Source organism: Nocardia grenadensis (assembly GCF_050942415.1).
Classification (GTDB): Bacteria; Actinomycetota; Actinomycetes; order Mycobacteriales; family Mycobacteriaceae; genus Nocardia; species Nocardia grenadensis.
Map to the genome: position 1 here is coordinate 3150480 of NZ_CP192054.1, position 55397 is coordinate 3205876.

Consider the following 55397-nt stretch of genomic DNA (forward strand, 5'->3'; position numbering starts at 1 on the left):
AGCTGTTGCTGTGGGCGAGGTCGGGTACCAGGCCGCCGGCATCGATCGCCACCCCGCGGGCGATGCGGTCAGGGGTGGCCGACCCCGCCACCAGCGCGAGTTCGGCCACATCGGCGCCGGACAGGGTGGGAACCAGCGAGGCGGTCAGCGCGGTCGGATGGGCGCGGGTGGTCTGTCCGAAGGTCACCTTCTCGGGCAAACGGCCGGCGGGCAGCGGCCCGTCTTCGGCGGCGGCCAGGGCACTGTAGGCACCGGGGGAGCGGCGTACGGTCTGCGCGGCATTGTTGATCAGGACATCGAGCGGTCCCTGAGCCGCGACATCGTCGGCGAGGGCCACCACCTGGGCGGGATCCCGCAGGTCGATACCGACGATGCGCAGCCGGTGCAGCCAGTCGGCGCTGTCGGCCTGGGCGGCGAAGCGGCGGATCGCGTCGTTGGGAAAGCGGGTGGTGATGGTCGTGTGCGCGCCGTCGCGCAGCAGCCGCAGCGCGATGTACATGCCGATCTTGGCGCGTCCGCCGGTGAGTAGCGCGCGACGGCCGGTCAGATCGGTGCGGGCCTCGCGGCGGTCGTGGCTCATGGCCGCGCAGTCCGGGCACAGCTGGTGGTAGAACGCGTCGACGCGGGTGTACTTCTCCTTGCAGATGTAGCAGCCGCGGGGGCGCAGGAGGGTGCCGGCCGACGCACCGGTGGTACTGGAGCTGATCGGGATACCGGCGGTCTCGTCATCGATGCGGTTCGGTGAACCGGTGGCGGTGGCGGCGACCACCGCGCGGTCCGCCGCGAGTTTCGCCTGCCGGGCGGCGAGGCGGCGCTGTCGTTTGAGCTCCTTGAACATCCGGCCGACCGCGCGCTGCACGGTGGCCGAATCCGGATGGCCGGGATCCAGCTGTCCTGCCTGGTCGAGAACGCGCAAACAGGTGGCGAGGTCTTTCGGGTCGATACTGGGCGCGGCCATCGGTGCGGAAGAAGTCCTTCGTGAGCTGGGAAAGCGTGCGCACCATTGTGGCAAAACGGTCGTGGTGCGACCGGAGCCGGGCCGCCGCGACCGTCCGGGCACCTGCTCCGGAGGCGTCGTCAGCCATGGGAACGCGCCTCGTTGACATCGCGCCAATAGTGCGGAAAAGTCGTTGACGATCCGGTGCGTCGGCGCCGGGCCGGTTGATCACGAACAGAGGACGCGGATATGGCACGCCCCGCATGGAGCGACGACGAGGTCGAGGCGGTACGGGAACTCGCGCGTAACTACTTCGAGAAGGAAGTGGTCCCGCACGAGGAGAAGTTCATCGAGCAGGGCCATCCGGACAAGGCGCTCTACCGGCGCGCCGGGGAACTCGGCCTGCTGTGCCCGGCGGTCCCGGAGGAGTTCGGCGGTGGGGGCGGCAGCTTCGCCCACGAGGCCGCGATCATCGAGGAACAGGTGCGCGCCGGTGACGGAGCCCTCGGTATCCCGGTGCACAGCTCGATCATCGCGCCCTATCTGGCCGAATTCGGTTCCGAGGAGTTGAAGAAGCGGATACTGCCCAAGGCGAGCAGTGGCGAGATGGTGCTGTCGATCGGGATGACCGAGCCGGGCACCGGATCGGACCTGCAAGCGATCAAGACCCGGGCCGTCCGCGAAGGCGACGAGTACGTGATCACCGGGTCGAAAATCTTCATCTCCAACGGCTGGCTCTGCGACGGCATCATCATCGCCGCGAAAACCGATCCGGAGAAGGGCGCCGCCGGAGTCTCGCTGCTCTTCGCCGAGGTCGGCGACGACACCCCCGGCTTCACCCGCGGTCGCATCCTGTCCAAGATCGGTGGCAAGGGCCAGGACACCGCCGAGCTCTTCTTCGACGGACTGCGGGTGCCCGCAGTGAACCTGCTCGGCGGCGCCGAGGGGCAGGGTTTCTACCAGATGATGCAGCTGCTGGCCCAGGAACGGCTGGTCACCGCCATCATGGCGGTGACGATGATGGAACGCGCCGTCGAACTGACCGTCGAATACACCAAGGGCCGCGAGGCCTTCGGCAAACCGCTGTTCGCCATGCAGAACACCAAGTTCGAACTGGCCGAATGCGCGACCATCGCCCGGACCAACCGGGTCTTCCTCGATGACTGCATCACCCGGCACCTGCGCGGGGAACTCGATATCCAGTCGGCCGCCATGTCGAAGTACTGGTCCACCGATCAGCTCGGTGTCGTCGTGGACCGTTGCCTGCAACTCTTCGGCGGCTACGGCTATATGACCGAATACCCGATCTCCCAGCTGTACACGGGCGCCCGGGTGCTGCGAATCCTCGCCGGCAGCAACGAAGTGATGAAGGATCTCATCGCGCGTGGGCTCTGACCTCGAACCTCCATTCGCCCCCGTCGCCGACCTGCCCGCCGGCCCCGGCTCGTCCGCGGCCGGCGGGCACGGCACCGACGACCAGCCGCGGCGCCGCCGGCTCGAACCGGATGAACGCCGCGCCCAGATCCTCGCCCAAGCCATCGAGATGTTCGGCGAACGTCCGTACGCGGCGGTGTCCACGGCCGAACTGGCGCAGCGTGCCGGGGTGGCCCGCGGCCTGATCAACCACTACTTCGGCAACAAACGTGACCTCTACCTCGCGGTGGTCCGCCGGATGGTGACCTTGCCCCGCGCCGACGAGTTGGCCGTACCCACGGGCACCACCCGGGAACGGGTCGAGGCCAGCGTGCACTGGTTGCTCGACACGATCTCCGAGCACGGCAGCACCTGGGTCAAGGTGACCAGCCACGAGGGGGTCGGCGACGACCCGGAGGTACAGCAGATTCTCGACGCGGCCGACGACGCGGCCGCACAGCGGCTGCTGGCGATGATCGGTCTCGCCGACGGTGCGGGTTCGGCGGAGCCGCGACGCGCGATGGTCCGCGCCTACGGTGGCCTGGTCAAGGTGGCCGGCCGGGAGTGGCTGACCCGAGGGACCATGACCCGCGACCAGGTCCACGCGCTGCTGGTCGACATGCTGAGCACTTTGGTCACCGAATCGCTGCCGCGGGTGCGCCGCGGGCACTGAGTCACTATGGCCCGGCGCAGCGGACCGGCCGGGTGTTTCGGGGTGGTGGCCGGCCCTGCTTCGGCCAGGGGGATTTACCGGAACAGCGGCCGGTCGCGGCTTATCCTTTCCGATACCGGGCGCGGTCCACTGCTCCAGGATTGTGCCTACGGCGGCTCGAAGGGATCGGTCATGGCATATACACAGCGCTGGGCGGGTGAGCGCTGGCCGGAAGTTCCGCCGGACCGGGACGAGGAACCACCGCGCACCGGCCGGCGGCGCGACGACGACTGGTCCGAAGAGCCGCCCCAACCCGGCGAACGCCCGATCGTCAATCCTTACGCGATCGTCGCGCTGGTGGCCGCGCTCATTCTGGTCTTCCCGGTGGCGATCGTTTTCGGGCTGATCGCGTTCGGGCATCCCCGCGGCCGTTTCATGGCCTGTACCGCGCTACTGCTCGGTATCGGCGAGGTGGCGCTGCTGGCGGCGTTGGTCCTCGCACCGGGAGATACGCCCGGTGGTGTGTTCTCTCGGGTAGGCGACGCGGTGGGGGAGGTCACCGGCGGACAGCGGTCGGCCGAGTCCCCGGCCGCGGCCGCCTCCGGTACCTCCGAGAGCACCCGGACCTCGTCTCCCGGCCGCAGCGCCACGCCCGAACCCTCGACGCCGGCGAGCGGGGTCGCCTCGGCCCCGCCGGCCGCCGAGGCCGGTACCGCCTGCCCCGAACCGGCCCTGCTCGGTGTCGCCGCCGACGGCGGCACCCTGCTGTGCCTCACCGATCCGGCGTCGGTCACCGGCTATCAGTGGTCGGGCCCCTACCGGGTGGCCGAGACCGTCCGTGCCGAAGACGCGAGCTGTCCGGGCACCGCCACCGCACGTACCGCCGCGGGATACGCCCTGGTGTGTGAGAACGGGATCTGGACCCGCTGGAGCTCCTGACCCGCCGCCGGCCGGTCCGCTCAGCTCTCGGTCGCCGGCTTGCGGGCCCGGCTGGGCTGCACCCGCGGCGGTTCGTTCGGCATCTTCGGGTACTGCGGCGGCCACGGCGCGTCCATGAGACCGGAGGCGAGATCGCGTTCGGACATCCGCAGCAGCGGCTCGATACTCTGCGGTGCGCGGTACTCCCAGGGATCGCCGTGCTCGTCGAGACGCGCCGGTACCGTCGCGATGGTCAGATCCTCGGGGACCACGGTATCGAGTTCATCCCAGGCCAGCGGGGTGGATACCTGCGCGCCGACCTTGGGCCGTACGCACCAGGCACCGAACACGGTCTTGTGCGGAGCGTTCTGGTTGTAGTCGACGAAAACTCGCCGGCCGCGTTCCTCTTTCCACCAGTGCGCGGTGATGTCGTCGGGGTGGCGGCGTTCCAGCTCCCGCGCGAGGGCCACGGCCGCGGCGCGAACCTCGTACCCGTCCCAGTGCGGTTCGAGCGCGATATAGAGATGCAGGCCGCGCGATCCGGAGGTTTTCACCCATGTCTCGATACCGAGCTCGTCACACAGTTCCCGGGTCCGCAGGGCCGCGGTCCGTAGTTCGCCGAAACCGATACCGGGGGAGGGATCGAGATCGATGCGGAGCTGATCGGCGATCCGCAGATCCGGCACGGTATTGGGCCAGACGTGGAAGCCGAGACAGCCCTGGTTCACCGCCCACAGCACATGCGCCAGATCGTGCGCCACCAGCGCGTCGCTGGTGGTCCCGTTCGGGGTGGCGACCTCCACGGTGTGCAACCAGTCGGGGGCGGACTTCGGCACCCGCTTCTGGAACCAGGACTTACCGGACGCGCCGTCCGGGTAGCGTTCCAGCAGCAGCGGCCGCCCACCGTTGACCCGCAAGAACGGTTCGGCGACGCTCTCGTAGTAGCGCACCAGATCCAATTTGGTTTCGCCGCGGCGGGAGAAATACACCTTGCCGGGGTTGGTGATGGTGAGTATCCGGCCGGCGGCCTCGATCTCCACCGATTCGCTCATTTCGCCACCGCCGTTCCGAAGATCTCGCGCAACTCCGCCGGTGCGGCCTCTTCGAGCTGGGCGTAGGTGCACGACTCGGGGGTGCGGTCGGCGCGGAACCGGACCAGCCGCCCACCGTGCCGGAACCGGCCGGACTGGAGATGCTCGTACCTGACCTCGGCCACCAGTTCGGCGCGCAGCGCCTCCCACGACAGGTCCTTGCCGCCGCTCCAGCGACTCACCCCGCCGGGCATGGAGCCGCCGGACCCGGCCTGGGCCACCACATCGGCCCATTCCCGCCACGGATGGTCGACCAGGGCGTTCTCCCGGTACGGGGCGAGTTCACCGATCAACTCGGTGCGCCGCGCGGCGGTGAAACTGCTCGCCACTCCCACATGGTGCAGCCGGCCCTCGTCGTCGTACAGGCCGAGTAGCAGCGAACCCACCCCCTGACCGTCCTTGTGCCAGCGGAAACCCGCCACCACACAGTCGGCGGTGCGCTCGTGCTTGACCTTGAGCATCACCCGCTTGTTCTGCTGATACGGCTGATCATCGGCTTTGACCATCACTCCGTCGAAGCCCGCGCCCTCGAATCGGGTGAACCAGTCGCGGGCCACGGCCGGGTCCCCGGTGAGCGGGGTCAACTGCACCCGGCCGGGCTCGGTTCGCAGGATGGTTTCGAGCAGGCGGCGGCGTTCGGCGAACGGCGCCTCGGTCAGATCGCGGTCGCCGAGAGCGAGGAGATCGAAGGCCACGAAACTCGCCGGCGTCTCCACGGACAGTTTGGCCACTCGCGACGCCGCCGGATGCAGCCGCTGCTGCAGGACATCGAAATCGAGACCGTCATCGGTGACCACGACGATCTCCCCGTCCACGACGCACCGATCCGGGAGCGCGGCGCGCAGCAGTTCGGCAACTTCGGGAAAGTACCTGGTGAGAGGTCGATCGTTACGGGACCCCAGCTCCACCTCCGCACCGTCGCGGAACACCACGCAGCGGAACCCGTCCCATTTGGGTTCATAGCTCAGCCCCGGCCCCGGTGGTATGTCGGGGGCGGTTTTGGCCAGCATGGGCCGGATGGGTGGCATCACCGGTAGATCCACACGATCCTCCTCGGGTCGATCCTCACCCGTATCGACGCCGCGGCCGACGCCGAATCATCGCCCCCGATGATAGGAGTTCGAACCGACAGATCGCCGGATCCGGCCGTCAGCCGTCGATCCAGCCCTGGTCGACCGCGAAATCGGTGAGCCGCTCCCGGATGGCGACGATCTCCCCGGCGGTCAGCGCCGGGGAGGCGTCCAGGAGAAGTTCGGTGACCAGCCGGGTGTGTTCCTCGGCGGTCAACCGGGCACCGTCGCCGACCGGTTTGGGCCGTATGTGCTGTCCGCGCGGGGACCGGAGATTGATCGCCTTGGGGCCTCGATCGCCCTCGGTGACGTCGAATTCGAACACCCGGCCCTGCCGGAGTTCGTCCTCGTCCAAGCCGATATCGTTGACATGGACGAACACGTCGGGTCCACCGTCCTCGGGCCGGATGAAACCGAAACCCCGCGATCCGTCGAACGACACCAATTTCCCGCTGGCCACCACACCGCTCCTCGCCGCAGTTCTGCCGGTTACTCTATATCCGGTTTTTCCTCATCGGTGGTCGAAAGCGCCTTTTGTAGCGAGTTGAACACGGTGAGACCCTGCCCGACCATGCCGTTGAGCAGTTCGCCCACCCCGTCGGGCCCGTTCAGAACGGTCAGGTTCGCGTTGGACAGCCCGTGCGCCGCCTGCTCCACGATGAGGGGCAACTGTTCGATGAGCATCTGGTCGAGCGCGATGCGATTGTTGGAGGCCGCCGCCTCGGCCTGGATCCGGGTGCGGTCGGCCTCGGCCTCGGCGAGGATCCGCACCCGCTCGGCCTCGGCCTGCGCCGGTTTCACCACCTCGGCCTGCAACTGCTGTTCCCGCAGTTCGGCTTCCTTACGGGCCTGGGCGGCCTGGGCGCCGAGTACTTCCTGCTGGGCGAGCGCGGCGGCGAGTGGTCCGGCCGCAGCGGCCTCGGCCTCGGCCTTGTCGATATCGCGTTGGTAACCGGCCTTGAGGATCGCCGTCTCCCGCGCGTATTCGGCCTGTTTGCGAAGGGATTCCTGTTCGGCCTCGGCGGAGCGCTGCGCGGCCTGCGATTCGGCGATCTGGGCGTCCCGGTGGACAGCGGCATTGTGCGGAGCGGCGAGGGCGGAGATATAGCCGAGGTTGCCGTCGTCGATGGACTGGATCTGGAACGAGTCGACCCACAGGCCGATATTGCTCATCTCCACCTTCGACGCGACGAGGACCTCGTCGGCCAGCCGCTGGCGCTCCCGGATGATCTCCTCCACCGTCATGGAGCCGACGATGGACCGCAGATGACCGGAGAAGATCCGGCCGGTCAGCACCGACATCTCCTGCTCCTGTTCGGAGAGGAAACGCTGGGCCGCGTTCACGATCGAGGCGGTGTCGTTGGCGACCTTGAAGGCGATGACCGCTCGTACCTGCAGCACGATGGCCTGTTTGGTGACACAGCGTTCGCTGATCTCGGCCTCGAACATCGCCAGCGAGAGATAACGCACCTTCCGGAAGAACGGCATCACCCACGTACCGCGTCCGATGATCACCCGGAAGGGGGTGGCATCGCGGCTCTTGGCGCCGCTGACCAGCATCGCCTCGTCGGGATCGGGTACATGATAACCCAGCACGTCTGACTCCTCGCGTCGTGTTGCTACGGCGCCGGGTCCGGTATGAGAGGTATCCAGGGCACCACGTCGGCGATTCGACCGGAATCGACAGCGACGACCAGCACGGTGCTTCCGGCCGGGATCGCCTCGGCGGCACGCGCGATATACCCTTCGGTCCCCCCACGTACGGCCACCAGGACCTCACCCAGCGTCCCGGGGCCTCGGATCGGCGAAATCAGCTTACCGGTCGACCCGACGACTTCATCGTGCATTTCTCGCGTACCTCCTTGCCCGGCGGTGATTTTCCGAGATCGTTCCCCCGCCGCGTCCCGGTCTACCGATAGAGCCGGCGGTAGGCGCTCAGCATGGCGACGAGGTGCTCGACGATTTCCGCGCGGGTGGCACGCAACGACCCGTTGAGCCAGGCGGAGAACATTCCCGCGTTCCCGCTGGCCATGGTGACGGCCGCGAGGCGGCGGCGGACCGGATCGTCGATCCGGTGGAAGAGGTGGTCCTGGATGAGCCGGGTGAAGGCGGGCATGACGGCGATGGTGGTCTGGCCGAGGCCGGTGCTGGAGTACGGCTCCACCAGGAACAGACGTGATTTACGGGGGTCCTCGAGCACTTTGTCCACCAGCGCTTCGGACAGGGCCCGGTCCCGCGAGGCGTCGTCGGCGACCGCGAAGGCGGTCATCGGTTCGAGGAAGTCGTCGGCGATCTGCCGGTACAGGACATCGAGCAGTTCATCCCGGCCGGCGAAACTCTCGTAGAAATACCGATCGGTGAGATTGGCTCGGCGGCACACCGCTCGCATGGTGACACCGGCGGCGCCGGATTCACCGATCAGATCCAGTGCGGCCTCGAGCAGTGCGCTGCGCCGTGCCGACTTCCGCTCGGAAAGCGTGGTGCCACCCCAGATCCGGGGTCCGCTGTCGTCCGATCGCTGATCTGAATGCACCCGTTCACAGTAGTGGGCAGGTGCCGTCGGCCGCGCCGGGTGGTCACGGCGCCGCACCGTATGTGCCGCGGGTCAGCTCCGGCGGTCCGGGTGCGGCAGCCGGGCCACGAGCACCGCCTGGCCGGCGGCGAGGTCGATCCGGTCGCGCGGTGGCGCACCGTCGGATTCCTCATCGCGCAACATGGTCTGCGCCGCGCGATGGTCCAGCTGGTCGCGTTTGCTCCCGTACCAGAAGGCGGTGAGCTCCTCCACTCCCGCGGCCGCGAGGCGGGTGGAGGTGCGCTCGCCGGTCGAGTGTCCTGTCTTGGGGAAGCGGGTGTACACCCACCGCAGTGCGGCGACGGCGCCCAGCAGGAACACGGCTATGGGCGCGCCGAGGAAGAGGACATCCACGATTTTCAGAGTAGCGCCCCGACGGTGGTGATCGCGTTTTCCCGGCCCCCGAGCCGGGCCCGGCAACCGCCGGGCGATTAGGCTGAAGCGCGTGGTCGTGCTCGCAGTGTTGCTGTTCGCCGTGGCCGCCGCGACGACCGGTTATGTCGTCGCGGGCGATGCCACGACCGAGGTGGACTGCCCGCTGCGCGAGTGGGTACTGACCTTGCGCACCGATCCACTGACCACGGCCGCCACGGTGATCACCCATCTCGGAGGGTCGGTGGCCATGTGGACGCTGGCGCTGTTGGCCTGTGCCGTGCTGCTGCGGCGCGGCGCGTACGGGGACCTCTTGCTGGTGGCCGGGGTGGGCGCGGCCTCCGCGGTGCTGGTGCCCGTATCGAAGCAACTGATCGGCCGGTCGCGGCCGCCGGTGTCCGGGCAGCTGGTGGAGGTGAGCAATCAGTCCTTCCCCTCGGGGCACAGTGTCGGTTCGGCCGCGGCGGTGGGCGTACTCGCCGCACTGTTCTGCCTGCGGACCGCGCATCGCGTCGCCGGGGTGATCGTCGCGGTCACGGCGGCCGTCTTCGTACTGCTGGTCGGACTTTCGCGGATTTATCTCGGCGTGCACTGGCCCACGGATGTACTCGCCGGCTGGGCGCTCGGTGGTCTGCTGGTCGCCGTCGGGGTGGCCGTGCGGACCCGGGCCGAGGGCACGGCAGCGGGTGCGGACAGTTCCGCGACAGCCGCCGGTTCCGGAAGCGCGGACCCCGCCGCCTGGAACACTCACCGCTGACCGGGTCGTTCAGCCGCCGCGTTCCAGCTCCAGGCCCGCGGCCCGCCAGCCTGCGAGACCACCGCCCAGACTGTAGGCGGTGTGGCCGGTCCGGCGTGCGGTCGCCGCGAACCGGCGGGAGATATCGCCGGTGGGACAGGTGAAGATCACCGGTTCGGCCCGCGAGAACGGTGTTCCGTGCGCGAACAGGTCGGTGAGCCGGTCGTCGGGGATATTGATCGCGCCCGGGATATGGGCCACCCGGTATGCCATGGCGCCCCGGGTGTCGACGATCACCGGGCGCGCGGTGCGCAGTAGTTCGGCCAATTCGGTAGGGGTGAGCTCTGGTACGGCGGCGATTTCGGCGGGTTCCGGTGGACGTGGGCCGGCGTCGCGGCCGAACAGTTCCGGCCGGCGCTGCTCGATATAGGACAGGTACGGCTCGAGCCGATCACAGACGATGATCACCCCGACGGTGCGCGTGCCGCCGCGGTCGCCGCGTCCGAGGACCTCGCGCGCGGCCGCGTAGGCGGCGCCGCTGGTGGGTCCGGCCAGGACCCCGTATCCGGTGGCGAGTTCGAGCGTGGCCTCGATCGCGGGGCCCGATCGCACGGCCCGGATCTCGTCGTAGAAATCGGGCTGGAACAGGCCCACCTCCCACATCTCCCGTTCCGATCGGATCCCGGGAATGAAGTCCTCGCGTTCGGAGACCACCGCGACCGTCCGCAACTCCGGATGGAACTTTCGCAGGTAGCTCCCTGCCCCGCGGCTCGACCCGGTGGTGCCCAGCCCGCCGAACAGATAGTCGATCCGCTCGATCCCGGCGGCCGTGAGATCTTCGTGGATCTCTCGGCCGGTGCCGTCGTGATGGGCGGCGATATTCTTCTCGCTGGTGTACTGGGACAGATGCCGGAATCGGTCGGGCTCCGCGGTCATGGCCGCGTCGATCGCCGAGTACACATCATTGGGCGTGGTGGGGTCCGGGCATTCGGACAGGCCGGGAAGCTCGACGATTTCGGTGCCGAGCAACCGGAGCAGATCGCGCACCTCACCGACCTTGATCCGATTGGTCATGGCCCGCAACCCGATACCGTGGATCGCACCGAGGATGCGCAGCGCTTTTGCGGTGTTGCCGCTGGACGCCTCGATCAGCGTCCGCCGCTGCGCGCGCAGCGTATCGAGTTCGTCGCGCAGCATCGCCCAGGCGACGCGGTCCTTGACCGAACCGAATGGATTGTGCGATTCGAGTTTGGCGTACAGGTCCACGCCGTCGAGGCCGTGTACGGCCGGGTCCAGGCGGAGCAGGGGGGTGTCACCGATCAGCTCGGTGATGTGCTGGTGGATCGTCACGGAACCTCGGGTGCGTCGGAGTCGGCGGCGGGGAAGGACGGTGGCCGGTAGTCGGCGTCGGATGTCGCCAGGAAGCGCCCGCCGTGGCCGACCACCGCCACTTTCTCGGCCGGGGGGTGCATGGCGGCCGTGGCCGCCGACAGGTCCATGTGATATCCCGCCGTATTCGGGAAGACGATCAGGTCGCCCGGCCGCGGCAGCCACGGCAGCCAGACCGTATGCGTGGTGACGAGATCTCTTTCGAGGCAGAGCCGTCCCGCCAGGAAGACACCGGCCGGGTGTCCGGCCGGTTCGACCCCGTCACCGGGCAGCAGCAGGGGATCGGCCATCACTTCCTGATCGGCCGGTGTCACCGTGTCGCGGCTGATGTCCAGGTGGACGAGCACACTGTCGTCGGAGGCCACTTTCACGAATTCGACCCGGGCCACGGTGATCCCGGCGTGGTCGGCGAGTGCTTTACCGGGTTCCAGCCAGATGTCGAGGAGATTGTCGGCGGCGACCCGGGCGATACTGCGGCCGCCGTGCCGGGTGAGTGGGGCGGCCAGGAAACCGGCCAGCATCTCGGCGGCGGTCACGGTGTTGGCGTATTTGTGGAAAACCGGCGTCCCGCGCACCGCGCCCCCGTCGACCTGATAGCCGAAGGTATTGCTGCCCCAGCTCATCGCGGCGCCGTGGCCGGCGAGCGCGTCCCGCAGCCGGTGTACGTAATCGTCGAACCGGGCGCCGTCGGCGGTGAACACCTGGCGCAGTCCGCCGCCGATATCGAGCACCGACGGCGCGAGTCCGGCCGAGTACGCCTGTTCGAGTAGCGCGAGACAGGTATCGGCGGCGCGTACCCGTTCGGCGGTATCGCCGGTATCCAGATGAAATGCCGTGCCGCGGAAAAGGAGTCGGTCCCGGTGTCGCACGAGCACCTCGAGCGCCCCCGCCATCCGCGGCACCGGGATCCCGAAGCGGCTCACCTGCGAACCCGTGAATCCGCTGACCCGGAGCAGGACCGGGACCGGTGCGGACGGGTCGGCGAGGTCGGCGAGCGTGCCCAGCTCCCATTCGTTGTCGACGTTCACGGTGGCCCCGGTGCGCACCAGTTCCCGGAGGAACGCTTCGCCCTTGGGCCCGGTCACCTCGATCCGGCAGGCGTCGAATCCGGCCGTGAGCGCCGATTCCAGTTCGCCTGCCGAAGCCACGTCCACACCGATCCCGTGCGCCGCGGCGGTGCGTACGAAGGCCCGGGACCGGTTCACTTTGTGTGCGTAACAGATGCGGTAGCCGGTCTGTGCCTCGTCGAGTACCGCGGTGAGCCGATCGATATTGCGCGCGAACACCTGTGGGAACAGCAGATGAACCGGTGTCCCGAAGCGGCGCAGTACCTCGTCGAACGCGCGACGATCGGCGAGGAACGCCGCGACGAGCGGATCCCAGTACGCCGGTAGGGCGGGTGGTGCGGTGGGCTCGGTGGGTTCCGGGCGGTCGGGTCGCAACCGCACGGTCATCCGAGGTTTCCCGGGCGCAGTGAGTCGGGTCGCTCGCCCACCGGGTTGTAGCCGCCGTCGCGCAAGGCCTCGAAGGCGCGGGCCCGGTTGCGCGGGCTGCGGAACTCCGCCACGACCCGTTTACTGTCGAGGTCGATGTCCACGACCCCGATGCCCATCGATTCCAGTACCCCGCCTATGGTGCGGACACAGTGCTTACAGGTCATATCGGGGACATAGAAGATCCGGTCCTCCTCCGCCGCCGGGCCGGTGCCCAGATCCTCCCGGGCCGGCACCGCCACCGGTTCGCAGTGCCGGGCGAGGTCGTCGAATACCTCGACGAAGCGGTGCACCACCTCGGCCAGCACGCTGAAGTTCGCACCGCCCTCGCGGTGTACGACCGCGGCCGGGCAGGAGGGCTGCTCCCCGCGTGGTAGCAGTGCGTACTGCCGGGAGATGAGATCCAGATCGTCGTGATACCGGGCGATCGCCGCGGGTACGGTCAGCCCCTCCTCGGTGGTCGCCCGGTCCATCACCCGGTGTGCGTCGGCGATGGTCGCGTCCTTCATCGCCCGCAGCGTGGCGACCGATTCTGCGGTGTACCGCACCGAGCCGCCGGGTTCGGTGCGCAGGCTCACCGGAATCATGCCTCGCCGATACGTCGATGCCTGCAGTTCCCAGAACCACCGGGTGGCGACCGCGGTGAAGATACCGGAGTCCTGCAGTCCGCGCGCGAATTCGCCGGGTGTCGGGTAGGGCGTCTGCCGCGCGATGAGTGCGTGCTGGGCCAGCGCCCGGCCCGCGGACTCCACCCCCACCCGGAAGATATCGATGGGTTCGTGATCGGTGGTGGTGCCGGCCAGCACCGAGTGCGCCGCCGCGTCCAGACGTGATATCCGGTCGGCGAGACCGGAGTTGTCCTCGATCGCGCGCCAGAGCGCGAGTACGGCCTCCCGGGTGGCGATCGGCACGAGCGGGCCGGGCCCGTCGGCCCGGTAGAAGCCGGTATTGGGTACTCCGGCGCTGTCGATCCAGGTCATCCGGTGGGTGGCGGAGGTGACCGCGTCGGCGGGGCAGGGTCGCATGAACCGTTCCAGGTACAGCCGTTGCGAGACAGTGAGATGACTGCCGGGTTCGGGGCGCAGTTCGGTCGCGGTGTACTCGAACCGGACCGTTCCCGCCGGCCGGTGGTCGGCGAACAGTCCCGGCCGGGCGAGCTCGGCCAGGATCCGCGCGGTGGCCCGCCGGTCGTACCGGGCGGCGGTATCGGTGGATGCGCTGATCTCTGTGCTCATGGCAGCTCCTCGGCGAGGGTCCGGACGCAGTCGACGAAACGGTCGATATCGTCGAGGCAGGTGTAGACGTGAGTGCTGACCCGCACGGATTCGGGGTCGCCCCCGGTTTCGGGCACGCAGTGGGCGCCGGTGCGGACGAGGAAGCCGTATTCGGCGAGGACGAATCCCAGGTCGGCCGCCGATATCCCGGTCAAGGTGAACGAGACGATGCCGTATCCACTGTCGTCCCGGGCGTGCGCGGGCCCCGGCAGGAACGTCAGTCCGGGCACCGCCCGCAACCCATCGATCAACCGCCGGGTCAGCGCCCGGTTGTGCGCCGCGATGGCGGGCATACCGTATGTCTCGAGAACCTCCAGCGCGGTGCCCAGCGAAAGGATGCCCGGAATATTGGCGGTACCGCCCTCGAGCAGGCCCGGCATGACGCCGGCGTCGAACCCCGCGGTGGTCAGTACCGCGTCGGTACCGCCGCCGGGCAGGAACGGCCGCAACTGCGCATGGGTCCGCTGCCGGCAGTACAGGATTCCGGTGCCCGGCGCCGCGAACATCTTGTGTGCCGCGAAGGCCGCGAAATCGGCCCCGAGCGCGGTGACGTCCACCGGGACGTGACCGCCACTCTGGCTGCAGTCGAAACACAGGTGTACCCGTGGGGGAATCCGCTCGCGCAGTTCGGTGAGGGTGGTGCGGGCGCCGAACACATGATGCAGGTGCGTCACGGTGAGCAGCCGGGTACGCGGGCTCAGTTTCGCGGCGATATCGGCGGTATCGGCCTGCCCCGCCGCGGTGACCCGGTAGGGCACGAGTTCGATCCGGCGGCCGAAGCGTGCGAGGGTGTCCCGCAGCAGGAACCAGGGCGAGACATTGGCCGCGTGGTCGCGTGGGCTGTAGAGGATCTCGTCCCCGTCCATGAGCGCGGTGAGACCCCAGGACAGTGCGACGGCATTGAGCGCCGCGGTCGCGCCGCCGGTGAAGACGATCTCGTCGGGCCGGGCGGCGCCCACGAAGTGCGCGGTCGCGGCCCGGACCGCGGTGATGCGCTGGGTGAGCGCCGTGGACCAGGGGTAGGTGCCGCGCGCGGCATTGGCGGTAGCGGTCGAATGGTAGTCGAGGACGGTGTCGATCACCGCCCGCGGTTTCTGCGTCGTGGCGGCACTGTCCAGGTAGGTCTCCCGGCTGCCGGCCACGGCCGGAAAGGACGCGCGGACCTCCGGCGGGAGCAGCCCGGTGGCCGTCGGCACCGGTGCCGCCGCCCTGTCCGACATGGGCAGCCGATCCGCTCGGCGCGGGGGTGATCCCATGTGATCGTTCCTTCCGCCGCTCCAGCCGGACTGCGAACAACGATACTCATTATCGGAAATTTCGCCCAGTGCGCTTGGTGCGCAGACGGTTTCGTCGGCGTAGCGCGGCGGGTGGCGAGGTCCCCGAAGATGTCGGTGGCCGGCGTTATGGTGCGGTATGCCACTCACATTCGACGAACGTCAGGCGTTTCTGGCCGAGCCGCATATCGGCGCGCTCTCGGTATCGGCGGGCCCGGAGCGGGGGCCCCTCACCGTGCCCATCTGGTATCAGTACGAGCCGGGTGGTGATCTCTGGGTGCTCACCGGCCCGGAATCGGAGAAAATGCGCCGGATCCGGGCGGCGGGACGATTCAGCCTGCTGGCCGAGCGCGTCGAGCCGACCGTCCGCTACGTCAGTGTGGAGGGCCCGGTCACCGGGGTCGAACCGCTGACCGATGAACGGCATCGCGAAATGGTGGCGCGCTATCTGCCGCCCGAGCGAGTGGAGGAGTACCTGGCCTTCGCCGCGGCCGAACTGGGTGAGCACGTGGTCGTGTCCATGCGCCCGCAGCGATGGTTGTCCGCCGATCTCGGCTGAGCGATCAATAGCCGCCCTGCAGATATTCGACGAGCTGCTCGCGTTCGGTGGCGAGTTCGGAGATGGCGCTCTTGACCACGTCACCGATGCTCACGATGCCGGCCAGTTCACCACCGGAAACCACCGGCAGGTGCCGGACCCGGTGCTCGGTCATGACCCGGCGCAGCCCCTCGACGTGATCCTCGGGGGCGCAGACCCGGACCTCCGTGGACATGATCCGCGAGACCGGGGAATCCAGTAGAGCCGCGCCGTGCCGATTCAGGGCGCGGACGATATCGCGTTCGGAGACGATTCCGGCGATCCGGCAGCCGTCCGGAGAGACGACCACGGCTCCGATATTGTGTTCGGCCAGCAGGGCGAGCAGCGCGCGGATATCCAGATCCGGACGCGCGGTCATGACGGCGCTGCCCTTGTTGCGCAGTATCTCGGCGATTCGCATGGTCACCATCCACTCGAGCGCGGGATTCCAGAATCCCGCGCTCGAGGCCCGGGCGCCAGCACGAATCGGCATCGACCGCATTATTCGATGTTGTGGGGTGGGTGGAGCCGTCGATCGGTTACTCGTCGTCGAGGCCCGCGGAGAGATAGGCGGCGGCGGCCAGCCACTGGCGGCATTGCGGGCCGTGCACATCGTGGATGTGCAGGATCTCGCGCGCCTGCCGATAGGTGAGTACCGGCGGTTCGGAATTGCAGTCGGTACCGGCTTCGGGGACCGCGTAGCGGCGTAGCGGTTCCGGATGGTGCCCGAGGGAATGACCGCCGCCTGCGCTGCCCACGGCGTTCCGATGGGGACTTCGGAATGGTTGGATCATTCGGTTGCCCCTCACATGCGACGTTGCGGGGCGACACCTCCGGTCGGCGGATCAGCCGAGGAAAATGCTGTGTATCGCCCCTCCTGTGCGCCTGAGTCTAAGCCGCCGTCGCTTACAAATGCAAGTACATCTGCAAACAACAGATCAATTCGCACCGACCCTGTTGCCGCGGTTCTCCTGACCATCGACGGTGTGGCACTGCGCCTTCCGCGAGGCGGTCACGGTCCGCTCCGAGCCGGGCGGTGGCGGTTCCGGGGTGTCCGGTCCACGCCGCCGTACGCGGAGATCGCCGACCGGGATTCGTCGCCGGGGTGTCCGGGCGCCACCGGTCGATCGGGACGACGCCCGGTTCCACCAGTGTCAACCCGTCGAGTAAGGCCCAGATCTCCGGGCGGATAGGGCACCGCCTCCGGTATCGGTGTAGTTCCGGCACAGCGCCAGGTACGCCTCACTGTCGTCGATACCGTCCCACAGGACCGGATAGCGGCCGGATGAGGTGGCCTCGAGCGCGGTGTACAAGATCCGCCGCATCTCCGCGAAGGAGTCCGCGTGGCCGAGCGCGCCCATGAACATCACCGCTCCGCGGCCGGGAACCGCACCGCCCGGATGCGGAACTGCCGCGGCCGGCCGGTCATGGTGGTGATCTCCGGATCGACCGCGATCCCCGCGTCACCGGCGATGCGATCGACCTCGTAGTAGTCCTTGCCGCCCATCCGGTGGTTCCAGATGCGGGCGGAATGCGGAATATCGGTCCGGATCGTGGGGTGGTGTTCTTCGGACATGGCGGACTCCTGGGCGGTCATGGTCGGAACGCGCCGGCGCGGATACCGGCGGTGGGCCCGCCGGCTGGTGAAACCGATGTCCACTGCGACAGTACAAGACTCGCCACTGTCGATACCGGTGGTCGGCGTGTGCGGGAACGGTTCGCCACCGTGATGGCCGGAGCCCAAATGATCACCGCGGAACGGTTCGGGAGGGCTACGGTGACTCCCTCTGCGAACAGTTCGCGGGCGAGGTCATGGGTGGCTGCCGGGGTCGCGCGCGGGCACCGGAGGCCTGTGGACGCGGTGTGGCGAACTTCGTGCTATCGTCCTGATGTCGGTGCAGATGCAAGAACACCTGCGTTTGCATCTGTAAGGACCGACGGTATGCGACAGTGGCGTCAGCGACCATGAGCAAGGAGTGGGTCCTATGTCGGAAGTAACGAACCAGGTGATCGGAGCCTGGCGGAAGAGCACCTTCAGCAACCCGAGCGGGAACTGTGTCGAGTTCGCCGAGGCGGCCAACAATTTGGTGGCCATGCGTAATTCGCGCTTCCCCGACGGCGGGGTGATCTTCTACACGCGGCCGGAGATCGAGGCTTTCCTTCAGGGCGCCAAGGCCGGAGAGTTCGACGATCTGGCGGGTTGAGAGGTAACATGGGCCGTCGGCGTGGTGTGCCCGATCCGATGAGCGGCGCACCGTGGGTTAACCCGAAATCGGAGACGACTCCATGATCGCAGAGCCCGAGAACCGTGGTGGTGCGCAATCCGCCGAGGCGGAACGTGGCCCCACGGTTCTACGTATCGCTCTGGGCGGCCAGTTACGAAAACTGCGCGAGAGCAAGAAGATCACCCGAGAAGCCGCGGGTGATGCCATCCGCGGCTCCCATGCGAAGATCAGCCGGCTCGAGCTGGGCCGGACGAGTTTCAAAGAGCGGGATATCCGGGATCTGCTGACGCTGTACGGCGTCGACGATCCGGAAGAGCGGGAGAGCTTTCTCGAACTCGCGCGTAAAGCGAACGAACCAGGATGGTGGCACCGCTACGGTGATCTGCTGCCACCCTGGTTCGGCACGTATCTGGGTCTGGAGCAGGCCGCCAGCAAGATCCGTACCTACGAATCGCATCTGGTGCCTGGCCTGCTGCAGACGCCGGATTACGCCCGGGCCGTGGTAACGCTCGGTTACGAGGATTCCGATACCGATCGCCGGGTGGCATTCCGTCAGCGCCGGCAGGAAATACTGCATCGCGCCGACCCGCCGGTCATCTGGGCGGTACTCGACGAAGCGGCACTGCACCGCCCGGTCGGTGGGCGTGATGTGCATCGGGCGCAGATGGAGCATCTGCTGGATCTGACCCGGCTGCCCAATGTGACGATCCAGGTGGTCCCGTTCTCCGCGGGCGAACATGCCGCTGCGGGAAGCTCCTTTACCATCCTTCGTTTCGCCGAGACCGAGCTGCCGGATATCGTCTATCTCGAACAGCTGACCAGCGCACTGTATCTGGACCGGCGTGAGGATTTGGCGCTGTATCTGTCGGTGATGGACCGGTTGAGCGTGCAGGCGGCACCGCCGGAAGAGTCACGCAGGATCGTCGCGGACTATACGAAAGGCCTGTGACCCGGGGCGATCGGCGAAAGTCACAGCCCGGGTCATCATCTCGGGGCCAAGGCCCCGAGATGATGACCCGGGCTGATGCTTATCAGGCCCGGATGAAGGCCGAAGCGACACGCCAGAAGGTGTCCGGCCGCAACGATCGGAAGTCCCAATCGTCCGCCAGGGCGTGCGCGGTGGTGACGATCTGGTCGATATCGAAATCGTCCCGAGTCGCCGCACCCGTGGATTCAATTGCATCAATAACGAATTCCACGGCGGTTTGGCGCGTGGAATCGCTGAGCGGGTGGCCGCTGTGGAGGCCGAATGTTGTCATATCAATACCGTTCGCCGGCTTGCCGATCGGGGCGGGATCGATTCTCGCTGGAGCAGTTGCGAATCGGGTCGGATCCGCCGGACTCTCCCGCAGGTGCGGCAGTAAACCACTGGCGAATGGTGTCGTCGGCTCACTCACGCGGCCTCCCCTTGTTCTCCCCTGTATAGCGGTGTGGGAAGAGTCTAGGTCGCTGGTGCTTTCAAATGCAAGTACATCTGCACGATCGATTCTTTGTGTGCGAACGGTTTTCGATATCGGAATCAACGTGCCAAGGCGGCGACCGCGGCCTCGATCGGTGTGCTGCCGGTAACCAGTTCCAGGGTGAGACCGGCGGTATGGTCGGCCTCCAGCAGTGCGCCGGATACCGCGGCCACATCCGCGCGGGGGATATCCCCCCGGTCGAGCCGCGGCGGCGCAAGGGTGACCGAACCGGTGCCGGGGGAGTCGAGCAGGCGACCGGGCCGCAGGATGGTCCAGTCGAGGTCACGACTGCGCAGATCGTCCTCGGCCTGGGTTTTGGCGTCCATATAGGCAGCCCATACTTCGTCGGTGCCGGCGGCCGGGGCCAGGCCCGCGCCCATCGTCGAGATCTGCAGGAAGCGACGGGTGCCGACGCGTTCGGCCGCTTCGGCCAGCAGGACCGAGCCGTCGCGATCGACGGTGTACTTGCGGGCCACCCCGCTGCCCGGGCCGGCGCCGGCGGCGAAAACCACCGCGTCCGCACCCTGGACCGTCGCGGCCAGGTCGGTCACCACCGCCTGCTCCAGATCCAGGACAACGGATTCGGCGCCGGTCGCGTACACCTCCGGCGCATGGGCCGCGTTGCGGATCAACGCGATGACGCTGTGGCCCCGGCCGGTGAGAAGTTCGGCGAGCAGGAGGGCGATCTTGCCGTGTCCACCGGCGATGACGATGCGCATACGGGGGTCCTTTCGTGGTCAGCGTTCGGGGCCGCCGGGATTGCAGGCGGCATCGACGGTCGCGTCGTAGCCCACCGACGGCCGCCAGGGTTCGAGATTCCAGGTGGGTTTGTCCGGGGCGACGAGGCGTGCCCACTCCCAGTGGCAGCGGAACTGGTCCCACATGCCCGGGGTGTCGGCGGCCGGATCGGCGGTGCGGATCTCCTGCCAGGCGCGGATATCGGCTCCGGGATAGGTGGTGTCGCGGCCCGCCCGGGTCGGGTGGACCATCAGTCGTGGACCGGCGGCATTCTCGGTCCATTCCAGGTGGTCGATCAGGGGTTGCCCGGCGTACGGATCCACCGTGGGAGTCGGGCGCAGGGTACCGGTGGTGGCGCTCGCCGGAACCGTGACCGTGGTCGTCGCGGTGACCGCGGGTGCGCTGCCGGACCCGATATCGGAGTTCGAACTCGCGCATCCGGTGAGGGCCAGCGCCGAGAGAATCGTCGATACGCCGGCCGCGCGGACCGCGGATTCGATCGGCATACTCGCTCCTGCGCCTCGGGGCCGGCCCGCCCGTCGCGCCGGCTGCTTCCGAGCCTAGAGGGTCGCGCCGCTACGGTGCGGATCTGCCGGTGTGTGGCGCGCGCCGGGGGCTCACCGCGCCCGGTCGGCTGCTCACCGCCACAGGCTGTGGCAGGGGAGCCGGCGCAGACCTGGCCTGATCTTGCTGTCCACCGTCACGGTGAGGCCCGCGTGCAGTGCGGCGGAAGTGAATTCCCAGGCTTCGGCGTTGGTCGCCGCGTACTCCAGGACGAGGGCGCTGCCCGCGGCGGTGCCGTCGAAGTAGACGGTGACCCGCCGGTTGAGGTGGTCGCGGGCGGCGTCGTCGCGTTCGGCAGTGGCCGGTGTCGTGGCGTCCAAGATCCGCGTCTCCTTCCAGGCGTCCCCGACGGCGCCGTTGTGTGTCACAGTAAGTTCGCACCATTGCTGAGAACATGTTCCGGAAGTGGGTCTGGGGAATTCACAGCACGACGCAGAAAGAGCTCGGGGCGGTTCACACCGGTGGATACCCGCTCAGCGGCGGGGGCCGTGGGTATGAACCGTGTCGCAGGGGCCCGGCCCGCCGGGTGCGATTCCACGGCTCACCTCCGGCGAATGTCGTTCACGCCACGAGTGTTTCGTTTGGTCTCCGGTGCCGCTCCCATGCGAAACTCGAATGATGGGTGCTTCTGGAATGCGATCGGCGGTGGAGGCGGAGACCTCGGCCGGCCCGGGATTCACCGCGCGAGCCGCGGCCGACGGCGGGCCGACAGTACTGCGGATGGTGCTCGGTGGCCGGTTACGGCGGCTGCGTGAGGCCAGCGGGTTGTCCCGGGAACAGGCCGGTGACCACATCCGTGGTTCGGATTCGAAGATCAGCCGGCTCGAACTCGGGCGCACCAGTATCCGTGAACGTGATCTGGTGGATCTGCTCGCGCTGTACGGGGTCACCGATACCGAAGAACTCGACGCGTTCCAGGAACTCGCGCGGCAGGCCAATACCTCCGGGTGGTGGCATCGGGACAACGACTGGCTGCCGAAATGGTTCGATATGTACCTGGGTCTCGAGCAGGCCGCCCAGGTGATCCGCTGTTACGAACCGCGCACCGTGCCGGAGCTACTGCAGACCGCGGACTATGCGCGCGCCCTGCTGACGCTGGCCCATCCGGGGGAGCCGGAGGACGCGATCGAACGCCGGGTGGCGCTGCGGATGCGTCGCCAGCACATTCTCGACCGGCCGCATCCGCCGCATCTGTGGCTGATCGTGGAGGAGGCCGCCCTGACCCGCCGGATCGGTGGTTCGAGGGTTTGGGGCGCGCAGATCGACCGGATGTTGTCCGCGGCTCGGCAGCCGCACATCACGGTGCAAGTCCTGGCCGATCATGTGGGCGGTCCGGCGTTGGCCGACGGCGCGTTCACCTATCTCCGGTTCGCCGAGGCGGACCTACCCGATATTGTCTATCTCCAGCAGCTCACGGGCGCTCTGTATCTCGACAAGCAGGCGGACCTGGACGCTTACCGCGCGGTCGCCAATCAACTGTCGGTACACGCGGCGCCGCCGGAATACACACCCGGCCTGTTGACGGCACTGCGCCGGCGCCAGCCACGGATCATGGATCAGCCGGCCCGCCGGGAACAGAGTGGTGCCGGTCGCTGACCGCCTGGCCCGGGGTCGCCGGCCGTCGCGCCGAATTGCCCGAGTATTGAACTCCTCGGGGGAACTCGTTACCGTCTTGTGACCGAACCCAAACCGCGAGGCCGGTCACTGATGAACTCTCCGGAGTACCGCTAGATCGTATCTACCGGCCGCGAGAGAGGTTACTGTCCGGTAGTTATGGTGGGCAGCAGAGCCGATTCCGGGAGCACGGACCTGGAAACCGAACTCGTGGCGCATCTCCGGCGCCCCGATCGATTCGGCGGAACCGCGGATGTGGGCGCGACGGTGCGGCGGTGTCTCGCCGATATCGCCGAAGTTCTCGCACCCGAGCCCGCCGCTCCCGCCGCCGCGCCGCCGGCGGTCGTGACCGCGGCGGTGCGCTGGGCCCAAGAGGGGGTGGCGCTGGAAACGGTGCTCACCGCATGCCACGAATGTGCCCGGGACGCTGTGGAATTCCTCGCGGAGCGGATCGCCGCCGCGGCATTGCGGGCCGAGGCGATGGTGGACGGAGCCCGGCTCCTGGTCCGGGTGGTGGAAGTGGTGACCACCGCCGCCGCGGCGGCGTATCTGGACGAGCACCGGGTCGTCGCGCGCGAACACCAGACCTCGGCGCAGACCATGGTGGCCGCCCTGCTGAGTGGGCACGGGGTGGCCGCACTGGCGAAACGGTCCGGGTTCCGGGTGGCGCCGGCCTATCGGGTGGTGGCGCTGGCGCTCCCGCCGCACGCCGAGGAGCGGGCGGGCGGCCCGGAGGCGGTGTCGGCGGCGCGCCGGAAACTGCGCAGGGTGCAGGCCGCGCTCGGCACTCCGCTGGGGTCGCGGTCGCTGTCGCTGTTGCGTGCCGACGGCGGAACTGTGCTGATCCCGCTGGAAACCGATCTGTGGGGACCGGGCGGTCGCACCGCGGCGGGGCTGATGAGCGCCGAGGTGCTGCAGCTGGTGGCCGAGGCTGCGGAGGTACGGCCGACGGCGACGGTCGCCGCGGGTACCACGGCGGAAGTGCCGGAGCTGGCGGGGCGCACCCACGACGTCCTGAACCGGCTCCGTGCCAGCGGACAACCCCCCGGCCTGTACCGGATAAGCGATGACGCGACCACCGAACAGGACGCGATGGCGGATGCGATGCGAGTGCACCGGCTGCCGCGTCCGGTCGCCGCCACCGGCCCGCGCGCCCGTCCGGGCACACCGGGAGCCGCGTGATGGGTGAGTCGCGAGTGTTGCTGCGAGGTACGAGATGAGATCACGGGTTTCGGTCCTGGCCGCCCTGGCCGTACTGGTCGCGGTCGCCACCGCGACGGCACCGGCCGTCGCGGACCCCGGGGGACACCCGCCGCCGGCCCCGGCCGCACCGGCCACGAGCGCGCGGGAGTCCGGCGGCCGGTTGCTGCGCGTGCAGGTACTCGACGATCAGCGAATCCGGCTACACATCCGTTCGGCCGCCATGGGCCGCGAGATCGCGATCGATACCCTGATCGGCTCCGGCCCGGCGCCCCGGCCCACGTTGTACCTGCTCGACGGTGTGGACGGCGGCCCGACCTCGGGCTGGCTGACCAAGGGCGACGCGGCCGAGTTCTTCGCCGACAAACCGGTCGATGTGGTGCTGACCACCGGTGGTACGGCCAGTATGTACGCCGACTGGGTCCGGGTGGACGCCGCGCTGGGCCTGAACCGCTGGGAGACCTTTCTCACCGAGGAGCTACCACCGATTGTCGAGAAGTATCTGGGATCCAACGGAACCCGGGCGATCGCCGGGGTGTCCATGGGCGCGCAGGCGGCGATGATGCTGACGCAGCGGCATCAGGGGTTCTACCGGGGCGTCGCCGGGATGAGCGGTTGTTACTCCACCTCCGACCAACTCGGCCGCGCGGTGACGACCATGACGGTGGCCTCGCGCGGCGGTAATCCGGAGAACCTGTTCGGCCCGCCCGCTTCGCCGGAATGGCTCGCCCACGACAGCCTGCTGGGCGCCGACAAATTGCGGGGGACCCGGATCTACGTGTCGGTGGCCAACGGTTCTCCCAGCAACACGGCACTGATGTCGATCGGCGACAGCCCGGAAATTCTGGCGGTGCTGCTCGGCGGTGGCTCGCTGCTGGAATCGGGTGCCCACCTGTGCACGCAACGATTCGCCACCCGTCTCACCGAACTCGGCATTCCCGCGATGGTGGATTATCTGCCCGAGGGAATGCATTCCTGGCCGGATTTCGAAGTGCAGTTGCATCGCAGCTGGCCGACCCTGCGCGCCGCGCTGGAATTACCGCAGAATTCGTGACATACCCGGCGCGGTGCCCGAACTGTCGGCACCCTTCGCCGGCCGGGAAACGGCACCGCGCCGGGCGAATCGGGCAGTGAAGTTCTCCAGGAGGCTCTCTATGACGGAACCGAACCCGGCCCGGGCGCGGTCGGCGGTATTCGCCGGCCGCCCCGGTGCTCGTTCGTGGACTTGTCGGTACCGGTGCCCGGGCAGAGCCCGCGGCGGCGCCGACCGAACAGGATCTCGCCGCATTGTGACCGGCGCGTAGACGGGTGTGCGCGGAGCCCGGCCGGCCCGACTCCACCGGCCGGCTCCAGCACACACCGGTCGCCGCGGATTCGCACGGGCCGTCCGCCTCACAGCCCGCGTCCCCTCGTCCGCGCGCGGCGGCAGTACGCCCACCGGGTGGCCACCGCTCAGGTCACCCGGTGGGCGCGGCCGAGCCGGTTGCCACCGGCCCCGTACCGCGTCCGGGCCGGTGGCACCGTGGCCTATGCGCGGGTGAGGAAGTCGGCCGCCTGGGCCCCGATGAACATACTGGGCGCGTGGGTGTGCCCGCGCACCAGCACCGGCATGATCGAGGCGTCGGCGACCCGCAGGCCCCGCACACCGCGTACGCGCAGTTGCGGGTCCACCACACTGTTCTCGTCCGAGCCCATCCGGCAGGTGCCGGCCGGATGGTACAGGGTGTGTGAATAGCCGTTGAGTGTCAGCGCGTGCGTGGCTTCCGACGCTCCGTCGGCGGGTGCGTCCGGTGGATAGCAGAGCGGGCCGAGCACCTCTCGCATGGCGGCGGTATCGGCGATCTCGGCGCAGTACCGCAGGCCGGTCATCAACGCGGTCCGGTCCAGACCCTGTTCGTCGGAGAGGTACTTCGGATCGATCACCGGTTTGGCCAGCGGATCGCCGGAGGCCAGAGTGATCGTGCCGCGACTGTGCGGGCGCACCAGGACGGCCGCCAGGATGACGCCGTGGGCGGTCGGCTCGATGAGGCCCTCGTGGTAGAAGGGCGCGGGTGCGTAGACCAGTTCGAGGTCGGGGTGCTCCAGTTCGGGACGGCTGCGCACGAAGCCGTACGCCTCACCGACGTTCGAGGTGAGCATGCCGCGATGGCGCAGCAGGTAGTTGATCAGCTGGGCCGGTTTCTCGGCGTCGAACAGTGAGTCGTTGTCCACTCCGTAGCCGAGTCCGGTGACGAGATGATCCTGCAGGTTGGCGCCGACCTCGGGCGCGTGGTGGCGGACCGTGATTCCATGGCGTTCGAGTTGGGCGCGATCGCCGATTCCGGAGAGCATGAGCAGCTGCGGGCTGTTGATCGCGCCGCCGCAGAGTACGACCTCGGTACGGGCCGTCACCGTGTCGGTCCGGCCGGCACGCGAGTATTCGACACCGACGGCACGGTCCCCGTCGAAGAGCACCCGGGTGGCGGTCGCCTCCGGGTACACCTCGAGATTGCGCCGCTTCAGCGCCGGGCGCAGATACGCGTCGGCGGTGCTCCAGCGCCGTCCCCGGTACTGGGTGACCATGGTCTGGGTGAACCCTTGCGGTTCGGGTAGGTTCGGTTCCTCGACGGGGAAACCGCGTTCGGCCACGGCCCGCAGATAGGCGGCGGTCGACGGGCGCGGGCTGCGCTGGCGGGAAATGTGCAGGGGTCCGCCGGTGCCGTGGTCGGGGGCGGCCGCGCCCTCGACGTTCTCGATCGAACGGAACTGCTCGACCGCCCGGTCGAAGCCCCATTCCGGGCCCCCGGCGACCGACCATTCCTCGTAGTCGGCGCGGAAGCCGCGCACCCACATCTGGGCGTTGAGTGAGGACGAGCCACCGAAGGTCTTGCCGCGGGGCCAGTAGATCCGCCGATCGTCGAGCTGGGGCTGGGGTTCGGTGAGGTAGTCCCAGTCATAGGGGGTGCGGAAGAGTTTGGCGAAGGCGGCCGGTATGTGGATGAACTTGTCCTTGTCGGCCGGGCCGGCCTCGATCAGGATCACCGAACGGCCCGGGTCCGTGCTGAGCCGGTTTGCGAGGACGGCTCCCGCCGATCCCGACCCGATGATCACATAGTCCGCACTGACTGCTGTCACCTTCGCACCTCTCGATCTCGTGTATCCGTAAACATACGAGAGCGGAGCCGGACGCGAGGCGTCTTCGCCGCAGTGCAGGAGTTGTTCGGAAAAGCTCGTTCGCGGGTGACGTCGTGCGCCGCCGGGGTATAACCGGCGCATGAGTTACCCGGTGGATTACGGGGTGCTGCAAGCGGGTTCGATCCTCGCGATCATCCTCGGTGTGGCCCTGCTGGTTTCGGCGTTGTTCGCATTGCGCAAGAGGGGGTCGCGGGCCCTGATCGCCCGGGGTGCCGGTGGTGCGCTACTGCTGGTCGCCGCGGCGCTGGTGCTGTGGATCGCCACCCTCGTGCAGACCTACCTCGGCCTGACGGGGGAGGTGCGGGCGGCGCATGTGGTGGTGGCACCGGTCTCCGAGGCGGAGCATCAACTCGAGGTGGAGCTGACGCTGTTCGATGCCGACGGTGGCACCACCGAGCGCAGTACGCACCGGGTCGAGGGCGATATGTGGGTACTGCAGGCGCAGTTGGTGGAACTGGAACCGTGGGTCAACGCCCTCGGCTTCCATTCCGGATACAAGGTGTCGCGCCTGTACGGGCAGCGGCTCGACGGGGTGGCCACCCGGCAGAACCACATCTTCCTCAATGGCGGGGATCGCGACTTCTTCGAGGATATGACCGAAAGCCGCTGGTTCACCTCGCCCTTCGTCCGGTCGGCCTACGGCAACGCGGTAATCGCGACCCCCGGCGAATACGACGTGTTCATCTCGCGTGACGCCATCAAGACCCGCGCGGTGGAGTGAGCGCCCTACCTGCCCTCGACCGCGGTTCGGCAGATCTCGCTCAACTCCTCGACCACCGTGTCCAGCGCGGCCGGTCCGCGTTCGGTGCGGGCGACGATCAGCGCGCCCTCCAGCGCGCTGATCACCAGTAGCGCGATGGAGCGGGCCCGTTCTGGCCGGGCCCCGTCCTCGACGAGTTTGGCGGCGACGAGTTCGCGCAGGGTCTCGAATGCCGAGCCGGCGGCGGCGACGGCGCCGGGTTCGTTGCCGAGTGCGGCGGCGGCGATCGGGCACCCGAGCGCGTAGTCGTACTTGTCCAGTCCGTGAGCCAGCATATCGGCGAGTGCGCGCAGGGCGGCCGAGGCCTGTGGCGCCGCCAGCGCTTTGGTGACTCCGGTGGCCACCCGGCTGCCCGCGGCCTCGGTGGCCTCCGTCATCAGCTGTGCTCGGCCGCCGGGGAAGTGGTGGTACACCGATCCGCGCGGTGCGCCACTGGCCTGTAGTACATCGGTGAACGAGACAGCCGCGACGCCGCGCCGCCGGATCAGCGATATCGCGCTGTCGATCATGGCCGCCCGGGGTCCGGCGGGATCCTTCGGTCGTGGCATGCGCTGCTCCCTCTTGCCCGTGGTAACTATGTATGTTGTCATACTTATGATCGTCTCGCCGTGCCAGCGGCACTATTTTCTGGAGGATTCGTGACCGGGATCGACGCGCCGACCCACCCCTTCGATACGGCGATCGCCGTGGAATACACCGACGCGCATCGGCTGGCCGGTCGGACCTGCCCCGATTACGCCAATATGGTGGGCCCGTTCGGCGGCGTCACCGCGGCGGCGCTGTTGCGCGCGATCGAACGGCATCCCGACCGGGTCGGTGATCCGCTGTCGCTGACGGTGAACTACGCGGGACCGATCGCCGACGGGCCCTTCGAGATCACCGCGCGGCCCGTCCGCACTAATCGCACGAACCAGCACTGGCAGCTCGAACTGACCCAGGACGGCACGGTCACCACCACCGCGACCGCAGTATTCGGTATCCGTCGCGACACCTGGTCGGATCTCGAGCTGAGCATGCCGACGGTGCCGGGCCCGGACGCCGAGGAGGTGGTGCCGCAGATCTTCCCGGATTTCATCGCCTGGGGCCGCAACTATGATCTGCGGTTCGTCGCCGGCGCCATTCCCGATGTCGAGCCCACCGCCGAGCTCCCGGAGAATCCCGATTCGGTGAGCACCCTGTGGCTACGTGACGCCCCGGCCCGCCCGGTGGATTTCGCTTCGCTCACCGCCATGTCGGACGCGTTCTACCCCCGCGTGTTCCTGCGGCGCGGGCGCTATCTGCCGGCCGGCACGATCTCGCTCACCGTCTACTTCCACGCGACCGCCGAAGAGTTGGCCGCCCAGGGCACCGAATATCTGCTGGGCCGCGCCCGCGCGAACCGCTTCGGGCACGGCCACTTCGATCAGATGGCGCACCTGTGGGGCCACGACGGCACCTTGCTGGCGACCAGCCATCAACTGGTCTACTTCAAGGACTGAGACCGTCGGTTCAGCTCGCGGCCGGGTCGGTCACCGGCGTGATCGGCAACCGCAGTGCGCCCGGTGCCGATTCGGGGACCACCGGGGATTTCGGCGCCACCGGGGTGATCCGGTGGTACGGCGCGTCCTGCGAGGGCCGGGGATCCTGTTCGCCCTTGTTCGGCCAGTACGCAGCGGCGCGCTCGGCCTGTGCGGTGATGGTCAGGGACGGATTGACGCCGAGGTTCGCCGAGACCGCGGCGCCGTCCACCACGCTCAGCGTCGGGTAGCCGAAGACTCGGTGGTAGGCGTCGATCACCCCGGTGTCGCGGTCGGCGCCGATCGCGGCCCCGCCGAGGAAATGTGCGGTGAGTGGAATATTGAACACTTCGCCCCAGGTGCCACCCGCGGTCCCGCCGATCTGTTCGGCGACCCGGCGGGTGGCCTCGTTGCCGGCCGGGATCCAGGTCGGGTTGGGTTCGCCGTGACCTTGCTTGCTGGTCAGTTTGCGACCGAAGAGCCCGCGGGTGGTGTAGGTGGTGATGGAGTTGTCGAGATGTTGCATCACCAGCGAGATGATGGTCCGTTCGCTCCAGTTGCGGACACTCAGGAAGCTGAGCAGCAGCAGGGGATGACGCAGGGCGGTGCCCAGGAACCGCAGCCACCGCGGAACGCGACCGCCGCCGTCGACCATCAGCGTCTGCAGCAACCCCATCGCGTTGGAACCGCGGCCGTATCGCACCGGCTCGATATGGGTGTCGGGAGTGGGGTGGATCGACGAGGTGATCGCGACGCCTCGGGTGAAGTCCTGGCCCGGCGCGAGCTTCTTGGTGGCGGCGCCGACGATCGATTCGGAGTTGGTGCGGGTGAGCAGGCCGAGGCGGTCGGACAGGTTCGGGAGTACCCGCCGGTCCCGCATGTCGTGCAACAGGCGCTGGGTGCCGAGCGTGCCCGCGGCGACCACGACCTGACGGGCGGTGTAGGTGGTGCGCTGTTTGCGCACCCAGGCGCCGGTGCGCTGGGCCGAGACCACCCAGCTGCCGTCGGATTGCGGCCGCAGTTCGGTCACCGTCGTCATCGGCACCACCTGCGCCCCGGCCTGTTCGGCCAGATACAGGTAGTTCTTGACGAGGGTGTTCTTCGCGCCGAACTTGCAACCGACCATGCAGTCACCGCATTCCAGGCAGCCGGTGCGGGCCGGGCCCACGCCGCCGAAGTAGGGGTCGGCCACGGTTTCGCCGGGTTCGCCGAAGAAGACGCCGACCGGGGTCCGGACGAAGGTGTCGCCGACGCCCATATCCTCGGCCACCTGTTTGAAGACCTCGTCGGCCGGTGTCATATGCGGGTTCTGCACCACGCCGAGCATGCGTTTCGCCTGCTCGTAGTAGGGCGTGAGTTCGCTGCGCCAGTCGGTGATCGCACGCCACTGCGGGTCCTGGAAGAACGGCTCCGGCGGTACATAGAGGGTGTTGGCGTAATTGAGTGATCCGCCGCCGACCCCGGCGCCGCCGAGGATCAGCACATTGCGCAGCGGATGGATGCGCTGGATGCCGTAGCAGCCGAGTTTCGGCGCCCACAGGAACTTGCGCAGATCCCAGCTGGTCTTGGGTAGCTCGTCGTCGGCGTAACGGCGGCCGGCTTCCAGGACGCCGACGGTATAGCCCTTCTCGATCAGCCGCAGGGCGGTGACACTGCCACCGAACCCGGAGCCGACGATGAGGACATCGAAATCCGTGGCCGCCTCGGACATGGGACTTCTCCTTGGGTTCGGATGGTCAGCAGTGACTTGCGGTAACATTAACACAGCTGGGGCGGAGCAATGCTCACTACTGTTGACAGTGCTCTCCAAATTGGACAGGGTGGTCGTATGACCACCCCCCGTGCCCGGGCCCGGGCCCAGACAATGATCGATATCAAGCGGATCGCGCGCGAACATCTTGCCACCGACGGCGCCGCCGCCCTGTCGTTACGCGCGGTGGCCCGCGACCTGGGGGTGGTCTCCTCCGCGGTCTACCGCTATGTCCGCAGCCGGGATGAATTGCTGACCCTGCTGGTGGTCGACGGGTACGACGCGCTGGGCGATGCCGTGGACGCGGCGCTCGCCGCCGCACCCGATGATCCGATCGAACAGTTCCGGGTCACCGCGCGTACCATCCGCGCCTGGGCGCTCACCGAACCGGCCTGGTACGGCCTGCTGTTCGGTACCCCGGTTCCCGGATACGCCGCCCCGGCCGATCGCACGGTCACCCCGGGCACCCGGGTCATCGTGACACTGATGGGCTTATTCGCCGCGGCTCACGGCCGCGGACTGCTTGTGCCCCCGGCGGCGGACGGGCCATCGCTCGCCGGGCCGCTCGCCGACGATTTCGTCCGGATCCGCGCCGAATTCGGGCTGGAGGTGCCGGACTGGGTGCTCGCCCGCGGACTCACCGTCTGGTGCGCGCTGTTCGGTGCCGTGTGCTTCGAAGTCTTCGATATGTACGGTGCGGATACGTTCACCGATCGCACGCAGGTCTTCGAGACCCATATCGCCGGCCTGGAAACCCTGCTCGGTGTGGCCTGAACCGGATCCCGGGGCGGCCCGAGTCCGGCGCTACCGGCCGGGCTCCGCGGCCTTCTCGGTATCCACCTCGTTCGTCGCCGGGTCCGCCGCCGCGGCCTCCCCGGCCGGATCGGCTTCGGTCACGGCCACATCGATCTGTTCGCTGATGTAGCGCACCACGACCGCCACCACGGCGACCACCGGTACCGCCAGGAACGCTCCCGTGATGCCGTACAGGGTCCCACCCCCGGTGACCGCGAGCAGGACCACGACCGCGTGCAATTTCATGGTGCGGCTCTGCAGCACCGGTTGCAGCACATTGCCCTCGAGCTGCTGGACCGCGATGATAATGATGAGCACGATGAGCGCGGTGGTGAATCCTTTGCCGACCAGCGCCACCAGCACCGCCAGCGCGCCGGCGACGAACGCGCCCACCATGGGGATGAAGCCGCCCAGGAATGTCAGTGCGGTGAGCACACCCCACAGCGGCACACCGAGCAGTACCAGCCCGAGCCCGATGAAGAACGCGTCGATAAAACTGACCAGCGCCTGAGTGCGGATGAACCCGCCGAGCACATCCCAGACCCGCACCAGCACTTCCTCGAAATGCCGGCCGCTGCGCCCGCCGGTGAACTTGTGCATCCACGGGATGAATTTCGGCCCGTCCTTGACGAAGAAGAAGCTGAGGATCAGCACCAGGAATATGGTGACCAGCACGGACGTGGCGGTGCTGACTCCGGTGAAAACACCGGAGGCGATCTGTTCGGCGCTGGACTGCACGCGTGAGACCACTGCGTCGACGGCCGAGTTCAGCTGTTCGTCCCGGATATTCAGCGGCGGGCCCTGTAACCAGTCCCGGACCGTGTTGATACCCGTAGTGGCCTTGTCGGAGAGTTCGGGCACCTGATCCACCACCGAGGGCACGATCAACGCGATACCGCCCGCCAGCACGCCGATGAAACCGATGAGCGTGAGCGAGGCCGCCGCGGCCGGCGGCAACCCGGCCTTCACCAGCACGCGGGTGGGCGGCCAGAGCACCGTGGAGACCACGATCGCGAGCAGCACCGGCAGCAGCACCACCCACAGCCGGGCCGCCAGGAAGCCCAGGACCCAGGCCCCGGCCGCGATGGCGACGACGCATACCGCCCATTTGGCCACCCACAACACGCCGGAACCGAAAACGTCCCCCCGATCCGGCGGCCGCGTAGCGCCGGTGGAGCGAGTACGGTCGGCGCGGACTTCCTTCTCCCCGTTCACCCGGCCAGTCTCGCACGCCCGGCCCACCCCGGCATCGCACCGGCCCCGGCCGAACAGGTCACAGCACCACGCCGGGGTTCAGGACGGCGCGGGGGTCGAAGGTCCAGCACAGTTCCCGCTGGATCGAGGTGGTCCCGGCGGCGGCCGGATCGGGCGCCGGTACGAGCCGCGACCGTGATCTCGGTGACCACCCCAGCGTCCTCTCCGACCCCACGAACAGTCTCGTCAGGTCGTACCCCGAGACACCCTCGACGGTGCGGGTGCCGGTCCGCAGGACTCGCCCGTCGGCGAACACGACCTCCAGCGCCGCCACGAAACAGCAGATCCCCATATTTCACAGCACATTCCGCCGGCCCCCGTGGCGACATTGCCGCCGAGCCTGCAGAAGGCCACCGACCTGGGATCCGGCGGATACAGCAGCCCCTGTACGGCGACCGCCGCCCGTAGGTCCCCGGTCATCACCGCAGGCCGAACCAGGCATCACCGGCGATCAGCCGCGTCTACTGTGGAGTCGTGGCGAATCTCAAAATGTTCGGCGATGATGTCGGCGGATCCGCCGCGGTTCTGAGATTCCGCTCCGTTTCTGTGGCAGACCCGCATGCGCTGTCATCCGGTGCGTGGTGCCCCGGCGGTGTCGGTTGGGTCGAGGATGGTCCCACCCTGTCCGCATGCGGGGGTAAACCCCCTATCCGGATTTCAGGGTGACGCCGGATGTGGCCCGTTGGGGACGAAACTAGCGTTCGGTCATGACTTCGACTGTGCGAATGCGCCTCGCCGTGGCGTTCGGTGCCGTTACGCTGCTCGCAGTGGGGGTGGTCACCGCGTGTGCCGAGCCGGCCGACCCCTTCTCCGAAGAGCAGTTGCTTCGGGACGCCGAGGCGATCCACGCCCTGGGTGTGAGCGGTGTGCAAGCCCGCATGATCGGGCCTGATGGTCGGCAGGCGGTCGCCACCAGCGGCACCACCGACTTGACCACCGGCCGCCCGGTCTCTCCCGACGGCTACTTCCGTATGGCCAGCACATCGAAGACACTCGTCGCCACCGTGATCCTCCAACTGGCGGCCGAGGCCACGCTATCCCTGAATGACACGGTCGACCACTGGCTGCCGCAAGTGGTGCAGGGTCACGGCCACGACGGCAACCGCATCACGATCCGCCACCTGCTTCAGCACACCAGCGGAATCCGCGATGACCTGCCCGGATATACCACGCCGGACGAGTACTACCAGCAGCGCCACGAGGTCCACAGCCCCGAGCGGCTGGTGGCCCGCGCGATGGCCCATGCACCGGTTTTCCCGCCCGGAGAGGGCTGGGAATATTCCAACACCGGCTACATTCTGCTCGATATGATCATCCAGCAGGCCACCGGTCGGCCCGCCCACCAGGAGATAGAAGACCGCATCGTGGTCCCTCTCGGCCTCGACCGGACTCTGTGGATGGGCGCCTCACCTACCCTGCCCTCACCGCACGCGCGGGCCTACCAGTACTTCGGCCCCGGTTCCGTAGTGGATGTCACCGACCAGATACCAGTGGACCAGAACCTTTCGTGGGTCACGACCACCCGGGACGAGAATGAATTCTTCCGCGCGTTACTCGGTGGCCGCCTGCTACCACCACAGCAACTGGCCGAGATGAAGCAGACCGTCCCCGTGAGCAGGGAGGTCCAACACATGTGGCCCGGCGGTCGATACGGGCTCGGCCTGGTTCAACGACCTCTGAGTTGCGGAGGAACCTACTGGAGTCACGAGGGTGGGGACGGCGGCTACATCACCCTCAACGGCGTAACCGACGACGGCCGGCGAAGCGCCGTAGTTGCCATGTCCGAGGCACGTGGCGACACCCCAGAGCACATCCTGGACCAGGAGAACGCGGCCAGCGCCCTGATCGACCACGCACTGTGCGTCGGATCCCGCAGCATCCCGTGAGCGGGACTCGCCATACCGCAATCGAGATCATTCCGACCGGCCGGGGTGGCCGGCGGTGATCGCGTTCGCGGTCTCGCGCTGGCGCTCGCTCGGCACCGACGCGCCCGAACCGGTCGCGAAGCCGGACGGCACCGCGGTGCGTCCAGTCGAGGTCGACTGACCAATCCGGTGAGGCTCGGCCGATCAGGTCACCGTTCGCGGATCAGCGCGGAACGGTGACCTGATCGGTGCAGCTGGTGAGTCCGTCCACGATCGAACAGGTGGCCGGTGCCCGGGTCGGCCGGTAATCGCCGGGGACTCCGCCGCGCCGGGTGATGGCCGTATAGGCGGCCACGGCGCCGGTGGGCCGGCGGATCAGGCCGGGGTCGCCGAGCACGTCGACGGTGTACAGCCCGAACCTCGGTGTGTAGGAACCCCATTCGTAGTTGTCGGTGAGACTCCAGTAGTTGTAGCCCATGACGTTCATGCCGTCGGCCACCGCGCGCTGTATCCAGTACACGGTGTCGCGTAGCAGGTCGTCGCGGCGGTAGCCGTCCGCCCGCGGGCGCCCGTTCTCGGTAGGCATCCCGTTTTCCACGATGTAGAGGGGTTTGCCCGGAAACCGCCGCGCATAGTGGTCGAGCGCGTAGTAGATACCCTCGGATTGCAGCGACAGTGTCCACATCTTGCTGGGGTCGGGCACCCGGGTGAAGACGTCGACGGGGGAGAACCCGTAGTAGTAGTCGATGCCGATGTAGTCCAGTTTCGCGCCGACCCGGCCGATGAACGCACCGTTCACGGCGTCTTCGGCGGTGGGGATATAGGCGACATTGCTGCTCACCATCGCCCCCGGCTGTACTCGGTGGATGTGGTCGTAGATCGCGTTGTGGGCGTCGGCCAACCGGTCCTGCACGGCCGGGATATCCGTGACGCCGATCCCGCCGTGGCGTACCTCGTTCATGAGGTATGTGGCGGGTTCGTTGAAGGTGATCCACAGCGGTTCGTCCCGGGCGTACCGGTCGACCACCCGGCGGGCGTTGGTGAGCCAGTCCTCGACCATTCCGGCGCGCCGCCACCCACCCCGATCGGCCTGCCAGCCCGGATAGACCCAATGGTCCAGGGTGAGCATGGCGCGCATACCCGCGCTGCGAATGGCCTGGACGACCTCGTCGTAGAACCGGAAACCGTCCTCGTCCCATTCGCCCGGCCGCGGTTGTACCCGTGCCCATTCGATCCCGATCCGGTAGACGCGCACCCCGAGTTGCGCGGCCAGGGCGATATCGGACCGGTAGCGCGAGTAGAAGTCGACCGAGTCGAGATACAGGTCCTCGGTTTTCCCGGCCGCGATATAGCGGGTCCAGTTGCTGTCCGGCGCATGCCCTTCGGACTGGAATCCCGAGGAGGCGACACCCCACAGGAAATCGTCACCCAGTGGGGCGACCTCGACCGGGGGAGTGGGGCGCGCGCCGGCCGATCCCGTTCCCAGGACGACGGCGCCGGCGGCAACCGCGCTGGTGGTCAGAAATAGGCGACGGTTCACCGGACCCATCGGATCGGTCTCCTGTCCTCTGTTCGTCTCCGTCTGGCGGCGTTCGCACCAGAGTAGCGGCGCGGCATCGGATCCGGGCCGTCCCGTAGGAATCCCGCCGCCGCGGCCGTGGCCGGATGCAGTCGGGAGGCGGCCGGGCTTATATCTCCTCGGAAGGCGTGTGCGGCGGTCACCGAATGGATCGGGTCTCGATGGTGCACTCGAGCTTCTGGAACCGAGTAACTGTTCTCTGATGCTTCGCCCGCACCCGCCTACAGTCAGAAATCACAGGAATTGTCGGTATCTAGATATGCGCATTAGAGCATCTATAGCGCTATTCCAAACCGACCTCGGTGCGGAACGCCGCAATGAGGGGGAAGAGTGCACGGATCTGGCCTTATGTTAATCCGTGCACTCCTACCGGACCGGCGGGGCTCGAGTGGATTCCGGCGGCCGCGGGTCAGCGGCGTCCCCGGAAGGTGCGGCGTAGATCGCTGACCCATTCGTCCGGGATCTCCCAGGGAATGAAGTGGCCTCCGTGGTCGTGGACGGTAAGGTTGACGTGGTTGTACCACTCGGCGCGGTCACTGGCTCGGAAGTGTTCGACGCGTTGCGCGGTGCCCACGCCGGGTGGGTTCTCGTAGCCGACGAACGTGATCCCGGTGGGGGCCTGCACGACAGGGCGGCGGTCGTGGGAAGGCGTCCAGGGGTAGCGGTTGTGGTTGGCGTAGAGGCGTATCGAGGTGCCGATGGTGTTGGTGGCCCAGTAGATCGTGGCGTGCGTGAGCAGGTCGTCCCTACTGAACACGGTCTCGATGTCGCCGCCGTTGTCGCTCCATTTGCACCAGCGTTCCGGGATCCATGCCAGCATGCCCGCCGGGGAATCGGACAGGCCGTGAGCGAGGGTGCTGGGGGCCAGGAGGTGGGCGGCAAGGTGGACGGCGAAACGGCTGTCCAGCTCCACGATTCGGGCGCGTATCTCGTCGGAGATGTCGTCGGGTATCGGTATCCCGCCGCTGAAGTCCCAGGCGCGATCGCCGTTGAAGAGAGTGAGTTTCAGCCCGGATCCGATGTGGAGGGCATACAACTCGTCGGCGTACTTGTGGCCGAGCTGCGCGGTGACCAGCGCACCGACGTCGCAGCCGGCGGCGCCGTATTTCTCGTGGCCCAGGACCTCGGTCATGAGTGTGTGCCAGAGATCGGCGACCTTCCAGAAGTTCATATCCGGGCGGTTGGCCAGCGGACTGGAGAACCCGATACCGGGAAACGAGGGCATGATCACGTCGAACGCCTCGGCCGGATCGCCGCCGTGCGCCGCCGGATCCGCCAGGAGGTCGGCGACCTTGGACCAGTGCCAGAACGTCCAGGGCCAGCCGTGTGTCAGGAGTAGCGGTGTCGGATTCGGCCCGACGCCGGGCCTGCGCATGAAATGTACGGGCACCTCGTCGATTTCGACCCGGTAGTGCCGGTAGTTGTTGATCTCGGCTTCGGCTGCGCGCCAGTCGTATCCGTCACGCCAGTAGTCGACGAGTTCTAGGAGATAGCCACGAGGCACGCCGTAATACCAGTCGTCGTTGCCGGCATCGTCGGGTAGACGGGTGAGATCCAGGCGCTGCCGCAGGTCGGTGAGCACCCTGTCGGGGACGTGAATCTTCGTCGGTGTGAGGGGGAACGGTCGGGTACCGGGGGTGCTGTCGCTCATCGGGCCTCCTACGTCGTGTGGCCGAACTCTGCATAAGCAGCTTATTTAACCAACTTCTATTTCTATAAATTTCGGATACAGTCCCCGGGATGGACGATCCGGACGCTTTCGACGTGGACGCTTTCGCAGCGGCAATCGAGGATTTCAACCGCGTCTACATCCGCATCCCGGTCCGGGAGAAGCTGCCGTTCACCACGCTGTCGGTGCTCGACACCCTGGCGCGCGGCGGCCCGGCGCGGCTGACCGATCTGACCCGGACCGAACAGATGACGCAGCCGGGCGTCACGCAACTCATCGCGCGCCTGGAGCGTGACGAGCTGGTATTGCGCCGCCGTGACCCCGGTGATGGCCGGGCCGTGATCGTGCACCTCACCGAGGCGGGCCGGCAGGTGCGGCAAACCCGCCACGACGACCGTGTGCGGTACCTGGCTCCGATGATCTCCGAGCTGAGCCCCGCGGACAGCCGGGCACTCGCCGCCGCATTACCCGCCCTCGCCCGGCTCGCCCGGCTGGAGCGGGAGCACTGACACATGGGCCTTGTTCTCCGCCCCACCACTCGCTCTCATATCTGCCGCGGGTCGGTGAGCGTGTAGGTGTTTCCCCGCGTCCCGGCTCGCGCGGGGAGAGGGCGGCGACCGCGGCGATATCGGTCGGAGCCGCGGCCGGACGGTCCGATATCGCCGAAGGGAGTGGCAACCACCGGTGGGCCCGGACGCTGGAGGCCCACTGCGGAAGTTCACCGGCTGCAGGGCGGGTCCATTCAGGTCCGACTGCTGGATCGCGTGCTCCAGGTGCGGGGAGTGGCGCCGGGAAGCCCGGCCGCAGGGTCTCATAGGTGCGGTGGGCGCCGGGGGGATGGTCCGGCCCGGTCTCGGTCGCGATGGGCAGGGGAGTGGTGGCTACGCAACCCCGACGGCGCCTCAACTCATCGACGATAACCGATTGTGCGGGGTCGCCCATCCTGAATGTAGAGCCGTCGGTAGGGACCGACACGATCAGTTCGAACCTCAGAATTAACAATATTGATACGGAGATATGCGCATCTACATATGTTATCTTGCTCATCGATCACCCACCTCTCACATCCCAACCAAAAGAACAACGAAGAGCCGGGGGAGCCCCAGCAGAAGAGCAGAAGCTCGTGTTGCGTACCCGGGAGGTAGGGGCGCATCCGGCGGTGGGTAGCCGGTTCGGCGAGCGGCGTTGTGCTGTGGGTGATTTCATGTCGCAATGATCGACAAGGATGGCTACGACCGGTTCCCGGCGTTGTCTCAGGAGGGCCTGGAGCGCTACTGCTATCTCGACGACGAGGACCGCAGGCTGATCGCGCGCCGGCGTCGCGATGACACCAGACTGGTTTCGCCATCCACTCGATGGCGACATGGGCGGCCAGCCCAACGTCGAGCTGGTCAACGGCCTGAGGGCCTACGTCATCGGCGACACGGGTAACGAGGACGACGGCTACCAGCCGCAACGAGGGGTGTCACGTCCGGCGACGTGTCGGGCAACTGCGTCGACACCGGAGCGGGCGTACCGCTCCAGGGGACGGACGGAGGCGTGCCGGGAGCGGGCCAGCGACATGGGGGTGGAGCGTGAAGCCGTCCAAGTCCTCGATGTCCTCGGGTGAGGCGAGCGGGTTGGCCAGTAGCCGGGTGGATACAGGTCCTCCACGTTCAGGCACAGCACCTCATCGGCGCGGGCCGCCGACTCGTAGAGCATCTTCCAGAACGTTTTCTCCCTGAGCCCGACGTCCAGGCACCACAGGGGGTGGCCATCTGGTTCTCGGCCAGGGCCTTGGTGCGGTCCGGTGGCGCCGGTCGCCGCTCGTCGGGTCCCTGGCGATCCAGCCCTGGCGCTGCCACCAGCCGATCGCCTTGCGTGCGATGGACAGCTCCCGGTTGACGGTGTCGGCGTCTATCTCGTCCGCCCGCGCTGCCGCCAGTTCGGCCGGCACCTCCGGCAGTGCGGGGTTGTCGATCGCGGTGACGGCGAAGACGGCCGCGCGGATAGGGGTACGACCCGGGCGCGCGGCACCCGAAGCGCGCCCCCGCCGCCGAGTTCGGTCACCGGTTCGATCGCCACGTCCGTCCCGTCCTTCCGGTCCTGCCGCAGTAAATGCGTACACCTCGCCTGCGGCCGGAGGACCCGCCACAGGTCGCGATGATCACGGTAGGGGGCCCTCCGCAGTAAATCCGGTATTTACCGCGACAGGCCGTGGGATGGTGCGGATGTCAGTCGTGCCGCTGGTGGCAGTGGTGCATGCCGAGGGCAGGCTTCGAACGCCTGGATCACCAGCCCTGAAAAGCGTCGGGAGGCCTTGACCTGGGTGGCGGTCGAGGTGGCGTGGATCCCCTTGTTGGCCATGAGTATGAGAATCAGGTCGTCCAGGACGAAGTCGGACCGCAGTTGTCCTGCTTCCTTGGCTCGCTGGGCCAGTTCGGCGACTGCTTTCACCGTGTACTCACGGCCTGCGGCGATATCCTTCACCCCCGGGTAGGTCGACAAGAGAGCTTCGGTGAAGCCCCGATCGCGGGCCTGCAGCTCACAGATCTTCTCGATCACCAGGCACAGGCCACGCCACGGATCAGGATCTGCGCACCCCTCGTCGACAATGGCGCGGCATGCGTGCAGCTGGTCCGCGAAGGCATCGGCGACCAGCATCTGTTTGGTCGGGAAGTGACGGTACAAGGTTGCAGGCCCCACCCCGGCACGCCGCGCCACCTCCCGCATCGGCACGTCCAGGCCATCGGCGGAGAAGAGCGCTCGGGCGGCGTCGAGGATGCGTTCTCGGTTGTCCAGCGCGTCGGAACGCAACGTATGAGGCAAACGGTCGGTCACCACTCTCACTTTACCTAAACGGACGGGGGCGTCCGTTACCGTCCGAGGCGTTGAAGCTCTCGGGCTCGAGTAGTCCGAAGACCTGGAGACCACATTGAAGGCAATCTCGATCCAGACGTTCGGAAGTCCTGATGGTCTGGCTGTTGTCGACCTGCCGGTACCCGCACCTGCTGCCGGGCAGTTGCTGATCGCCACCGAGGCGGTGGGTGTCGGTGGTGTCGACACCGTGATCCGAAGCGGGGCTCTGGCCGCCTACGGCTTCAAGGAGGGCCACATCCCGGGTGGAGAGGTGGCAGGCACCGTGACTGCGGTCGGTGACGGCGTCGACGTGTCGTGGATCGGCCGGCGAGTGTGGGGCTTCACCGGCACCGGCGGAGGCTACGCCGAACAGGCCGTCGCGCCGGTCGAGCAGATTCTTCCCCTGCCCGACAGCCTGTCGGCTGCCTCCGCGGTGACGCTCGGCAGCGCCGGGGCGGTGGCCCATTTCGGGCTTGGTCACGCCCATTTCGCTCCCGGCGAGACGGTCTTGGTGCGTGGCGCGGCCGGCAGTATCGGGATCATGGCAGTGCAGCTCGCAGCTCGCGGTGGTGCTGCCGCGGTGGCGGTCACGACATCGTCATCCGAGCGCGGCGAGCGGCTGCGCCGTCTCGGCGCGACCCACGTGCTGGACCGCTCCGGCAACGGAGGGCAAGAGGCTCCCGCGGGTTATGACGTCATCATCGACGTTGTGGCCGGTGAAGACATGCCGTCGTTCTTCGACAGGCTCAACCCGAACGGCCGCATGGTGGCCGTGGGCGCTGTCGCAGGTCAGCCGCCCGCGGACTTCGGCACGAAGATCATGGCGGCGTTCCAGAAGTCGATGTCCTTCGCCGCTTTCAGCGCAGCTACCGTCACCCCAGCCGACCTGAGTGCCGTACGCAGCAAGCAGTTCGGCGCAGCCGGCCGTGGCGAGATCGAAGCAGTGGTGCACGAAGTGCTGCCGTTGGACGAAGCTGTGCTGGCACACCAGAAGATGGACGCAGGTGAAGTCTTCGGGAGGATCGTGCTGACACCGTAGAGCCTCCGCGCTCTCTCCTCCGTGGGGCGCCTGGGGCATCCCGGGTCGGGGTGGCCGCTACGCGGAGCTCCACCGCGGCCTTCTCGCGGTGCTGTACAGGCGCAGGTTAATACGTTTTCCACAGTGGATCGCGTGGTCTGGTCGGCCGGGGCCCGGGGTCCCGGTACGGAGGCCACGGCGAGGTTGAGGCGGGCGCCCATGTCGAGGTTCACCTCTCCGTAGGCCGGACGTGGGACCAGAACAGCGGGGTCAGGCCGTCGTCGACAACGGCGTCCGTCCTTTCGAACGAAGTAGTTTTCCTCCCTTCAGGATGGTCGGGGTTGTTCCGGGCAAGCCGAATTCTTCCTGTGGACATGCTGTCAACGAGGCATGGAGGGGGTCGACCTCGGTGAGGCGGGTGAGTGTCTGTGCCGGCGTTGAGTTCATCCGAATGTGGCCTGCTCGTCACCGCGGCCCGCTCTCGCCGTTCATCGAGGCAGTGGAGTCTGCGGATATGGACGACGACAGGTTCTCGGTGGTATTGGCGCTGGTGGAGGGACACCACGCGGCCACCGTCGAGCAGGCCACGGCATGGGTGATGGAAGGGTTGGTCCTGGTGAACGGATTGCCGGTGCGTGATCCTCGCCGGCGCGTGGAGGCCGTCGACCGGGTGAGCATCGCCGGGTGGCACACCGCGGGTGTGTGAGCGGTCCGCGCTGTCCCGCAGGACCCGCACGGTCGCCGGTGAACTGTGCCGATATCGGGCATGCCCGCAATCGCCAGAACACTGCCAGCTCGGTGTAACCGCCTGTGCAGGAAGACACGTCATGGTTGTTGCGGGCGGACGGTCCGCCCGAGTTACACGAAGGGACATTGCTCATGGACCTGAGCTTCCTGTCGGAGTTCTTCGGCGCCTTCTCCGATCTGTTCAGCGCGCTGAACTTCTTCAGCGGATCCGCCGGCTGATAGTCGATACTCCGCGGGGCACCTCGAGCATGCTCGAGGTGCCCCGCGGAGTGTGTGCCGCCGATGCCACCGGCACCGGTGGTCCGCGCCGTCCTACGCGCGTGGTGCGCGTAGGGCTTCGGTCCGCACCGGCTCCGCCCGGGATTGCATCGTGTCAGTGACGCCGCCGCGGCAGGCGTATCCGGAAGGTGGAGCCGGCGCCCTGTTCCGATTCGACTTCGACGGTCCCGTCGTGCGCGGCGACCAGCGCGGCGACGATCGACAGGCCGAGTCCGCTGCCACCGGAGCTGCGGGTGCGGGAGCTGTCGGCGCGGTAGAAGCGTTCGAAGACGCGTTCGCGGTCCTCGGGGGGCAGGCCCGGGCCGGTGTCGACGACTTCGAGCACTGCGTCGTCGTGCTCGGTCCCGACCCGCACGGTCACATCGGCATCGGGTGGGGTGTGGGTCAGCGCGTTGGTGACGAGGTTGCCGAGTACTTGCCGTAGGCGGGCGTCGTCGCCGAGCACTTCGGGGGTGCCGGGACCGTCGATGACCTCGAGGGTGATGTGCCGTTCGGGTGCAACGGCGCGTGCTCCGTGCACGGTATCGGCGGCGAGAGTGAGCAGGTCCACCGGTGTGCGGTCGAGGGGTCGTTGAGCGTCGAGGCGGGCGAGCATGAGCAGGTCTTCGACGAGCAGGCCCATGCGGTGGGCTTCGCGTTCGATGCGGTCGAGGAGCAGGCCGGTGTCGGTGCTCGCGCCCTGACGGTAGAGCTCGGCGAAGCCGCGGATGGTGGCCAGCGGGGTGCGCAGTTCGTGGCTGGCGTCGGCGACGAAGCGGCGCATCTTCTCCTCCGACCGGCGCGCGGAGTCCTCCGAGGCCGCGGTCGCGGCGAACGCGGATTGGATCTGTGCGAGCATGCCGTTGATGGCCAGCGACAGTCGGCCGACTTCGGTGCGCGGATCACGTTCGGGGACGCGTTCGCTGAGGTCGCCGTCGGCGATGGCGATGGCGGTGCGTTCGACTTCGCGCAAGGGTCGCAGGCTGGTGCGCACCACGATGCCCCCGGCGGCGGTCAGTGCGATGAGCACGATCGCCCCGATGGTGGCTTGCAGCACGACGAGTCGATGCACGGTCTCGTCCACTTCGGACAGGCTCACCCCTACGGTGGTGCGGACCCCGTCGGTGTTCTCGGTGGTGATGATGCGCCAGTGCCCGGTGTCGCCGCCGGCCGCGTCGACGGTGACGGGGCGTCCGGTAGGGGTGGGGGGTACCTGTGGTGCGCTCGTGTCGTCGTTGACGACGAGGAGCACCTGTCCGTCGAGGGCGGTGACCTGAACATAGAAGGGGCTCGGCGGGCGCTGCGAGCTGGGGCCGGCGGATTGGGGTGGCGGGGGCGAGGTCAACGGGCGAGCCCACGAGGTCGCGGCCTCGCCCAGGTCGTGATCGATGCGCGAGAGCAGGGAGTTGTGCAGCGCAGAGGTCACGGCGGCACCGGAGGCGAGCAGCCCGATGCCGGAGAGCAGGACCAGCGCGGCCACCAACGTCCAGCGCAGCGGCAGTGCCCGCAGCCGGCTCATGTGCGCGGTTCCCGCATCACGTAGCCCACCCCGCGGACGGTGTGAATCAGCGGAACGTCGCCGGTGTCGACCTTGCGGCGCAGATAGGACACATACGACTCGACCACCCCCACCTCACCGCCGAAGTCGTAGTTCCACACATGTTCGAGGATGCGGGGTTTGCTCAGCACGGTGCCGGCGTTGAGCATCAGATAGCGCAGCAGCGTGAATTCGGTGGGCGAGAGCGACACGGGTGTTCCGGCTTTGAACACCTCGTGACTGTCCTCGTCGAGTTCGAGGTCGGCGAAGGTGATGCGCGAGCTGCGTTCGGCCTCCGACACTTTGCCGGCGCGGCGCAGGATCGTGCGTAACCGGGCGATGATCTCTTCGAGGCTGAACGGTTTGGTGACGTAGTCGTCGGCGCCCAGGGTCAGCCCGGCGACCTTGTCCTCCACGGCATCCTGGGCGGTGAGGAACAACACCGGAGCGTCGCAACCGTCGGCACGCAACCGTCGCAGCATGCTCATCCCGTCCATCCCGGGCATCATCACGTCGAGAATCACCGCGTCGGGACGAAAACGTCGTGCGGTGTCGAGACCTTCGATGCCGTTGCGGGCGGTCTCGACCTCGAAGCCTTGGAACTTCAGGCTCACGGACAGCAGTTCGACGATGCTCGGCTCGTCGTCGACGACGAGGATGCGCGCTTCGGGGGTGGGGTCGGTCACGCCGACCAGTATGTCCGGGGAAGCTGGCAGTGTCCTCGAGAATTGCTGGGTGAAGGCTGTGGCGTCGTCGTTGCGCCGCCCGATCGTGCATCGGTCCCGTCGTTGATGCAGGTGGGCGGGCCGGTATGGCGCCGTCGACTGCGGCAGGTGAACACGTGCGTCGAGGGCGCCCGTGTGATTGGCAGCCGATCGCCAGGAACGCTCCAAGGTTCCTCGAGGTGTCCGGTGTGTGCTGTGGGGGTGAACGTTGCGTGTACAGCACTGGTGACCGAGAAAGGTGGAAGCAATGGGTATGTTCGACCGATTCCGTGACCGGTCGGCACCGGACCGGCAGCGGGCGGAGGATGTCCCGACCGAGCCTGCCGGCTATCAGCAGACCGCGAGCAAGTTGCACGCGTTCAATCGCTACGAGATCAAGTATTTCGTCGACGAGTTCAAGGTGCCCGAGTTGCGGCGCGAACTCGCAGCGAGGATGGACACCGATCCGTACTCACCGCACGGGGGGTATCCGGTGACCTCACTGTATTACGACACCCCCGATCTGCGCTTCTACTGGGAGAAGATCGAGGGCCTGAAGTTCCGGCGCAAGGTGCGATTGCGCCTGTACGGTAACCCTGCCGAGTGCACGGACGAGACCCCGGTTCAGGTCGAGATCAAGCAGCGGGTCAATCGGGTCACGCAGAAGCGGCGCACCGCCATGCCCTACGGGCTCGCCCAGCGCTGGCTCAACGGGCGTGAGGAGATCGACTGCGATGACTCGCAACGGCCGTTCGTCAACGAGGTTTCCGCCCTGATCGGCAATCTGGATCTGCGACCGATGGTGACCACCGGCTATCTGCGCGAAGCGTTCGTCGGACGCGACGCCGACCTGGGGTTGCGGGTGACGATCGATCACAAGGTGCACGGCCGCGACCGGGACTTCCACTTCGCCTCGGGCGCGGAGAACCGCTTCATCATTCCGCCCAAGCTCGCCATCGTCGAGCTCAAGGCCAATGAGCGGGTGCCCTATTGGGCGACAGATCTGACTGCCCGGCTCGACATGTCGGTGATCCGCGTGTCGAAGTACTGCCAGTCGGTCGAAGCCTTCGGGCTCGCACCGCGCTCGCGTCTCGGCGCACCGGAGTTGGTGCTGCCGGACGGCTTCGACGCCCGGGTCCCGGACGATCTGTTGGCGACCGCACCGATTCCGATCGTCTCGACCCCGATGCGCTGACCTCACGCGCATTCTCTCGCCCGGCGACGATGCCGGGCGTCCCGATCGCCGTCGCCACCCTGCGGTGGTGATCGTTTCATCCCTCTTCCGAAACAGGATCGTCATGAATTTCGATTTCCAAGACCTCAGCGGTACGTTCACCGCGTTCGACATCGTGGTCTCGCTCGCGTTGTCGTTCGTGCTCTCGAGCGTGATCGCCTGGGTCTACCGCTACACCCACAAGAACGTCTCCTACAGCCAGTCCTACGTGCAGACCCTCGTGCTGTGCGGCATGATCATCGCCCTGATCATGCTGGTGGTCGGCTCGAATATCGCCCGGGCGTTCGCCCTCGTCGGCGCCCTGTCGGTGATCCGATTCCGCAACGCCATCAAAGAAACCCGCGATGTCGGGTTCATCTTCCTGGTGATGGCCATCGGTATGACCACCGGCACCCGCTTCTATCTGCTGGCGATCGCCGCGACCATCGCGATCTGCCTGGTGCTGCTGCTGATGAACAAGTTCAACTGGTTCAAGCTCGACGTCAGCCGCCAGGTCGTCAAGGTCCAGGTACCGCCGGCACAGGAATACACGGCAATGGTCGAAGACGTGCTCATCAAGCACTGCAGTGAGTACGAACTCGTCTCCACCGAATCCGTGCGCTCGGGTGCGTTGAGCGAGCTGTACTACACAGCGCAGTTGAAGAAGGGCGTCTCCTCCGGCGAGCTCATCTCCGCGCTCAGTGCGGTGAACACCGGCCAGCGGGTGACCGTGCTGACCGGATACGACCAGACCGATCTGTAATGAGCACCCCCACCCCACCGCGGCGCCGCCTGCGGCACCGGATACCGAAATCGCTGCGCCAGCACTGGAAGCTGCTGGCTGTGTTCGTGGTGTTCGTGACGGTCATGGCGACGGTGTTCGGGTCGACGAGAATCCGCCCGTACATCACCGGGGATCCGACGATCATCGCCTCCGAGATCACCGACAACATCACCGGAACGGTCGATCTGTTCGACACCTCGGTCACCCACGAGCTGTCGATCGAGATCAGCGATGCCGAGTACAACGACATGATCTCCACCTTCCAGAAGTCCGGGGACAAGAAGTGGGTCACCGCCGATCTCACGATCGACGGCACTTTCGTCAACGACGTGTCCGTGCGACTGAAGGGCAACTCCACCCTGATGGGTGTGCGCGGGATCGATTTCGCCGACATGATCCCCGAAGGTATCGAACTTCCGGAAGGCTTCGAGCTGCCGGAGGGGTTCGATCCCGCGCAGGGCCCGCCCGGACTGGAGGGCATGGCGCAGGCGTCGGCCGATGATCCGACGTCGCTTCCGTTGCTCATCAGTTTCGACGAGAACGCCGACGGACGCGCGTATCAGGGCATGACCGAAATCTCGGTCCGTCCGGGATCGCCGGTGCTCAACGAGGCGATGGCGCTCTCGCTCACCGCCGAGACCGAGCAGCCCACGCAGCGTTACGCGTACACGGTGTATTCGATCAACGACAGTGCCACCGCGACCCGGTTGATCCTCGAGCATCCCGACGACACGTACGCCAACACCCTGTTCGATTCGGACGGATATCTGTACAAGGCGGATGCGTCGTCCCGGTTCGAGTACATCGACGATGATCAGTCCTCCTATGCCGACCAGTTCAAGCAGATCAACGCCGCCGACAGCGGCAACCTGCAACCGATCATCAACTTCCTCGAGTGGCTGGACACGGCAAGCGACGAAGAATTCGACGCGCATCTCGGCGACTGGGTCGACGTCGACTCGTTCGCCCGGTATCTCGCCACGCAGAATCTGCTCGTCAACGGAGACGACATGAGTGGTCCCGGCCAGAACTACTACCTGTGGTACGACCTGGAAACCGAGAAGCTGACGGTGATCTCGTGGGATCTGAACCTGGCGATGCAAGGTGATGCCACCGCCGGGCCGCACGACAGTGTGTCGGTCGGGCCGGGTGGAATGGGCCCCGGCGGGATGGGACCGGGTGCCATCGGCGGCGGCATGCCCGGCGGAGCCGGGGGTGACGCGGCCATGGGGCCGCCGACCGAGGAAGGCGGCACGACTGCTCCCCCGGACGGTATGCCTGCTCCACCCGGCGGGACATCTCCTCCGGCAGAGGCGGGACCGTCCGGTATGGGGCAGCAGACGGGCCCCGAAGGGCAGCCCGGTGGATTCCCCAGTGGATTCCCCGGTGGAATGCAGATCGGCAACAACCTGAAGACCCGATTCCTCGAGTCCGATGCGTTCACCGCGATGTACGAGGACGCGTACTGGGACCTGTTCGAACAGATGTACGGAAGCGGCCGGGCACTCGAACTCCTCGACAACCTCGCTTCCACCGTGCCCGTCACCGACGGCCTCCCCGCCGAGTCGTTACAGACCAGCATCGACACGATGCGATCGTGGATCGACGAACGCACCACGACACTCGACAACCTGCGCAACGGATAACACTCGGTGGCGCACGGCAATTGCTGCCGTGCGCCACCGGCGTCACGCAGCCCTACCCGTCCCGCACCCACCGACGGAAAGAAGCCGATCTTGTTCTCGCGATTCAAACCCAAGAACGATATGTTCTACGAACTGTTCACCTCCTCGGCCCAATGCCTGGCCGACGGCACGAAAACCCTGACCGGGCTGCTCGAGCCCGACCCCGACATACCCGCACTCGCCCAGCGCATGGTCGAACTCGAACACGACTGCGACCGAATCACCCACGAGGTGTTCCGCACACTGAACTCGAGCTTCGTCACACCGTTCGACCGCTCCGACATCTACCTGCTCGGCGCGAGTCTGGACGACGTCATGGACCACATGGAAGCGGCGACCCACCTCATGGCGCTGTACGGGGTGCACGAAATTCCGGAACACCTACGCGAGATGATCGACATCCTCGACACCTGTGCGACGGTGACCGCCGATGCGATGCCCCGCCTGGCGGGGCTGAAGAATCTCGAACCCTACTGGATCGAGATCAACGACCTCGAGAATCGGGCCGACCACACCTACCGCACCTTCCTGGCCCGACTGTTCGACGGACAGCTCGACGCACTGACCGTGATGAAATTCAAGGACGTCGCCGACGAGTTCGAAGACGCCGTCGACTCCTTCGAGAAGGTCGCGCACGTCGTCGAAGCACTGGTTCTCAAAGAGTCATGACCACCACCGTATTCGCCTTGATCGTGGTGATCGCCCTGGCCATGGCGTTCACGTTCACCAACGGCTTCCACGACTCGGCGAACGCCATCGCCACCTCCGTCTCCACGCAAGCACTGACCCTGCGGGCGGCGCTCGGGATGGCAGCAGTCGGCAATCTCGTCGGTTCCTTCTTCGGCGCCAAGGTCGCCGGCACGGTCGGTGCAGGCATCATCGAACTCGAAGTGGGCCCGTACGCTCTGGTGGTGGTCGGCTGCGCCCTGGTCGGGGCCATCGGCTGGAATCTGCTCACCTGGTGGTTCGGTCTGCCGTCCTCGTCCTCCCACGCGCTGTTCGGCGGCATGGTCGGCGCCGCCCTCGCCGGTGGAATGACCGTGCTGTGGACCGGGGTCGTCGACAAGATCCTTATCCCCATGGTGGTTTCCCCGATCGCCGGGTTCTTCCTGGGCGCGGCCGCGATGCTCGCGATCATGTGGATCTTCCGCCGATCGTCCCCGTCGGCCACCGGACGTGGCTTCCGGCGCGCCCAGACCGTGTCGGCGGCGATGATGGCGTTCGGCCACGGCATGCAGGACGCAGCGAAGACGATGGGAATCGTCGTACTCGCGCTCGTCGTCGCCGGCTATCAGGACGACTACTCCATCCCCTGGTGGTGTTTCCTGCTCACCGCGGTTGTACTCGCCGTGGGTACCGCGACCGGAGGTATGCGGATCATGCGAACCCTGGGCCGCAAGATCATCGAACTCGACCCCCCGCAGGGGTTCGCCGCCGAAGCGACGGCCGCGTCGGTGCTGTACGTCGCCTCGGCCGGGATGGGCGCTCCCATCTCCACCACCCACGTGATCTCGTCCGCGATCATGGGCGCCGGGTCCACCACACGCACGAGTGCCGTCCGCTGGGGTGTGGCCGGCAACATGATGACAGCATGGGTCACCACCTTCCCGGCTGCCGCACTGCTGGCAGCGGGAACCTTGTGGGCCGCACACTTGTTCATGTGACCCAGTCGAAATCCCCGACCTGCGCACACTGCCAGACATCTGGCAGAGTCACGTAAGCCCATTCACAGGAGCACCCCCGATGATTGAGACGTCGGCGCACACGCACCCGAATCCGGTACTTGGTGGGGTACGAGGTTGGACATCATCCGCAACCTCTGGATTCGGCGCTGCCGGCACCCGCCGCCCGGATCCCCGTTCGTCCGGGCGGCGGACCCACCACCGGCAGGCCGAGCCGACACCACCGACCGGCCCCGCATGATGCGACACAACCCGATGAGAACAGCCGTGGTTCCCGGTATTCTCGTGGCAGCGATCCTGCTCATGCTGGAGACCACCACGCATGCGACCGCAACCACGTTCCCGGCAACGACATCCGATCCGGACACCGGCATCTGGTGCACCCCGACCGACGAAGACCTGGCCGAACTGTCGGGCCTGTACTGGTCCGGTGACACCGGATACGCCGTCGGAGACCACGGCAGCGACGACCGCCTGGCCCTGCTCGATCATCGATGCGAGGTGAGCCGATGGGTTCACCTCGCCACCGAGACCATCGACGTCGAAGACCTCACCCGAGCCTCCACCGGCACCCTGTGGCTGGCCGACACCGGCGACAACGACCTGGACCGGACCACCGTGTCCCTGATCGGACTCGATCCGGTCACCGCCGAGCACAGCACACTACCGATGTCCTACCTCGACGGCCCCCACGACGTCGAAGCCTTCACCCTGTCCCCGGTCGGACAACCGGTACTCGTCACCAAGACCGACGACGGGCCGGCCACCGTCTACACCACCGCGGACAACGCCACAGTGACGACCATGCCCACCGACACCCCCACCACCCTCATCGCGGTGGGCACCGTCCCGGCCACCGCCGCCGACGGGTCGATCCGCTCGATCACCGGCGCCGCTGTCTCCGCCGACAAGTCACTGGCGGCGCTGCGCACGAAGAAAGACGTGTTCGTCTATCACGTCCACGACGGTGACATCGCCGAGACATTCACCGACCTACCGGATCTGGTTCTTCAAGCGCCGCAACAACCCCAGGGAGAAGCACTCGCGTTCACCGACGACAATGCACTGCTGCTGGCATCGGAGGCAGACGGCGGACCACTGCCTTCGATTCGGATCCTCTCCGAGATCCCCGACCGCATGCACGCCGCGCAATCCGACGACACCGACCTTCCGCTGTGGACACCTCTCATCGTGACCGGTCTCCTTGCCACCGGCGGGGTCGCGTGGTGGGTGCGCCGACGGTCCTGAAACGGCACGAGATGATGTCGCCATATAGCATCCTCCTCCCGGGCAACGGGCAAGGAAGCGAGAGAAGCCGGGTCCCGAAGGACCCGGCTCTTCCGACAGGAGTCGGCCGAATCACTGACACTGCAGCACGATTCCGGCTCCCTTCCACACCTGTCGCTCCTTGGTGACGTACTTCTCTCCATTCCAGTACTGATACGTTTCGGTGCGATAGCCCAGATCACGCTGCTGAGTGACCGCGCACTGGTCCCGCGAGGCGCTACCGAGACGGCTGATCACCGAGTACGGCACACCGGAGTCGGTCAACGCAGACACCGCAGCCTGCTCACTCATCCCCACCACACTCGGCGCGGTCTGCGCGGTGGCTGTTCCAGCCCCCAGCAGCACCGACGCCACTGCGGCCCCCACAGCTCCCGCCATAATTTTCCAGCGCATCACATCTCCTGACTCTCAACGAAATCGAGTGATACCGACACCCGCCCGATCGACGACGTCACCTCGGTGTCGGTACGACCGATCCTGGCCGGACAACCTGTAAACAGCATCGGACGATGCTCCGAACACCCTGCGAAAGAGCCGATCTCGCGTACAGAAACAATTCCCGGACTTCTCACACCGGAAACGAAGCCACGACCGCTTGACTGAACACCACGACCCACCCCGGGGACATTCCGATGCCCGAAGCGAGGAACTGCGTAACGCCATGCTCCTGTCCGATACCGACTTCAACCGCTTGGCCGTCACCGCAGCCCGCGGCGACCGCACGGCCGTGAACGAGCTCGTCACACATCTCTACCCGCTCGTCCTGAAATACTGTCGGCGCCGCATCGGCGCACTGCCCTCGCACAGCGCCGAGGACGTCACACAAGAAGTGTGCCTCGCCCTCGTGAAGGCCTTACCCACCTACACAGACCAGGGGCGATTTCTCGCCTTCGCCTACGGCATCGCCTCCAACAAAGTCGTCGACGCCTTCCGCTGCAGCACACGCCTCCCGCAGCCGGTAGCCGAGCTCCCCGACACCGAATGCCACCGGGACGGACCGGAGATCCACGCCCTCCTCCACGACGAACAGCACCACATCGAGGCACTGCTCGCCACGCTGACCGTGCGGCAGCAAACGGTTCTGCGTCTGCGGATTTTCCACGGTCTGTCCACCGACGAAACCGCCGCCGTCCTCGCTACCACCCCCGGCGCCGTTCGCGTCACACAACACCGAGCACTGACACGTCTCAAAGCCAAACTGACCTCAGCCCCCTCGCGGCCTCCCGAACACCGGCCGCGGCAACACCCCGCGCTGCCGCATCGCCGCCAAAACAAGTCCTACCCGAGGGCTTCGTAGGCCACCTCGATCACCACGGATATCGGGCGCGCCCTTCTCGAATACGACCTGCCCTTGTGTAGGACTGCGCCAATCGATCTCAGTTTCGAACACGATGTGAGCAAGTGGGGCCGGCACACGCATCGATAGCATCCTGCACATGCCGGATCAGCGACCGACGGAGTGGACGATTGACGTCTGGGTGGACCCCCAAACTGCCCGCACCGTGTTGCGGGCGATTCCCATCCGCCGAGCGATCTCCTTGATCGGCAACCCCTCGCTGCGATGCAGTCGACGGATCTCTGCCCAATCCTCCACTGATATCACCCCTCCAGCATCGGAGAGGGGGCAGTTCCAATCCGTCGCTATGGGGTCATTCTCAGGCCGTCGTCGACAAGAAGGCGTGAGGAGGTCGGCCCACGCTGGTTCGCCGAGGATGTCCTGGAGCATCAGGGGGTACACGAAGACTAAGGCCGATTGCAGAATTGCAGGCACAGCACGAACATCTCCTGCTCGTCGCGCCGGTTCGAGGCGATCTCCCCGCCCTTGCCGTAGGCGGTCACGGAGTTGGCGCCGTTGGAGGACTCCATCACGTTCAGGCCCTCCTCGATCTCCCGCTGAAGGTCCCTCAGCCGCAGATAGCGGGCCACGAAGATGGTCTTCTGCGCCCGTCCGACCTCCAGCATCGCCGCATAGGCCGCCCCGGACTGCCGCTCGGCGATGCCCAGCCGGTGTACCGGTCGTAGTCCGCCGCTACCCGGGAATGATCCACGAGTTCCTCCGCCATCCCTTCGACGACAGCGGCAGTGCGATCCGAAGCCGCCGCCGCACACTACGCAACGCGTTCACCGCGGGTTCTGCGTGAGTGTCCGGGAACTCTCGTCAGCTGTGGCTGGTGGAGAAAGGGCGTCCAGAAGTTGGTCGATGATCTCTTGCGCGAGGAGAAGCGAGAACGGCCGGGCGTGTGCGGGGCAGGGATGAGATCAGCCGCGGAGGGCCTGCCGCGGCTGATCTCACCAGGAACTTCGCCGACGCATCGAGAGGTGCAGCCGGCTCACTGTCCGACGCCGCCAGCGAAGCAGCCGATCAGGTGAAGTTGAACGGACGCGCAGGCGGGCAGATGCTGGAGGCGCCCGAGAGTTCCGCCCGTGCAATCGAACGGAACCCGGCGGGCGAGCAAGTACTTGTAGCGTGTCGAACCGGAGCCCCCGACGCCTCCGCGGCTCGACTGGCGTCGGAGTACCTCCACTCGACCGGTACGGTGACCGGGAATATTCACGCCCCCACCGACCTCGCGTCCACCCCGCACCCCGTGACCGACAGAGTGCCGACTGAGCTGTACGCGGAACGCTCCGGCCCCGATGACCAATTGTTCGAGACCTATCGGGGACCTGGAAGTGATCCTGGACCGCTGGTTTTGGTCATCGCATGCGATCTCGACGACGGTGCGCGTCAGTGTTGGGATGATCCGGTCGCCGCGGTCCTCGCCCGTGGCGACGAGGCGCAACAAGGCGTCGATGGGGTCGCTCGGGGTGTTCGGGGTCGGCGGCCGGTAGCCCGGGTTCGGCCGGAAGGGCCCAAGTTCTCGGTCTTCTTCGAGTCTCCAACCGCCTACCATCACCTCCGCTGGAGGCGTCTTGTCGGCGGGGGTTACCGGACCAGTTCGGGTCGAAGAGCACGAACCAGTCGCCTTGGCGGACTGCTGAGGACGGATCCATCGGCGCATCCCTTCCCTGTTCGGTGGTCACGAGCCCGCAGGCATTGTGTTCGGCGACCAGGGCGGATGTCCGGAAGGTGGTGCAGGCGTGCTGTGCGGCCCACAACCCGCGCCGCGACACGCCACGATTATCAAAGTAGAAATTGTGATTTCTTGCGATTGCTGATTACGGAATCCGTAGCTCGTCAACCGCACATTGAAGATCTCCTGGTGACCCTGGGCATCCCGAGATTCTGACCATGCGATACATCCACCCGCTCGCCGCGGCGACCGACCAGCCGGCGGACGTCCTGGGCGCCAAGGCATACGGACTCATCGAGTTGCGCCGTCTGGGTCTCCCCGTCCCCGCCGACTTCGTCGTCGGCACCGAATGCCCGGCCTCTCGGCCGCCACCGAAGTCCTCACCAGCCGCGGCGGGCCCGCCCGCCATGCCGCCGTCGTCGCCCGGGCCATGGGCAAACCCGCCGTTGTGCGAGTGACCGATCTGCCGGTGGACGCCACGTCGATACGAACACCTGGGAACGCCTTCCCCGAAGGCACCCTGATCGTCATCGACGGGACCACCGGTGCGGTCACTGCCGGAAACCCAATATCCAGACCCCCACCACCGAACCCCACCTGCGTCGGTTACTCGAATGGGCCGACCGGATCTCCGGCGACCACACGCCCCGCGAGGACACCGACCGCCTCGCTGCCGCGCGCTCCGTGCTCCTCGGCCGGTGAGCCGGCCGCCACCCGTC

At 67.3% G+C, this 55397-nt stretch carries 61 protein-coding genes and 1 pseudogene (2 of these 62 cut by a window edge); 27 read left to right on the forward strand and 35 right to left on the reverse strand.

The genetic code is table 11. From position 1 onward, the window contains the following. Positions 1-958 carry the 5' portion of an SDR family NAD(P)-dependent oxidoreductase gene (locus ACQPYS_RS14400; RefSeq protein ID WP_433492904.1) on the reverse strand. It extends 473 nt beyond the left edge of the window, so only the first 958 of its 1431 coding nucleotides appear in the window; it begins with the start codon at positions 956-958; its stop codon lies off the left edge, out of view. Positions 959-1186: 228 nt separating this feature from the next. Here ACQPYS_RS14400 and ACQPYS_RS14405 point away from each other — a divergent pair, with 228 nt between their 5' ends. The 3 genes from ACQPYS_RS14405 to ACQPYS_RS14415 all read left to right on the forward strand — a co-directional run bounded on the left by ACQPYS_RS14405 (position 1187) and on the right by ACQPYS_RS14415 (position 3941). Beyond that, positions 1187-2332, forward strand: a complete 1146-nt coding sequence (locus tag ACQPYS_RS14405) for an acyl-CoA dehydrogenase family protein (RefSeq protein WP_063034459.1) — start codon at positions 1187-1189, stop codon at positions 2330-2332. A gap of 31 nt (positions 2333-2363) precedes the next feature. After that, complete coding sequence (locus ACQPYS_RS14410; RefSeq protein ID WP_063034504.1) at positions 2364-3023, forward strand: TetR/AcrR family transcriptional regulator; 660 nt, start codon at positions 2364-2366, stop codon at positions 3021-3023. Between the two features lie 171 nt (positions 3024-3194). Further along, entirely contained in the window at positions 3195-3941 is a 747-nt protein-coding gene (locus ACQPYS_RS14415; RefSeq protein ID WP_433492905.1) for a hypothetical protein, read from the forward strand. A 20-nt stretch (positions 3942-3961) separates the two neighbouring features. Here the strand turns inward: ACQPYS_RS14415 and ligD are convergent, their stop codons facing one another. The 7 genes from ligD to ACQPYS_RS14450 all read right to left on the reverse strand — a co-directional run bounded on the left by ligD (position 3962) and on the right by ACQPYS_RS14450 (position 9007). Next, entirely contained in the window at positions 3962-4972 is a 1011-nt protein-coding gene (ligD, locus tag ACQPYS_RS14420) for a non-homologous end-joining DNA ligase (RefSeq protein ID WP_433492906.1), read from the reverse strand. Beyond that, the gene (locus ACQPYS_RS14425) at positions 4969-6054 is read right to left on the reverse strand and encodes an ATP-dependent DNA ligase (protein WP_433492907.1); all 1086 of its coding nucleotides are present in this window, start codon (positions 6052-6054) and stop codon (positions 4969-4971) included. The genes ligD and ACQPYS_RS14425 overlap by 4 nt, the downstream gene beginning before the upstream one ends. 106 nt (positions 6055-6160) lie before the next feature. Next, positions 6161-6544: a cold shock domain-containing protein gene (locus ACQPYS_RS14430; RefSeq protein WP_063034462.1), complete on the reverse strand. Its 384-nt coding sequence runs from the start codon at positions 6542-6544 to the stop codon at positions 6161-6163. A gap of 26 nt (positions 6545-6570) precedes the next feature. Beyond that, on the reverse strand, positions 6571-7677 hold the full coding sequence (locus ACQPYS_RS14435) for an SPFH domain-containing protein (RefSeq protein WP_433492908.1): 1107 nt from the start codon (positions 7675-7677) through the stop codon (positions 6571-6573). 23 nt (positions 7678-7700) lie between these two features. Further along, the gene (locus ACQPYS_RS14440; RefSeq protein ID WP_063034464.1) at positions 7701-7928 is read right to left on the reverse strand and encodes a hypothetical protein; all 228 of its coding nucleotides are present in this window, start codon (positions 7926-7928) and stop codon (positions 7701-7703) included. 62 nt (positions 7929-7990) lie between these two features. Continuing rightward, complete coding sequence (locus ACQPYS_RS14445; RefSeq protein WP_063034465.1) at positions 7991-8614, reverse strand: TetR/AcrR family transcriptional regulator; 624 nt, start codon at positions 8612-8614, stop codon at positions 7991-7993. Positions 8615-8686: 72 nt separating this feature from the next. Further along, positions 8687-9007 carry a DUF6191 domain-containing protein gene (locus ACQPYS_RS14450; protein ID WP_433492909.1) on the reverse strand — a complete coding sequence of 107 codons (321 nt, stop codon included), beginning with the start codon at positions 9005-9007 and terminating at the stop codon, positions 8687-8689. Positions 9008-9098: 91 nt separating this feature from the next. Between ACQPYS_RS14450 and ACQPYS_RS14455 the strand changes: the two genes are divergently transcribed. Then, the gene (locus tag ACQPYS_RS14455; RefSeq protein ID WP_433492910.1) at positions 9099-9782 is read left to right on the forward strand and encodes a phosphatase PAP2 family protein; all 684 of its coding nucleotides are present in this window, start codon (positions 9099-9101) and stop codon (positions 9780-9782) included. Between the two features lie 9 nt (positions 9783-9791). Here ACQPYS_RS14455 and ACQPYS_RS14460 read toward each other — a convergent pair whose 3' ends face one another. From ACQPYS_RS14460 to ACQPYS_RS14475, 4 genes are read right to left on the reverse strand one after another with little or no spacing between them, the layout of a single operon-like run. Beyond that, the gene (locus ACQPYS_RS14460; protein WP_433492911.1) at positions 9792-11111 is read right to left on the reverse strand and encodes a pyridoxal-phosphate dependent enzyme; all 1320 of its coding nucleotides are present in this window, start codon (positions 11109-11111) and stop codon (positions 9792-9794) included. Next, positions 11108-12604 carry a decarboxylase gene (locus ACQPYS_RS14465; protein WP_433492912.1) on the reverse strand — a complete coding sequence of 499 codons (1497 nt, stop codon included), beginning with the start codon at positions 12602-12604 and terminating at the stop codon, positions 11108-11110. Before ACQPYS_RS14465 ends, ACQPYS_RS14460 begins: the two co-directional genes overlap by 4 nt. After that, positions 12601-13878, reverse strand: a complete 1278-nt coding sequence (locus tag ACQPYS_RS14470; RefSeq protein ID WP_433492913.1) for a heavy-metal-associated domain-containing protein — start codon at positions 13876-13878, stop codon at positions 12601-12603. The genes ACQPYS_RS14465 and ACQPYS_RS14470 overlap by 4 nt, the downstream gene beginning before the upstream one ends. Then, positions 13875-15173, reverse strand: a complete 1299-nt coding sequence (locus tag ACQPYS_RS14475) for an aminotransferase class V-fold PLP-dependent enzyme (protein WP_433492914.1) — start codon at positions 15171-15173, stop codon at positions 13875-13877. The genes ACQPYS_RS14470 and ACQPYS_RS14475 overlap by 4 nt, the downstream gene beginning before the upstream one ends. Before the next feature lie 157 nt (positions 15174-15330). Here ACQPYS_RS14475 and ACQPYS_RS14480 point away from each other — a divergent pair, with 157 nt between their 5' ends. Then, positions 15331-15750 carry a pyridoxamine 5'-phosphate oxidase family protein gene (locus ACQPYS_RS14480; RefSeq protein ID WP_431938183.1) on the forward strand — a complete coding sequence of 140 codons (420 nt, stop codon included), beginning with the start codon at positions 15331-15333 and terminating at the stop codon, positions 15748-15750. Positions 15751-15754: 4 nt separating this feature from the next. Here ACQPYS_RS14480 and ACQPYS_RS14485 read toward each other — a convergent pair whose 3' ends face one another. From ACQPYS_RS14485 to ACQPYS_RS14505, 5 genes are all read right to left on the reverse strand, one after another. After that, positions 15755-16189: a CBS domain-containing protein gene (locus ACQPYS_RS14485; protein WP_433493046.1), complete on the reverse strand. Its 435-nt coding sequence runs from the start codon at positions 16187-16189 to the stop codon at positions 15755-15757. Between the two features lie 118 nt (positions 16190-16307). Beyond that, positions 16308-16526, reverse strand: coding sequence for a hypothetical protein (locus ACQPYS_RS14490; protein WP_245664386.1), 219 nt, complete (start codon positions 16524-16526; stop codon positions 16308-16310). A gap of 148 nt (positions 16527-16674) precedes the next feature. Further along, positions 16675-16995 (reverse strand): SAM-dependent methyltransferase, encoded by a 321-nt coding sequence (locus ACQPYS_RS14495; protein WP_433492915.1) that lies wholly within the window; start codon positions 16993-16995, stop codon positions 16675-16677. Further along, the gene (locus tag ACQPYS_RS14500; RefSeq protein WP_433493168.1) at positions 16923-17135 is read right to left on the reverse strand and encodes a hypothetical protein; all 213 of its coding nucleotides are present in this window, start codon (positions 17133-17135) and stop codon (positions 16923-16925) included. The genes ACQPYS_RS14495 and ACQPYS_RS14500 overlap by 73 nt, the downstream gene beginning before the upstream one ends. Next, positions 17135-17344 carry an SAM-dependent methyltransferase gene (locus ACQPYS_RS14505; protein WP_433492916.1) on the reverse strand — a complete coding sequence of 70 codons (210 nt, stop codon included), beginning with the start codon at positions 17342-17344 and terminating at the stop codon, positions 17135-17137. The genes ACQPYS_RS14500 and ACQPYS_RS14505 overlap by 1 nt, the downstream gene beginning before the upstream one ends. A 409-nt stretch (positions 17345-17753) precedes the next feature. Between ACQPYS_RS14505 and ACQPYS_RS14510 the strand changes: the two genes are divergently transcribed. Next, positions 17754-17972: a DUF397 domain-containing protein gene (locus ACQPYS_RS14510; protein ID WP_030519885.1), complete on the forward strand. Its 219-nt coding sequence runs from the start codon at positions 17754-17756 to the stop codon at positions 17970-17972. A gap of 82 nt (positions 17973-18054) precedes the next feature. Continuing rightward, entirely contained in the window at positions 18055-18942 is an 888-nt protein-coding gene (locus ACQPYS_RS14515; protein ID WP_063034475.1) for a helix-turn-helix domain-containing protein, read from the forward strand. Positions 18943-19024: 82 nt separating this feature from the next. On the opposite strand, the gene ACQPYS_RS14520 is transcribed toward ACQPYS_RS14515, so the two are convergent. The 4 genes from ACQPYS_RS14520 to ACQPYS_RS14535 form a co-directional block, all read right to left on the reverse strand. Then, entirely contained in the window at positions 19025-19390 is a 366-nt protein-coding gene (locus tag ACQPYS_RS14520; protein ID WP_245664395.1) for a hypothetical protein, read from the reverse strand. A gap of 122 nt (positions 19391-19512) precedes the next feature. Continuing rightward, a complete protein-coding gene (locus ACQPYS_RS14525; RefSeq protein WP_063034509.1) occupies positions 19513-20172 on the reverse strand; it encodes an SDR family oxidoreductase in 660 nt (219 codons plus the stop codon). Positions 20173-20190: 18 nt separating this feature from the next. Next, positions 20191-20697, reverse strand: a complete 507-nt coding sequence (locus ACQPYS_RS14530) for a DUF2599 domain-containing protein (protein WP_433492917.1) — start codon at positions 20695-20697, stop codon at positions 20191-20193. 132 nt (positions 20698-20829) lie between these two features. Beyond that, positions 20830-21123 (reverse strand): hypothetical protein, encoded by a 294-nt coding sequence (locus ACQPYS_RS14535; protein ID WP_433492918.1) that lies wholly within the window; start codon positions 21121-21123, stop codon positions 20830-20832. Positions 21124-21475: 352 nt separating this feature from the next. Here ACQPYS_RS14535 and ACQPYS_RS14540 point away from each other — a divergent pair, with 352 nt between their 5' ends. From ACQPYS_RS14540 to ACQPYS_RS14550, 3 genes are all read left to right on the forward strand, one after another. Next, the gene (locus ACQPYS_RS14540) at positions 21476-22351 is read left to right on the forward strand and encodes a helix-turn-helix domain-containing protein (protein WP_063034918.1); all 876 of its coding nucleotides are present in this window, start codon (positions 21476-21478) and stop codon (positions 22349-22351) included. 177 nt (positions 22352-22528) lie between these two features. Beyond that, the gene (locus ACQPYS_RS14545) at positions 22529-23551 is read left to right on the forward strand and encodes a transcriptional regulator (protein WP_433492919.1); all 1023 of its coding nucleotides are present in this window, start codon (positions 22529-22531) and stop codon (positions 23549-23551) included. 34 nt (positions 23552-23585) lie between these two features. Further along, positions 23586-24623 carry an alpha/beta hydrolase gene (locus tag ACQPYS_RS14550; protein WP_433492920.1) on the forward strand — a complete coding sequence of 346 codons (1038 nt, stop codon included), beginning with the start codon at positions 23586-23588 and terminating at the stop codon, positions 24621-24623. Positions 24624-25096: 473 nt separating this feature from the next. On the opposite strand, the gene ACQPYS_RS14555 is transcribed toward ACQPYS_RS14550, so the two are convergent. Continuing rightward, entirely contained in the window at positions 25097-26683 is a 1587-nt protein-coding gene (locus ACQPYS_RS14555; protein WP_063034513.1) for a GMC family oxidoreductase, read from the reverse strand. A gap of 139 nt (positions 26684-26822) precedes the next feature. On the opposite strand from ACQPYS_RS14555, the gene ACQPYS_RS14560 reads away from it, so the two are divergent. Further along, positions 26823-27464, forward strand: coding sequence for a hypothetical protein (locus ACQPYS_RS14560; RefSeq protein WP_433492921.1), 642 nt, complete (start codon positions 26823-26825; stop codon positions 27462-27464). A gap of 5 nt (positions 27465-27469) precedes the next feature. On the opposite strand, the gene ACQPYS_RS14565 is transcribed toward ACQPYS_RS14560, so the two are convergent. Then, entirely contained in the window at positions 27470-28051 is a 582-nt protein-coding gene (locus tag ACQPYS_RS14565) for a TetR/AcrR family transcriptional regulator (protein ID WP_063034515.1), read from the reverse strand. A 90-nt stretch (positions 28052-28141) separates the two neighbouring features. Here ACQPYS_RS14565 and ACQPYS_RS14570 point away from each other — a divergent pair, with 90 nt between their 5' ends. Next, entirely contained in the window at positions 28142-28981 is an 840-nt protein-coding gene (locus tag ACQPYS_RS14570; protein ID WP_433492922.1) for an acyl-CoA thioesterase, read from the forward strand. A 10-nt stretch (positions 28982-28991) separates the two neighbouring features. Here ACQPYS_RS14570 and ACQPYS_RS14575 read toward each other — a convergent pair whose 3' ends face one another. Beyond that, a complete protein-coding gene (locus tag ACQPYS_RS14575) occupies positions 28992-30710 on the reverse strand; it encodes a GMC family oxidoreductase N-terminal domain-containing protein (protein WP_063034517.1) in 1719 nt (572 codons plus the stop codon). A gap of 117 nt (positions 30711-30827) precedes the next feature. Between ACQPYS_RS14575 and ACQPYS_RS14580 the strand changes: the two genes are divergently transcribed. Further along, a complete protein-coding gene (locus ACQPYS_RS14580) occupies positions 30828-31523 on the forward strand; it encodes a TetR/AcrR family transcriptional regulator (protein WP_433492923.1) in 696 nt (231 codons plus the stop codon). Positions 31524-31553: 30 nt separating this feature from the next. Here the strand turns inward: ACQPYS_RS14580 and ACQPYS_RS14585 are convergent, their stop codons facing one another. Genes ACQPYS_RS14585 through ACQPYS_RS14595 form a run of 3 tightly spaced genes read right to left on the reverse strand, consistent with a single transcriptional unit; the run spans position 31554 to position 33218 of the window. Further along, on the reverse strand, positions 31554-32759 hold the full coding sequence (locus tag ACQPYS_RS14585; RefSeq protein ID WP_433492924.1) for an AI-2E family transporter: 1206 nt from the start codon (positions 32757-32759) through the stop codon (positions 31554-31556). A 58-nt stretch (positions 32760-32817) separates the two neighbouring features. Next, positions 32818-33090 (reverse strand): hypothetical protein, encoded by a 273-nt coding sequence (locus ACQPYS_RS14590; RefSeq protein ID WP_433493169.1) that lies wholly within the window; start codon positions 33088-33090, stop codon positions 32818-32820. Next, positions 32985-33218: an FAD-binding protein gene (locus tag ACQPYS_RS14595; protein WP_245664397.1), complete on the reverse strand. Its 234-nt coding sequence runs from the start codon at positions 33216-33218 to the stop codon at positions 32985-32987. Before ACQPYS_RS14595 ends, ACQPYS_RS14590 begins: the two co-directional genes overlap by 106 nt. Positions 33219-33523: 305 nt before the next feature. Between ACQPYS_RS14595 and ACQPYS_RS14600 the strand changes: the two genes are divergently transcribed. Further along, positions 33524-34684, forward strand: coding sequence for a serine hydrolase domain-containing protein (locus ACQPYS_RS14600; RefSeq protein WP_433492925.1), 1161 nt, complete (start codon positions 33524-33526; stop codon positions 34682-34684). A gap of 202 nt (positions 34685-34886) precedes the next feature. Here the strand turns inward: ACQPYS_RS14600 and ACQPYS_RS14605 are convergent, their stop codons facing one another. Together ACQPYS_RS14605 and ACQPYS_RS14610 are read right to left on the reverse strand one after the other, a co-directional pair. Continuing rightward, complete coding sequence (locus ACQPYS_RS14605; protein WP_433492926.1) at positions 34887-36212, reverse strand: family 1 glycosylhydrolase; 1326 nt, start codon at positions 36210-36212, stop codon at positions 34887-34889. A gap of 439 nt (positions 36213-36651) precedes the next feature. Next, on the reverse strand, positions 36652-37893 hold the full coding sequence (locus ACQPYS_RS14610; protein ID WP_433492927.1) for an epoxide hydrolase family protein: 1242 nt from the start codon (positions 37891-37893) through the stop codon (positions 36652-36654). Between the two features lie 89 nt (positions 37894-37982). On the opposite strand from ACQPYS_RS14610, the gene ACQPYS_RS14615 reads away from it, so the two are divergent. After that, positions 37983-38420 carry a MarR family winged helix-turn-helix transcriptional regulator gene (locus tag ACQPYS_RS14615; protein WP_433492928.1) on the forward strand — a complete coding sequence of 146 codons (438 nt, stop codon included), beginning with the start codon at positions 37983-37985 and terminating at the stop codon, positions 38418-38420. A gap of 1672 nt (positions 38421-40092) precedes the next feature. Here the strand turns inward: ACQPYS_RS14615 and ACQPYS_RS14620 are convergent. Beyond that, entirely contained in the window at positions 40093-40731 is a 639-nt protein-coding gene (locus ACQPYS_RS14620) for a TetR/AcrR family transcriptional regulator (protein ID WP_433492929.1), read from the reverse strand. Between the two features lie 94 nt (positions 40732-40825). On the opposite strand from ACQPYS_RS14620, the gene ACQPYS_RS14625 reads away from it, so the two are divergent. From ACQPYS_RS14625 to ACQPYS_RS14635, 3 genes are all read left to right on the forward strand, one after another. Further along, positions 40826-41788, forward strand: coding sequence for a zinc-binding dehydrogenase (locus ACQPYS_RS14625; RefSeq protein ID WP_433492930.1), 963 nt, complete (start codon positions 40826-40828; stop codon positions 41786-41788). A gap of 493 nt (positions 41789-42281) precedes the next feature. Continuing rightward, on the forward strand, positions 42282-42473 hold the full coding sequence (locus ACQPYS_RS14630) for a S4 domain-containing protein (RefSeq protein ID WP_433492931.1): 192 nt from the start codon (positions 42282-42284) through the stop codon (positions 42471-42473). A 104-nt stretch (positions 42474-42577) separates the two neighbouring features. Continuing rightward, positions 42578-42733, forward strand: a complete 156-nt coding sequence (locus ACQPYS_RS14635) for a hypothetical protein (RefSeq protein ID WP_433492932.1) — start codon at positions 42578-42580, stop codon at positions 42731-42733. Positions 42734-42887: 154 nt separating this feature from the next. Here the strand turns inward: ACQPYS_RS14635 and ACQPYS_RS14640 are convergent, their stop codons facing one another. Together ACQPYS_RS14640 and ACQPYS_RS14645 are read right to left on the reverse strand one after the other, a co-directional pair. Next, complete coding sequence (locus ACQPYS_RS14640) at positions 42888-44291, reverse strand: sensor histidine kinase (RefSeq protein WP_433492933.1); 1404 nt, start codon at positions 44289-44291, stop codon at positions 42888-42890. Beyond that, the gene (locus ACQPYS_RS14645; RefSeq protein ID WP_433492934.1) at positions 44288-44995 is read right to left on the reverse strand and encodes a response regulator transcription factor; all 708 of its coding nucleotides are present in this window, start codon (positions 44993-44995) and stop codon (positions 44288-44290) included. Before ACQPYS_RS14645 ends, ACQPYS_RS14640 begins: the two co-directional genes overlap by 4 nt. Positions 44996-45281: 286 nt before the next feature. Here ACQPYS_RS14645 and ACQPYS_RS14650 point away from each other — a divergent pair, with 286 nt between their 5' ends. From ACQPYS_RS14650 to ACQPYS_RS14675, 6 genes are all read left to right on the forward strand, one after another. Beyond that, positions 45282-46208 (forward strand): polyphosphate polymerase domain-containing protein, encoded by a 927-nt coding sequence (locus tag ACQPYS_RS14650; RefSeq protein ID WP_433492935.1) that lies wholly within the window; start codon positions 45282-45284, stop codon positions 46206-46208. 103 nt (positions 46209-46311) lie between these two features. Beyond that, on the forward strand, positions 46312-46989 hold the full coding sequence (locus ACQPYS_RS14655) for a DUF4956 domain-containing protein (RefSeq protein ID WP_433492936.1): 678 nt from the start codon (positions 46312-46314) through the stop codon (positions 46987-46989). Continuing rightward, positions 46989-48656 (forward strand): CotH kinase family protein, encoded by a 1668-nt coding sequence (locus ACQPYS_RS14660; protein WP_433492937.1) that lies wholly within the window; start codon positions 46989-46991, stop codon positions 48654-48656. The genes ACQPYS_RS14655 and ACQPYS_RS14660 overlap by 1 nt, the downstream gene beginning before the upstream one ends. A gap of 90 nt (positions 48657-48746) precedes the next feature. Then, the gene (locus ACQPYS_RS14665) at positions 48747-49364 is read left to right on the forward strand and encodes a DUF47 domain-containing protein (protein ID WP_433492938.1); all 618 of its coding nucleotides are present in this window, start codon (positions 48747-48749) and stop codon (positions 49362-49364) included. Further along, positions 49361-50359 carry an anion permease gene (locus ACQPYS_RS14670; RefSeq protein ID WP_433492939.1) on the forward strand — a complete coding sequence of 333 codons (999 nt, stop codon included), beginning with the start codon at positions 49361-49363 and terminating at the stop codon, positions 50357-50359. Before ACQPYS_RS14665 ends, ACQPYS_RS14670 begins: the two co-directional genes overlap by 4 nt. A gap of 273 nt (positions 50360-50632) precedes the next feature. Next, positions 50633-51625, forward strand: a complete 993-nt coding sequence (locus ACQPYS_RS14675; protein ID WP_433492940.1) for a hypothetical protein — start codon at positions 50633-50635, stop codon at positions 51623-51625. Positions 51626-51736: 111 nt separating this feature from the next. On the opposite strand, the gene ACQPYS_RS14680 is transcribed toward ACQPYS_RS14675, so the two are convergent. Continuing rightward, a complete protein-coding gene (locus ACQPYS_RS14680) occupies positions 51737-52057 on the reverse strand; it encodes a hypothetical protein (protein ID WP_433489865.1) in 321 nt (106 codons plus the stop codon). 268 nt (positions 52058-52325) lie between these two features. On the opposite strand from ACQPYS_RS14680, the gene shbA reads away from it, so the two are divergent. Further along, a complete protein-coding gene (gene shbA / locus ACQPYS_RS14685; protein ID WP_433489866.1) occupies positions 52326-52961 on the forward strand; it encodes an RNA polymerase sigma factor ShbA in 636 nt (211 codons plus the stop codon). A 183-nt stretch (positions 52962-53144) separates the two neighbouring features. Here shbA and ACQPYS_RS14690 read toward each other — a convergent pair. Further along, positions 53145-53267 (reverse strand): annotated as a pseudogene (locus ACQPYS_RS14690) (helix-turn-helix domain-containing protein); the annotation flags it as partial. Positions 53268-53407: 140 nt separating this feature from the next. Further along, the gene (locus ACQPYS_RS14695; protein ID WP_433489867.1) at positions 53408-53773 is read right to left on the reverse strand and encodes a Tn3 family transposase; all 366 of its coding nucleotides are present in this window, start codon (positions 53771-53773) and stop codon (positions 53408-53410) included. Between the two features lie 1123 nt (positions 53774-54896). Here ACQPYS_RS14695 and ACQPYS_RS14700 point away from each other — a divergent pair. After that, on the forward strand, positions 54897-55136 hold the full coding sequence (locus ACQPYS_RS14700) for a hypothetical protein (RefSeq protein WP_431938485.1): 240 nt from the start codon (positions 54897-54899) through the stop codon (positions 55134-55136). Further along, positions 55028-55397: the 5' end (the start) of a PEP-utilizing enzyme gene (locus ACQPYS_RS14705; RefSeq protein ID WP_433489868.1), read on the forward strand. 683 nt of this gene lie beyond the right edge of the window; 370 of the gene's 1053 nt are visible here — the first part of the coding sequence; it begins with the start codon at positions 55028-55030; its stop codon lies off the right edge, out of view. The genes ACQPYS_RS14700 and ACQPYS_RS14705 overlap by 109 nt, the downstream gene beginning before the upstream one ends.

Bases quoted from the DNA above. Each gene is read 5' to 3' on its own strand.
- ACQPYS_RS14500 (WP_433493168.1), bottom strand. From the start codon at position 17,135: ATGTTCATGGGCGCGCTCGGCCACGCGGACTCCTTCGCGGAGATGCGG.
- ACQPYS_RS14440 (WP_063034464.1), bottom strand. From the start codon at position 7,928: ATGCACGATGAAGTCGTCGGGTCGACCGGTAAGCTGATTTCGCCGATC.
- ACQPYS_RS14480 (WP_431938183.1), top strand. From the start codon at position 15,331: ATGCCACTCACATTCGACGAACGTCAGGCGTTTCTGGCCGAGCCGCAT.
- ACQPYS_RS14615 (WP_433492928.1), top strand. From the start codon at position 37,983: ATGGACGATCCGGACGCTTTCGACGTGGACGCTTTCGCAGCGGCAATC.
- ACQPYS_RS14530 (WP_433492917.1), bottom strand. From the start codon at position 20,697: ATGCCGATCGAATCCGCGGTCCGCGCGGCCGGCGTATCGACGATTCTC.
- ligD (WP_433492906.1), bottom strand. From the start codon at position 4,972: ATGAGCGAATCGGTGGAGATCGAGGCCGCCGGCCGGATACTCACCATC.
- ACQPYS_RS14610 (WP_433492927.1), bottom strand. From the start codon at position 37,893: ATGAGCGACAGCACCCCCGGTACCCGACCGTTCCCCCTCACACCGACG.
- ACQPYS_RS14565 (WP_063034515.1), bottom strand. From the start codon at position 28,051: ATGCCACGACCGAAGGATCCCGCCGGACCCCGGGCGGCCATGATCGAC.
- ACQPYS_RS14680 (WP_433489865.1), bottom strand. From the start codon at position 52,057: ATGCGCTGGAAAATTATGGCGGGAGCTGTGGGGGCCGCAGTGGCGTCG.
- ACQPYS_RS14540 (WP_063034918.1), top strand. From the start codon at position 21,476: ATGGTGCTCGGTGGCCGGTTACGGCGGCTGCGTGAGGCCAGCGGGTTG.
- ACQPYS_RS14475 (WP_433492914.1), bottom strand. From the start codon at position 15,173: ATGGGATCACCCCCGCGCCGAGCGGATCGGCTGCCCATGTCGGACAGG.
- ACQPYS_RS14485 (WP_433493046.1), bottom strand. From the start codon at position 16,189: ATGCGAATCGCCGAGATACTGCGCAACAAGGGCAGCGCCGTCATGACC.
- ACQPYS_RS14525 (WP_063034509.1), bottom strand. From the start codon at position 20,172: ATGCGCATCGTCATCGCCGGTGGACACGGCAAGATCGCCCTCCTGCTC.
- ACQPYS_RS14595 (WP_245664397.1), bottom strand. From the start codon at position 33,218: ATGACCGGGGACCTACGGGCGGCGGTCGCCGTACAGGGGCTGCTGTAT.
- ACQPYS_RS14515 (WP_063034475.1), top strand. From the start codon at position 18,055: ATGATCGCAGAGCCCGAGAACCGTGGTGGTGCGCAATCCGCCGAGGCG.
- ACQPYS_RS14575 (WP_063034517.1), bottom strand. From the start codon at position 30,710: ATGTCCGAGGCGGCCACGGATTTCGATGTCCTCATCGTCGGCTCCGGG.
- ACQPYS_RS14670 (WP_433492939.1), top strand. From the start codon at position 49,361: ATGACCACCACCGTATTCGCCTTGATCGTGGTGATCGCCCTGGCCATG.
- ACQPYS_RS14650 (WP_433492935.1), top strand. From the start codon at position 45,282: ATGGGTATGTTCGACCGATTCCGTGACCGGTCGGCACCGGACCGGCAG.
- ACQPYS_RS14580 (WP_433492923.1), top strand. From the start codon at position 30,828: ATGACCACCCCCCGTGCCCGGGCCCGGGCCCAGACAATGATCGATATC.
- ACQPYS_RS14550 (WP_433492920.1), top strand. From the start codon at position 23,586: ATGAGATCACGGGTTTCGGTCCTGGCCGCCCTGGCCGTACTGGTCGCG.
- ACQPYS_RS14660 (WP_433492937.1), top strand. From the start codon at position 46,989: ATGAGCACCCCCACCCCACCGCGGCGCCGCCTGCGGCACCGGATACCG.
- ACQPYS_RS14700 (WP_431938485.1), top strand. From the start codon at position 54,897: ATGCGATACATCCACCCGCTCGCCGCGGCGACCGACCAGCCGGCGGAC.
- ACQPYS_RS14510 (WP_030519885.1), top strand. From the start codon at position 17,754: ATGTCGGAAGTAACGAACCAGGTGATCGGAGCCTGGCGGAAGAGCACC.
- ACQPYS_RS14415 (WP_433492905.1), top strand. From the start codon at position 3,195: ATGGCATATACACAGCGCTGGGCGGGTGAGCGCTGGCCGGAAGTTCCG.
- ACQPYS_RS14470 (WP_433492913.1), bottom strand. From the start codon at position 13,878: ATGAGCACAGAGATCAGCGCATCCACCGATACCGCCGCCCGGTACGAC.
- ACQPYS_RS14640 (WP_433492933.1), bottom strand. From the start codon at position 44,291: ATGAGCCGGCTGCGGGCACTGCCGCTGCGCTGGACGTTGGTGGCCGCG.
- ACQPYS_RS14675 (WP_433492940.1), top strand. From the start codon at position 50,633: ATGAGAACAGCCGTGGTTCCCGGTATTCTCGTGGCAGCGATCCTGCTC.
- ACQPYS_RS14505 (WP_433492916.1), bottom strand. From the start codon at position 17,344: ATGTCCGAAGAACACCACCCCACGATCCGGACCGATATTCCGCATTCC.
- shbA (WP_433489866.1), top strand. From the start codon at position 52,326: ATGCTCCTGTCCGATACCGACTTCAACCGCTTGGCCGTCACCGCAGCC.
- ACQPYS_RS14590 (WP_433493169.1), bottom strand. From the start codon at position 33,090: ATGGGGATCTGCTGTTTCGTGGCGGCGCTGGAGGTCGTGTTCGCCGAC.
- ACQPYS_RS14560 (WP_433492921.1), top strand. From the start codon at position 26,823: ATGAGTTACCCGGTGGATTACGGGGTGCTGCAAGCGGGTTCGATCCTC.
- ACQPYS_RS14405 (WP_063034459.1), top strand. From the start codon at position 1,187: ATGGCACGCCCCGCATGGAGCGACGACGAGGTCGAGGCGGTACGGGAA.
- ACQPYS_RS14600 (WP_433492925.1), top strand. From the start codon at position 33,524: ATGCGCCTCGCCGTGGCGTTCGGTGCCGTTACGCTGCTCGCAGTGGGG.
- ACQPYS_RS14465 (WP_433492912.1), bottom strand. From the start codon at position 12,604: ATGACCGTGCGGTTGCGACCCGACCGCCCGGAACCCACCGAGCCCACC.
- ACQPYS_RS14605 (WP_433492926.1), bottom strand. From the start codon at position 36,212: ATGGGTCCGGTGAACCGTCGCCTATTTCTGACCACCAGCGCGGTTGCC.
- ACQPYS_RS14630 (WP_433492931.1), top strand. From the start codon at position 42,282: ATGGACGACGACAGGTTCTCGGTGGTATTGGCGCTGGTGGAGGGACAC.
- ACQPYS_RS14655 (WP_433492936.1), top strand. From the start codon at position 46,312: ATGAATTTCGATTTCCAAGACCTCAGCGGTACGTTCACCGCGTTCGAC.
- ACQPYS_RS14545 (WP_433492919.1), top strand. From the start codon at position 22,529: ATGGTGGGCAGCAGAGCCGATTCCGGGAGCACGGACCTGGAAACCGAA.